Source organism: Futiania mangrovi, assembly GCF_024158125.1.
Taxonomy (GTDB): domain Bacteria; phylum Pseudomonadota; class Alphaproteobacteria; order Futianiales; family Futianiaceae; genus Futiania; species Futiania mangrovi.
In genome coordinates, this window is sequence record NZ_JAMZFT010000001.1 from 1,297,974 (window position 1) to 1,352,282 (window position 54,309).

The window sequence follows — 54,309 nt, forward strand, 5'->3', positions numbered from 1 at the left end:
CCGCAGCCCGAGGGCCCCAGAAGGCACACCACCTCGCCCGCGCCAACGTTGATCGACACCTCGTCCGCGGCGGTCACGCCGCCGAAGCGGCGGGTAACGGCGCGCAGGCTGAGACCGTGATCGAGCGGATGGGACATGGGCAGTCGGGTGCCTTCGGCGTGCGGAATGGCGAAGCGGCCGGATAAGTGGCCTCTTAGCTAGGACAAAGCTGCCGCCCGATCAATCGCCCGGGTGACTGGGCGGGTTACTGGCCGGTCAGAAACCGTCGCGGTCGTCGAGGCGCATCGCGGCCTCCGCCTCGCGCTCGGCGTCCGACAGACCGTCGTCGTCCTCCTCCCCGTCGAGGCCCATCTCCTCCGGCGGGGTGAAGCCCGGCGGCGGCTCGGCCGAGAGGAAGCCCGCCTCGCGCAGCTCCTTCGCGCCCGGCAGGTCCTTCAGTGCCTCCAGCCCGAAATGGTCGAGGAAGCCTTGCGTCGTCACGAAGGTCACGGGCCGCCCCGGCGTCTGGCGGCGGCGGCCGAGCTTCACCCAACCGATCTCGACAAGCTGGTCGAGCGTGCCGCGCGCGATGCCGACGCCGCGCACCTCCTCGATCTCGGTGCGGGTGACCGGCTGGTGATAGGCGATGATGGCCAGCGTCTCGATAGCCGCGCGGGACAGCTTGCGCTCCTCCTCCACCTCCTTGCGCATGAGGAAGGCGAGGTCGGGCGCGGTGCGGAAGGCCCAGGCCGTGCCGACCTTGCGCAGGTTCACGCCGCGGTTGGCATAATCGCGCGAGAGCGTCTCCAGCAGGGGCGCGGGGTCGACGCCTTCGGGCAGACGCTCGGCGATGGCGGATTCCTCGACCGGGCTGGCGGACGCGAACACCAGCGCCTCGATCAGCCGCAGATGGTCGCGCATCGCCGGGTCGGCGAGCAGTCCCTTCATCACCGTGCCCTGGGGGCGATCCGTCTCGTCTGCCATGTCCTCACTCCTTGCGCCGCCGGATCTCCAGCGGCCCGAAGGTTTCCGATTGCCGCAGGTCCAGCTGGCCCTGCCGGACAAGTTCGAGTGTCGCGGCGAAGGTGCCCGCCAGCGCCGAGCGCGAGCGCCCGCCCTGGCGCAGTTCCGGCGGCAGGAAGCTTTCGAGATCCGTCCAGTCGCCGATGTGCCCCACCAGCGTGCGCATCCGGTTGAGCGCGTCGTCCATCGTGTAGACGAAGGGGCGGCGCACCTCGTAGGTCTCGCGGATGTGGCTCGACTTCACCGCGGCATAGGCGCTGAGCAGGTCGAAGAGCGTCGCGGTGTGCGTCGTGGTGCGCGTCACCGTCACCTTCTCCGGCACGCCGCGCGCAAAGACGTCGCGCCCCAGCCGGTCGCGCGCGAAAAGCCGCGCCGCGGCCTGGCGCATTGCGTCGAGACGCTGCAGCCGGAACGCCAGCCGCGCGGCCAGCTCCTCCCCCGATGGGCCGTCCGCCTGCGGCTTGGGGAGCAGCAGGCGGGACTTGAGATAGGCGAGCCAGGCGGCCATCACGAGATAGTCGGCGGCAAGCTCGATGCGCTTCTCGCGCACCTCGGCCACAAAGGCGAGATACTGCTCGGCAAGCGCGAGGATGGAGATCTGCCGCAGGTCCACCTTCTGCTGTCGGGCGAGCGTCAGAAGAAGGTCGAGCGGCCCCTCGAACCCGTCGATGTCGACGACAAGCGCCTCGCCCTCGTCCCGCGTCTCGATGTCCGCAAGATCGAACGGCTCGTCATCGTCGCTGCCGGATGCGGGACCACCCTTCGCCATGGCTCAAGGCTTACGCCGGAAGCACGGGCGCAAGCAAGGCATCGCGGCGGGCGAGCAGGTCGCCACCGTCCGCCGGCGCAGGCCTCCGCACCCGCGCGAGCGCCGCCTCGACGCGGGCAAGCGCCGCACCCGACAGCCGCGGCACGCCGTCCAGCACCTCGGCCATCTCAGCCATCTCTCCGTTGCAATGGAGCGCCACGTCGCACCCTGCCGCGATCGCGTCCGCCGCCCGCTCCCCCAGCGTTCCGGAGAGCGCCTTCATCGAGAGATCGTCCGAAAGGATCACGCCCTCGATCCCCATTTCGCCGCGCATCACGCCCTCGACGACCGCGCGCGAGAGCGTGGCAGGCCGCACAGCATCGAGGGTGGTGTAGACCACGTGCGCCGTCATCGCGAAGGGCGCGTCGGCCAGCGCACGGAAAGGCGCAAAGTCGCGGGCGAGCGCGGCGCGGCCGGCCTCCACCACCGGCAATTCCTCGTGGCTGTCGGCGCGCGCACGGCCATGGCCCGGCACGTGCTTGATCACGGGCAGGACGCCGCCCGACAGCAGCCCGTCCATGACGGCACGGCCGAGCGGGATCACCACCTCCGGGTCGCCGGAAAAGGCGCGGTCGCCGACGATGTCATGCGCGTCCGGGTCACGCACGTCGATCATCGGCGCGCAATTGACCGTGATTCCGAGGGGCGCAAGCTCGGCCGCCTGAAGCGCGGCATTGAGCCAGGCCGCCTCGCACGCGGCGTCCGGGTCCGCCTCGTAAAGCGCCCCGAACACCGCCGCCGGAGGATAGTCGCGCCAGTGCGGCGGGCGCAGGCGCTGCACCCGGCCGCCTTCCTGGTCGATCAGCACGGGCGCATCGGCGCGGCCGACCGTCTCCCTGAAGTCCGCGACCAGCGCGCGGACCTGGGCCGGATCCGTGCAATTGCGACGGAAGAGGATGAGGCCCAGCGGATCGGAAGCGCGGAACAGCGCCCGCTCCTGCGCGCTCAATCCTTCGCCCAGGCACCCGACGATGGCTGCGCGCGGCCCCGTCATGTCCAAGGCCACACGCGGGTCACTTCGTGGCAACGATGCAGGGCTGACCGCGCTCGTCGAGAAGCTTGCAGAGGCTGGCTGCCGATGCGCGGTTCTCGAGCGGGCCGATCTGCACCCGGTGGAAGACGCCGCGCTGGCCGAGGTCTGCCCGCTCGATCGCCGGGCGCAGGCCCGCGAGCAGGTCCTTGTGCTTCTGGGCCGCGGCCTGCCATGCCTCTTCCGCCTGCTCGCGCGTGCGGAAGGAGCCGATCTGGATGCGCACGCCCGTCAGGCTGGAGGCCGGCTGCGGCGCCTGCTGCGCGGGCTGGAGCGCGGCCACCTGGGTCTTCGGCTCGGGCTGTGTGCCTGTCGCGGCTTGCGCCGCGGGCTTCGCGGGGGGCGGAGCCTCGGCTGGGGCCGGCGTCTGCGCGACGGGCTGAGCCCCTTCGCCCAGCACGCGCGGCGGCCCTGAGGAGCCGGCATCCACAGTGGTCTGCGGCGTCGGCACCTGCTGCTCCACGACACGCGGTGTGCCCGGTGCGGAAGTCTCCGGCGCCGCCTTCGATACGGCAGCGGGCTCAGTTTCGGCGGGTTTGGCCGGCACCGGGGTCTCCCCGGTCACGCGGGCGGCCAGCTTGTCGGCGGCCGTGTCCGCTACCTTGTCGGCTGCATCGGCTGCCGCTTTCGGCGCCTCCGCGATACCGGCGCGCTCCGGCGCGGCCGCCTCCGGCACGTCCCGCTTCAAAAGATCTTCCATGGAGAGGCCGGCGGCCTTCGTCTCCTCGCCGGCCGGCGCAGGTGCGCCCGATCCGGCCTCCGCGCTGCCGGTGGCGCTGTCGCCGCCCGGCCGTGGCGTCGCCGCCGCGGTTTCGCTCCCGGCGCCGCCGTCGATCACGCGCGGGCCCGTTCCCCCGGCCTCAGCCGGGAGCGCGGGCTCCTCGACCGGCGGCATGAGCTGTTCCACCACGGGTCGCATCTCGCCGGAGATGCGGTCGTAGACGCCAATGTTCTGATGCGGGAACGTTTCGCCTCCCGGGTTCTCGGGTGCGACCTTCAGCGGACCTGCGTCGGCGCGGATGATGGGAAGCTCCCCCACCCCGCCCTCGCGCGCGCCGAGATTGTAGCTGAGCGCGATGACCGCCCCGAACAGGAAGAGCGACAGGAACGCGCCGCCAGCCCAGACCAGCGCGCGCCTCGGCCGCCCGCCATCGTCGATCGCAACCGCCATGCGTCCTCTCACCCTTTCCGGCGCGGACGAAAGCTGCCCGCGCGGTCCTTCAGCGCATGTCCTCCACCGGCGTCACGCCCATCAGGCCCAATCCCGCCGAAAGAACAACCGCCACCGCCCGAATCAGTGCGAGCCGGGCAAGCGTCAGTGGCAGCTTATCAGACAGGATGAAGCGCAACGAGGGTTCCTCCTTGCCCCGGTTCCAGTGTGCGTGGAACGAGGCCGCGAGATCTTCCAGGTAGAAGGCGACGCGGTGCGGCTCGTGCGCGCGGGCCGCCTGCTCGACCATGCGCGGAAACTCGCCGAGCTTGCGGGCAAGGCCAAGCTCGCCTTCGTCGGCCAGCAGTTTGAGGTCGGCTTCCGCCAGCGCCGCGTCGGCCAGGTCCTGGCCCGGAAGCTCGGCGGCCGCGTTGCGCAGGACCGAGCAGACACGCGCATGCGCGTACTGAACGTAGAAGACCGGGTTGTCCTTGGATTGCTCCAGCACCTTGGCGAAGTCGAAGTCGAGCTGGGCGTCGTTCTTGCGCGTCAGCATCATGAAGCGCACGACGTCCGGGCCCACCTCGTCCACCACGTCGCGCAGCGTCACGAAGGAGCCCGCGCGCTTCGACATGCGCACCGGCTCGCCCGCGCGGAAAAGACGCACGATCTGGCAGAGCTTCACGTCGAGGTCGCCCTGCCCTTGCGTCAGCGCACGCACCGCCGCCTGCATCCGCGTCACATAGCCGCCGTGGTCCGCCCCCCACACGTCGATGAGGGAGCGCGCGCCCCTGTCCACCTTGTCCTTGTGATAGGCGATGTCGGAGGCGAAATAGGTGTAGCTGCCGTCCGACTTCTTCAGCGGGCGGTCCACGTCGTCACCGAAATCGGTCGCGCGGAATAGTAGCTGCGGGCGCGGCTCCCAGTCGTCCGGCGTCTTGCCCTTCGGCGGCTCCAGCACGCCCTCGTAGATCAGCCCCCGGGATTCGAGATCGGCGAGCGCGCGGTCGACCGCGCCGCTCTCCACCAGCCCGCGCTCGGACGTGAATACATCGTGCCGGATCGCCAGCACGTCGAGGTCGTCGCGGATCATCGCCATCATCATGTCGACGGCGGTCTGGCGCGCGATGGGCAACCACGCCTCCTCGTCCATGTCGAGGAGCGCGCGCCCGTGCGCGTCCGCCAGCGCCACGCCGACGGGCTTCAGGTAATCGCCGGGATAGAGGCCTTCCGGGATCTCGCCGATGTCCTCGCCCAGCGCCTCGCGGTAGCGCAGGAAGGCAGACCGGCCCAGCACGTCGACCTGCGCGCCGGCGTCGTTGATGTAGTATTCCTTCACCACCTCGAAGCCCGCGAACTGCAGCAGGCGGGCCAGCGCGTCGCCGAACACCGCGCCACGGCAGTGGCCGACGTGCAGCGGCCCCGTCGGGTTGGCGGAGACATACTCCACGTTCACAAGCTCCCCCGCGCCGGTCTGCGAGCGGCCATAGTCCGTCCCGCGCGACAGGATCGTGGCCACTTCCCGCTGCCAGCGGGCCGGGGAGAGACGCAGGTTGATGAACCCCGGCCCCGCGATATCGACCGCGACGACGCCCTCGGCCTCGCGCAGACCCCCGGCAATCTTCTCCGCCAGGTCGCGCGGCTTCATGCCCGCCTTCTTCGCCAGCACCATCGCTGCATTGGTCGCGAGGTCGCCGTGCGACGGATCGCGCGGCGGCTCCACCGTGACAGGGCCGCGGTCGATGCCGTCCGGCAGCACGCCTTCCGAGACAAGCCGGTCCAGAACGGCCTCAAGCTCGGCCGAGATGTCGCTGAAAACGCTCATAGATCCCCTGACGTCAGATCGAACAGCCGGCGATGTTCCTCGATCGCGAAACGGTCGGTCATTCCGGCGATGAAATCGGCGACGAGCGCCGCGCGGGCCGCCTCGTCCGCCTCTTCCGCGCTCCGCCGCCAGCCGTCGGGCAGGATGCCCGGCTCCGCCATGTAGAGCGCGAAGAGGTCGGTCACGATCCGCCGTGCCTTGCTCATCATGCGGTTGACCTTGTAGTGGCGATACATGTGGCCATGCAAGAACGCCTTGAGCGCCTTGTCATGGCCTGCCATCGCCGCCGAGAAGCCCGCGAGCGCGCGGCCCGCGCCCCGCACATCCTCCACCGAGCGCGGGCGCGCCTCGGCCACCCGGGCGCGCGTCTCCGCCACCACGTCGTCGACCATGTCGCCTATCAGGCGGCGCACCGCTTCGTGAATGAGGCGCGAGGGGTCGATACCGGGATAGCGTTCCTCCACCTCGCGGAACATCTCCCCGAAGAAGGGCACGGCCGCCAGGTCCTCCACGGTGAACAGCCCGGCCCGCAGCCCGTCGTCGATGTCGTGGTTGTCATAGGCGATGTCGTCGGCGATCGCGGCGACCTGTGCCTCCAGCGACGGCCAGGTGGCGATCTCCAGGTCGTGGCGCGCGACATAGTCCGCGATGGCGCGCGGCACGGGCCGGTCCATGGGGCCGTTGTGCTTCACGAGGCCCTCGAGCGTTTCCCACGTCAGGTTCAGCCCGTCGAAGTCGGCGTATTTCTGCTCCAGCCTCGTGACGATCCGCAGCGTCTGCGCATTGTGGTCGAAGCCGCCCCAGGGCTTCATGCAGGCGTCCAGCGCATCCTCGCCCGCGTGGCCGAAGGGCGTGTGGCCGAAGTCGTGGGCGAGCGCCAGTGCCTCCGCCAGGTCCTCGTCGAGGCCCAGCGTCCGCGCGATGGCGCGCGCGATCTGCGCGACCTCCAGGCTGTGCGTCAGGCGGGTGCGGAAATGGTCACCCTCGTGATAGACGAACACCTGCGTCTTGTGCTTCAGCCTGCGGAAGGCGGTCGAATGGATGATGCGGTCGCGGTCGCGCTGGAAGGCGCTCCGGTTGGTCGCTTCCGGCTCGGCGATCAGGCGTCCCCGGGACCGTCCCGGATCGCAGGCAAAGGCCGCGCGCTCGCCCATGGGCATGGCTCTCCTCAACCGCTGTGCGCGCGTCTCGCACCGCGCGCGCCGCACCGTCCGCCTTATAGACGCACGCCCCACACTTTGAAATGCCCGCCCGCGCGATTAGATTAGGCACGACAGAGCAGGAGCGAGTTTCATGAGCGACGTTCTCGACGCCCCGATTCGCGTGAGCGACAGTGCCGCGGCCCGGATCGCCGAAATCCTGAAGGAGGAGCCCGCGGGCACGATGCTGCGGCTCGCCGTGAACGGCGGCGGCTGTTCCGGCTTCCAGTATGCTTTCACGCTCGACACCGAGACGACCGGCGACGACATCGTGATCGAGAAGCACGGCGCGACAGTCGTGGTCGATTCCATGTCGACGCCCTTCCTCGCGGGGTCCGTCCTGGACTTCGTGGACGACCTTGTCGGCGCGGCCTTCAAGGTGGTGAACCCGAACGCGACCGCGTCTTGCGGCTGCGGCACCAGCTTTTCCGTCTGACGCCCGCCCCACCCGCTCCGCCGCCTGAACGGAGGCCCGTGCCGCCTTGTCCGCACCGTCCGCGCTGACCGTCGCCACCTGGAACGTCAATTCGATCAAGGCGCGGCTGGAGAATGTGCTCGCCTGGTTCGACGAGGCGAAACCGGACGTTGCCTGCCTCCAGGAGCTGAAGTGCGTCGACGAGGCGTTTCCGCGCGAGGCGTTCGAGGAGCGGGGCTACACGGTAGAGACGCACGGCCAGAAGACCTACAACGGCGTCGCCCTGCTCTCGCGCTTCCCGCTCGAAGACGTGGTGAGGGGCCTGCCGGGGTTCCAGGACGAGCAGGCGCGCTATATCGAGGCACTGGTGGCGCCCAAGGGCATGGCGCCTGTTCGCGTCGCCGGCGCCTACATGCCGAACGGCAATCCCGTTGGGACGGAGAAGTTCACCTACAAGCTCGCGTGGCTTTCCGCGTTCGAGGCGCATGTGAAGAACCTCCTCGCGCAGGAGGAGGCATGCGTCTTCGCGGGCGACTACAACATCATCCCCGAGCCGCGCGACTGCCACGACCCGAAGGCGTGGGAGGGCGATGCGCTTTTCCAGCCCGAATCGCGCGCTGCCTACCGCCGCCTCCTGAACCTCGGCCTGACCGACGCCGTGCGTGCCTGCGACCTGTCGGACGGGCTCTATACATTCTGGGACTACCAGGGCGGCGCCTGGCAGAAGAACCGCGGCATCCGCATCGACCACCTCCTGCTCAGCCCGCAGGCCGCCGACCGGCTCGACAGCGTTGCAATCCACAAGACCGCCCGGGGGCGTGAAAAGCCTTCAGATCATGTGCCCGTGACTGCAATGTTTCATTATGAAACCTGCATACACTAGTATTTACGGCGAGCGATCGGAGAATAAACGCACCCCTATGCAATCCACTTCGGGATTGAGCTAAATTTTACACGACACATTATCCTTTCAGTAAGCGGTACGCCCTATCCTTTCTACTCAGCGGAACATTATCCAGGCGAATCGGCCGTAGTTGAGTAGATGGTCAGGTCAGAGCACACATCCACCGCACGCACGCTCGTGCGCCCAATCCTCGCCGCTGCAGGGCTCCTTGCGCTGTCCGCTGCGGCAGGCGGGTGGCTGGCAGGTGCACCAGGCGCAGGGTTTGCGGCCGTAGTGGCCGGGGCGGCGATGGCCGCGGCGGCTGGGGTGCGCTACCGCTTCTCCCGCACGCTCGAGGCCATCGCAGCGGCAGCGCGCGAGGTCGCAGAGGGCAACGACCGTGTCCAGGTGAACCTCGGCCCCGGCGTCACCTGCCCGGCGGCCATGGACCTTCAGGATGCCTTCAACGGGATGGTTGCGCATGTGGCGCAGAACCGGCGGCTGCTGACCTCGCTTGCGGAGGACGCACGTGCCGCCAACAAGGCCAAGAGCGCATTTCTCGCCAACATGAGCCACGAGTTGCGCACCCCGCTCAACGCGATTATCGGCTTTTCGGAAGTGATGAAGACGGAAATCTTCGGCCCCATGGGGTCGGAGCGGTACCGGGCCTACGCCGGCGACGTCCACGAAAGCGGGCGGCACCTGCTCAACATCGTGAACGACCTTCTCGACCTCTCCAAGATCGAGGCGGGCGAGTTCGCGGTGGAGAAGGACCCCTTCTCTCCCTTCGACGCGGTGGAAACCGTGGTCTCGATCATCGAACCCATCGCGGCCGAACGGAAGCTCTCCTTCGTGCATGCCTGCGAGGTGGGCCGCAACATCAAGCTGATGGCGAGTGCCATCCGCATGCGTCAGGTTCTGCTCAACCTGCTGTCGAACGCGACCAAATACACCCCGCCCGGCGGCCGTGTGAGCCTGGAGTGCCTGCTGGAGAACGACGAGACCCTGGTCTTCCGCATCACCGACACGGGCATCGGCATGAACGCGGAGGAGCTGAAGACCGCGCTCAAGCCCTTCGGCCAGGTGGAAAACAGCTACAACCGCTCGCGCGTCGGCACCGGCCTCGGCCTGCCGCTCACCAAGCAACTCATCGAGGTGCAGGGCGGAACCATGCGCATAGACAGCGCACCGGGCAAGGGCACGACGGTCAGCGTGACCTTCCAGCGCGACTGCCTGCTCGGCCTGACGGCGCGGCTCGGCGCGGACGAGGCGAGCCGCCCGTCCGGGCGCGCGGCAGCCTGAGCCCGCAGCACCTCACCGCCGTTCGAGGCGGACGAGGAACCAGTCCAGCAGCCGGTTCCACACCGCGTCCTTCGCCACCGCGTCCTCGACGCCATGGACGAGGTTCGGGTTGTCGTTGATCTCGATGACGAAGACGCCCTTCTCGTTCTGCTTCAGGTCCACGCCGTAGAGCCCCCGCCCCATCAGGCGCGCAGCCTTGGTCGCGATCTCCACGACCTCTGCGGGGGCGTCTTCCACTGCGAACGTCCGGAAACCACCTTCGTGCGCCTTGCCGTCCGGATCGTGGCGGACGATCTGCCAATGCTTCTTGGCCATCAGGTACTGGCAGACGAACAGCGGCTCGCCGTCGAGCACGCCCACCCGCCAGTCGAACTCGGTCGGCATGAACTCCTGCACGAGGATCAGGTCGCTGTCCTCCAGCATCTGGGCGAGCAGCGCCTGCAATTCCTCCCGCGTCGACGCCTTCTTCACCCCTCGGCTGAACGAGCCATCGGGGATCTTGACCACGACGGGATAGGCAAGCTCGGCCTCGATGCGCGCGATGTCCTTGGCGTCGTCGACGATCAAGGTGCGCGGCGTGGGGATCTTGCGCGCGCGCAGCACCTCCGCGAGGTAGACCTTGTTCGCGCAGCGCGTGATCGAGACCGGATCGTCGATGACCGGCATCCCCTCCTGCACGGCGCGGCGCGCGAAGCGATAGGTGTGGTTGTCGATCGAGGTCGTCTCGCGGATGAACAGCGCGTCGTACTCGGCAAGCCGCGTCAGGTCGCGCTTCGTGATCGGCTCGACCTCCACCCCGCGCTTCTCCGCCAACCGTGCGAAATGCTTGAGCGTCCGGGTATCCGAGGGCGGCAGCGCCTCCTGCGGGTCATGCAGCACGGCGAGCGACCATTTCGCCGGCGTCCGCGCCTTGGGCGAGCGCCACTGTCCGCGCGTGTGCGCTGTGAGCCGCTCGCGCAGGAAGGCCGCCTCCTCCGGTGTCAGGGCTGTCAGGGGCATCAGGCGGATGCGCTTGATCGTGACCCATTTCCCGACGCTTGCCGTCACCTCGACCACGGGCGCCCGGTACCAGTCGAAGAGGAGCCGGGCGAAGTCGCCATAGCCCGGCCGGTCCGCCGCCCCGAAACAGACGAGCAGGCGCAGCGTGCCCGCCGGTTTCTCCGGCAGTTTCTCCACGCAGCGGTTGAGCGCCGCCTCGATCTCGGGCACGGCAGTGCGGTAGAGGCTCGCCCTCGACAGGTCGAGGATGGTCTCGACCGACGGCAGCACGCGATGTCCCCGCGCCTCCGCCAGCAACGAGCAATAGTATCCGGCCCCCTGGTACGCGAAGCTGCGCGCCAGGTTGATGATCTTGGGGCGCTGTTCGGCAAACAGTTGCGGACGCGACAGGTAATCCCGCGCCGTGATGACCTTGTGAGGCGTATCGGCGTTCGGGAAGTCCTTAAGCCGGTCGACGACGATGACCCAGGTACTCATGCGCGGGAGCGATCTCCATGTGCGTCCGGCGCCTCAGCCGAGACGCTTCTCGAAACGTAGTGCATCCATGCCGTCCTCGTAATAGGCGGCCCGCAGGCCGAGCGGCCGGAACCCCCGCCGCCGGTACCAGTCGGCGGCGACGGCGTTGTCGGCACGCACCTCCAGCCGCATCCGCACACACCCGCGGCCCACCGCGTCTGCCTCGGCCGCCGCAAGAAGCGCGTCGCCGTGCCCGAGGCCCCGCACCGCGGCGGCGGTAGCGATGGAGTAGAGCCGGGCGACACCGGTCCCCTGTCGGTAGAAGACGATGGCCGCCGCGCCGAGCCCGCCGGGCCCCGCCCCGGGTGTGACGAGAACGCGCACGCTGGGACTGGCGATGGCGCGCGCGAGCGCCCTGCGGCTCATAAGGTCGCCGGGGAAGCTCGCCTGCTCCAGCGCGCACAAGTCATCGAGGTCCGCGCGGGTTGCCGCGCGGACCGCGATTGTCCGTCCGCTGGCCTCAGATGTCGGCGTAGCAGGAACTCTCACCCTTCGCGCCCGGCTGGGTCACCGCGCCGTTGCGCGCGCTGCCCACCGTCTGCGCATACTTCCAGATCACGCCGGACGTGATCTCCGGCGTGCGCGGGGCCCAGTCCTTCGCCCGCGCCGCCAGTTCCTCGTCCGACAGTTCGACGTCGAGGCGCCCGTTCTCCGCGTCAATGACGATGATGTCGCCGTCGCGCAGCAGGCCGATCGGTCCGCCGACCGCGGCTTCGGGGCCGACGTGGCCGATGCAGAAGCCGCGCGTCGCGCCCGAGAAGCGCCCGTCCGTGATCAGCGCCACCTTGTCGCCCATGCCCTGGCCGTAGAGCGCCGCCGTGGTCGCCAGCATCTCGCGCATGCCGGGGCCGCCCTTGGGGCCCTCGTAGCGGATGACGAGCACCTCGCCCTCCTTGTACTCCTTGCGCTCCACCGCGGCGAAGGCGTCCTCCTCACAGTCGAAGCAACGGGCGGGGCCGCGGAACTTCAGGTTGGACATGCCCGCGACCTTCACGATGGCGCCGTCGGGGGCGAGGTTGCCCTTCAGACCCGTCACGCCGCCCGTGGGGGACAGCGGATCCTTCGGCGGATAGAAGACCTTGCGGTCGGCCACCGCCTTCACATCCTTCAGGTTCTCCTCGACCGTCTTGCCGGTGACGGTCATGCAGTCGCCGTGGATGTGGCCCGCCTCCATCAGGAGCTTGAGCAGGATCGGCATGCCGCCAGCTTCGTACATGTCCTTGGCGACATATTTGCCGCCGGGCTTGAGGTCGGTCATGTAGGGCGTGCGCTTGAAGACCTCCGCCACGTCGAACAGGTCGAAGTCGATGCCGCACTCGTTCGCGATGGCGGGCAGGTGCAGCGCCGCATTGGTCGAGCCGCCGGTGGCCGCGACGACGACGGCCGCGTTCTCCAGCGCCTTGCGCGTCACGATCTCGCGCGGGCGCAGATTGTCGGCGATGAGGCGCATGACCGCGCGGCCAGACGCCTCGGCATACTGGTCCCGGTCCTCGTAGGGAGCGGGCGCCGCGGACGAGAGCGGCAGGGCGAGGCCCAGCGCCTCCGACACGCAGGCCATGGTGTTCGCCGTGAACTGGCCGCCGCATGCGCCTGCCGACGGGCACGCCACGCATTCCAGCGCGTGCAGGTCTTCGTCGGACATGTTGCCGGCCGAATGCTGGCCCACCGCCTCAAACACGTCCTGGACGGTCACGTCGCGGTCCTGGAAGCGGCCCGGCAGGATCGAGCCGCCGTAGAGGAACACGCTCGGCACGTTGAGGCGCACCATCGCCATCATCATGCCCGGCAGCGACTTGTCGCAGCCAGCGAGGCCGACGAGCGCATCGTAGCAATGCCCGCGCATGGTGAGTTCGACCGAATCCGCGATCACCTCGCGGCTGACCAGCGAGGACTTCATGCCCTGGTGGCCCATGGCGATGCCGTCGGTGACGGTGATCGTGCAGAACTCCCGCGGCGTTCCCTGCGCCGCCCAGACGCCGCGCTTGGCCGCCTGCGCCTGGCGCATGAGCGCGATGTTGCAGGGCGCGGCCTCGTTCCAGCAGGACGCGACGCCGACGAGAGGCTGGTGGATCTGCTCCTCCGTCAGGCCCATCGCGTAATAATATGACCGGTGCGGCGCGCGCTCCGGCCCCTCGGTCACATGGCGGCTGGGCAGTTTCGACTTGTCGAAGGGCTTGGCGTCCATCCTGGGCATTTCCTCACTGGCAGGCGGGTTCGTTTCGGCGCGGGAGTTTAGGCGGGAAGCCCCCCTCGCGACAACAGGCGAGCGTGCGCGCCCGCGCCGGAAGAGGAATGCACAAAGGGACGGTGCGTGCCGCGTGATTCGCGCTTAGGGAGATTTTCTTATACTGGTATTCGACCTAAACGCGAATGTATTTACAACCCACGGCTCGCCTCGTGTAAAAACATTGAGACAGGATTCCCCCAAAACATTCCTGTTTTTGCCAGCAACAGAGCGATCCATTCATTTAGATTACTGACTCTCTTGGGACTTTTTTTTGGCACGCTTCCTGCTTCGATGTCGGACACCAACCTAGCCGTACGTATGAGTTCGGCGCATGGGAGAAGGAAGCAGATTATGAAGAAGCTGATTACCTCGACCGCCTTTGCCGCCGCTATGGTGGTTGGCGTCGCAGGCACGGCGTCTGCGGGCATTATTGTCCACGACACCGAGGCCGAGTTCACGATCACGAACAACCAGGCTGGGGGCGTTGCCGCCAACCGCTCGATCCTCGGCAACATGTTCGACAACGACACGACGACCATGTTCTCGCTGGGCCTCGGAGGGAACATCGCGCTTGAGATCGTCCCCTCCACCAACGCCATCACGGACGGCACGGTGGTCGAATTGACGAACCTCGGCTCGAACCACGCTGAATCGGCAATTCTGTCGCTGTTCGACGTGGGCACCGCGACGTGGATCGACATCGCCGAACTGTTCAACAACGCGGCCCCCGGCGGAACCCAGGCGGTCGACGCCGGCTCCGGCGTTGCGACGGTGGTCGGTGTCGTTGCCGGCGCCACGTCTAACTTCACGCTGACGGTGCTGAGCGGCACCTTCAATGCGATGCGGCTGACCGACACGTCGTCCAACATCGTGGGTACCGGGTCCACGGACGGTTTCGACATCGCCGAGCTTTCGGTGACCTCTGTGCCCGAGCCGGGCATGCTCGGCCTGATGGGCGTCGGCCTGCTGGGCCTGGGCTTTGCGGCGGCGCGCCGCCGGGCCTGATCCGCTCGTTACCGGCTTCGACAGCCGGAAAGCATGGCAGAATGGAACGCCTCTCCGCCCCCCGCGGAGGGGCGTTTCTGCTGAACAAGCACACGTCCCGCAAAAAAACGTAAAGAAAGGTTAACACCAGAAAACGACGATTTCTGTTAACCTTTACAAACCCCTCAATTCAAACACCGCAAATAACTGAATTTACGTCATTTCTGTCTTGGCACGCATCCTGCTATTAACTAATTAACCACGACGCACCTCTCGAGCCGGGTCCTCCAGCCGGGCAGGGAGGGGGCGGGTCCGGCACGAGTATAGCCGGGCATCCGGCCAGCGGCGCGGTTCGCGGGCGCAGGTCCCGATCCCGTGCGGATCTGCGGCGCTTCAGTTTGCGTTTACATGTCTTCCAACCAGTGGAACGCCTCCCGGCCCGGGCCGGGGGGCGTTTCACGTTTGCGGCATCACCCGCGCTCCCAGGGCGGGCGGGGTGTGAACTTCTCAACGATGAAATCCACGAAGGCGCGGGTTCGGGCCGAAAGGTGGCGCGCGGAAGGATAGACCGCATAGATCGCCACACCGGGGTTGACCCGGTAGTCGGGCAGAAGGCGCACGAGGGCACCCGAGCGCAGGTCGCGGTCGACGTCCCAGCTCGACTTCATGGCGATGCCGAGGCCCGACAGCGCCGCGTCCCGTACCACGTCGCCATTGTTGGTCGTGAACCGGCCTGCGACCTTCACGATCTCCTGCCCCTGCGGCCCCTCGAAGCGCCAGTGATCCTGGCCATGCAGGACGATGCAGTCGAAGTCGGCCAGGTCACGCGGGGTTTCCGGAACGCCGTGCTTCTCGACATACTCGGGCGCGGCGACGATCTCGCGCTTGTTGTCGGCGAGCTTGCGGGCGACGAGGGTCGAATCCTTCAACTCCGCGATCCTGAGGGCAACGTCTATCCCCTCCCCCACGATGTCGGAGAGCGAATCCGTCAACATCGCGTCGAGCTGCACGCGGGGATGGCGTTTAAGGAACTCCGGCAGGAGCGGCGAGATGTGCAGCCGCCCGAAGCCCGCCGGCATCGTCACCTTCAGAAGCCCGTGCGGATCGGCCGAGGATTGCGTGGCGGCCGCTTCGGCCTCCTGCACGTCGGTGACGATCCTGACCGCACGCTCGTAGAAGGCATGCCCCTCGTCCGTCGGGCTCACCCTCCGCGTCGTACGGTTGAGGAGGCGCACGCCCAGCGTCTCCTCCAGCCGCGCGAGGCGCTTCGACACGCTGGCCGGGCTGAACCCCAGCTCGCGTCCTGCATCCGACAGACTGCCGCGTTCCACAACTCGCGTAAAAAGAACAAGGTCGGAGATATGCTCAACCGGCATGGCTGACTCTCTTTCCCGATCCGAAAGTCAGCTATGCGTATCAGCGCCATTTTCTCACGACAAGCGAAAGCCTATGTTGCGCCGCAGTCACGGGGAGGTTGTTTGTTTTGCAACCGCGAAAGGAATTGGCCATGAGCCCGATCAAGACCGAAGAGACCGGCACCCCTCTGCTCGAGGACCTGACGCCCGCGCGCATCGACGCGCTGGTGCGCGAAGGCCGCGCCCTGCAGGGAGAGGCCGTGCGCAAGTCGCTGAGCAATCTGTGGACGGGGCTGAAGTTCACCGGCCGCAAGGACTATGTGACCGGCGCGACGACGAAGGCTGCGTAAGGGTCGCGCCGGACGTATCCGGCGCCACGAAAAAGGGCCGCGGGGGCAATCCTCCGCGGCCCTTTTCGTTTCTCGCCGGCAGACGCCCTAGCCCGCTGCCGCAAGCTGCGCGATCGCGTCGGCGAGCTTGGCCTTGCGCGCTTCCGCTTCCGCCTTGCGCTCCCGGTTCTCCTCGACGACCTCTTCGGGCGCGTTGGCCAGGAATTTCTCGTTGGAGAGCTTGGCGTCGAGGCCCCTGATCTCGCCGTCCAGCTTCTTCAGGTCCTTCTCCAGCCGCGCGCGTTCCGCCTTCAGGTCCACGACGTCGCCGATGGGCAGCAGCACGGTCGCCTCGTCATGGACGAAGCGCACCGCGCCCGGCGTATCCTCCTCCGACACCTCGGCGCTTTCGAGGCGCGCAAGCCGCAGGATCAGGTCGCGGTGACGGTCGAGGCGGGCTGCAGCCTCCGCGCCGGCCCCCTTGAGCGTCAGCGGGATCTTCGCGCCTGCGGGCACGTTCATCTCGGCGCGGACCGAGCGCACGCCCTCGATCAGGCGGATCACCCAGCCGATCTCCGCATCCGCGTCCTTGTCGCCGAGGCCCTTGTCCTCGGGCCAGGCGGCGTGGACAAGCCAGCCCTCGGCCTGCGTGCCGCCGGTGAGGCCCCAGATCTCCTCCGTCACGAAGGGCATGATCGGGTGCGCCATGCGGCAGATGCGGTCGATCACCCAGGCCGCCGTCGCGCGCGTTTCCGCCTGCGCGGCCTCGTCCGCGCCGGAGAAGACGGGCTTGGCGAACTCCAGGAACCAGTCGCAGAACACGTTCCAGACGAAGCGGTAGATCGCGCCCGCCGCCTCGTTGAAGCGGTAGGCGTCGAGCGCCTGCGTGACCGCGTCGGCCGTGCGCGCCGTCTCGCCGACGATCCAGCGGTTGAGCGTGCCCTCCACCTTCGCCGGGTCGAAGCCAGGATCGCGCGCGCAGCCGTTCATCTCGGCGAAGCGCACCGCGTTCCACAGCTTGGTCGTGAAGTTGCGGTAGCCCTCCACGCGCCCCGTCGACAGCTTGATGTCGCGGCCCTGCGCCGCCATCGCCGTCAGCGTGAAGCGCAGCGCGTCCGCGCCGTACTGGTCGATCAGCGTCAGGGGATCGATCACGTTCCCCTTCGACTTCGACATCTTCTGGCCCTTCTCGTCGCGGACCAGCGCGTGGATATAGACCGTGTGGAAAGGCACTTCGGGGACGTTCTTGTCATCCTTCATGAAGTGCATGCCGAACATCATCATCCGGGCGACCCAGAAGAAGATGATGTCGAAGCCGGTGATCAGCACGTCCGTCTTGTAGTAGCGGGCAAGCTCCGGCGTCTCCTCCGGCCAGCCCAGCGTCGAGAACGGCCAGAGCGCGGACGAGAACCAGGTGTCGAGCACGTCGGGATCGCGCTTCAGCTCGACCGGCTTGCCGAAATGCACCTCGGCGGCGGCGCGCGCCTCGGCCTCCGTCTCCTCGACGAAGATGTGCCCGTCCGACGCATACCATGCCGGGATCTGGTGGCCCCACCAGAGCTGGCGCGAGATGCACCAGGGCTGGATGTTGCGCATCCACTCGAAATAGGTCTTCTCCCAGGTCTTCGGGACGAAGGCCGTCTCGCCCGTCTCGACCGCCGCGATGGCGGGTTTCGCGAGCGTGGCCGCATCGACATACCACTGGTCGGTCAGCCACGGCTCGATGACGACGTTGGAGCGGTCGCCATAGGGCAGCATCAGCGTGTGGTCGTCGACCTTCTCCAGCAGGCCCGCTTCCTCGAACCAGGCGACGATCTTCTTGCGCGCCTCGAACCGGTCCAGACCCTGCAACTCACTCGGGATTCCAGCCAATTGTGCATCGCGTCCGGCGATGATCTTCGCGTACTGGTCGAACACGTTGATCTGCGGCAGGTCGTGGCGCTTGCCGACCTCGAAGTCGTTGAAGTCGTGCGCCGGCGTGATCTTCACCGCGCCCGAGCCCGTCTCCGGGTCCGCGTGCTCGTCGGCGACGACCGGGATGCGGCGGTTGACGATGGGCAGGAGCAGGTGCTTGCCGATCAGGTCCTTGTAGCGTTCGTCCTCGGGGTGCACCGCGACCGCCGTGTCGCCCAGCATCGTCTCGGGCCGGGTCGTCGCCACGGTCAGGTAGCGGCCCTCCTGCCCCTCGACGGGATAGCGGAAGTGCCACAGGTGGCCCTTCGTCTCGACCTGCTGCACCTCGAGGTCGGAGATCGCCGTCAACAGCTTCGGGTCCCAGTTCACAAGGCGCTTGTCCTTGTAGATCAGGCCCTCCTTGTAAAGCTGCACGAAGACCTTCAGAACCGCCGCCGAAAGCCCCTCGTCCATGGTGAAGCGTTCCCGGCTCCAATCGCAGGACGCGCCCAGCCGCTTCAGCTGGTTGATGATCGCGCCGCCCGACTGCGCCTTCCACTGCCAGATCCGCTCGACGAAGGCGTCGCGGCCCATGTCCCAGCGCGTGGGCTCGCCCCGCTCGGCAAGCTGGCGCTCCACCACCATCTGCGTGGCAATGCCCGCGTGGTCGGTGCCCGGCTGCCACAGCACGTCGAGGCCCTGCATCCGCTTGAAGCGGATCAGGATGTCCTGCAGCGTGTTGTTGAGCGCGTGGCCCATGTGCAGGTTTCCGGTCACGTTTGGCGGCGGGATCACGATGCAGAACGTCTCCGCGCCGGGCTTCGCGCCCGCGCCGGCCTTGAAGGCCCCGCCCTGTTCCCAGGCCTCGTAGATGCGCCGCTCGACCGCGGCCGGATCGTAATGCTTGTCGAGCATGGGTCGCCCGCTCTCTTCTTCAGGAATGGGTGCGAAATCGCGTGTCGGGGACGGGTTTTAGCGCCGGGACGCGCGCGAGGCTACCCGCGAAACCGTGAAAATCCGACTGACCGTCCCGATGGCCGATCGGCACGCAGCCCCCGCGCGCAGCAGTGGCGGCAAGAAGGATCAGGGACGGCGGCGCAATTCCTCGCGCACGATCCGCTCGACGATCCCCTCCAGGTTCTCGTCCATCCATTGCCGCAGCATGGGCTTGAGCAGCCGGAGCATGGCGCGCTCCAGCGCGTCGCCTGCCAGCGCCTCCTCGTCGGTCTCGGGCCGCGGCGCCCGCTCGCGGTAGAGCGGTTGCTCGCGCCGCGGGGCCGCCACGTCTTCCAGGTCGGGTTCCGCGCTTGCCAGCGTGACCTTGGCCCGCGCAGCCGTCGTCGCATCGGCGACCGCAGCGGGAAGACCTTCCGCCACACGCCCGCCGCGGGTATCGGCAACGGTACCGTCGGGCATCACGATCTGAGTCAGCTCCAGCACGTCGGCGCCGGCATCGCGGAACACGACCTCGTCGGGTTGGGACTGGGGTTCCGGGCGCGGCTGGACCGCCTTGGCTGGCGACTTCTCCCCGTCACCGGATGCGCCGGACGGCACCGGCCGTGTCAGATCGAGGGGCGCCGCTTCGGGCACCACTGCTTCTGCTTCTGCTTCTGCTTCTGCTTCTGCTTCCGCCGCCGCTTCCGGCTGCGCCGGGGGAGCCTTGGCCGCAGGCACGGCAGACTTCGCCGCGGAGTCCTGCTGCGCCACGATCCGCGTGAGGCCGGACGCCACCATCGCGCCGATCTCATCGAGCGCCTTCTCGGTCGCAGCCTGCGTCTGGCGGCCAACGGGCGAGAGCGCTTGCGAGGGCCGCGGCATGGGCGCCGGCCTCGCCGGGTGCGCAGCGGACTGCGCGGGCGCAGGAGAGGCAGCCTTCTGGGCGCCAGGCTTATCTGCGGCAGGCACTTCAGGAGAGGGGCTGGGCGTTACCGCCTTGGGTGCTTCCGCCCCGGGTGCTTCCGCCTTGGGGGTGGTGTCACCAGTTCGGGCAGCCTGCGGCTTGCCTGCCTTTGCGCTGCCATCCTCGTCAGCGATGATTCGACGGATGGACGAGAGAATCTCCTCCATCGTCGGTTCGCCTGTGTCCGTTGGACGCCCCATGCCGCTCATCACTACGCCGCCCGCTTCACACGCGGCGGCACCCCCGACTCAGATGCGATCGTTAAAGTTTACTGCATCGCCTCGTCGTACCCGAACCATTTGTTCCGGACGCGGTCGTAGTAGGTGGTGGGATCGTATGCCGCGACGGGCAGCGACAGCGTGTCGACATTGAGCAGGCCGACAGCCGACAGCACCTGGAAGGCCGCGACATACTCGTCGCGCACCGCTGTCACGAGGGACACGCGGGAGTTCAGAAGCTCCTGCTCCGCGTCGAGCACATCGAGCGTTGTGCGCGCGCCGACCAGCAATTCCTGGCGCACGCCCTCGAGCGCGATTTCGTTCGCGCGCACCTGCTGCTGCGCCGACTCGATCGTGGCCCGCGCGGCCAGCAGGTTGGACCAGGCAGAGGCCACCTGCTCCTCGACATTGCGGGTGGCGCTCACGATCTCGATCCGCCGCTGCGACTTCAGCGCCTGCGCCTGCCGGACCTGGCTGAACACGCGGCCCGACTGGTAGAGCGGCACGTTGAGCCGCGCCGCGATCTGCGCCTGCGTGGATTCGGTCGCGCCCGCCACCGTGTCCCGTCCGTATCCGACCGATCCCGTGACCGAGACGGAGGGGTTGAGGTCGCTCTTGGCCCGGCGGACGTCGGCACTCGCCGCCTCGTCGGCGAAACGTGCCGCCTGCAGCGTCGGGTTCCGGTCGAACGCGGTGTTCAGCGCCTCGTCCTCGGACGTCGGGAGCATCGGCAGCGAGGGCGGCTGCTCCAGCGTGCCCGGCATCCGGCCGACGATGCGCGCATAGGCCGCGCGGCTGGAGGTCAGCTGCGCCTCCGACTGGAGCAGGACCGACTGCGAACCGGCGAGACGGGCCTGCGACTGCGCAACGTCGGTCCGCGTGGCCTCGCCCACCTCGAACCGGTCGCGCGAGGCGTCGAGCTGGGCGCGCAGCACGTCGACGTTGTTGCGGTTCAGCTCCACGACCTTCAGGTCGCGCAAGACGTTCATGTATGCCGTAACGGCGGACAGCAGCACATCCTGCTCGACCGCCGCGAGCGAGGCACGTCCCTGCCGGACCCGCGCTTCCGCCGCATCGACGCTGTTCTGCACGCGCCCGCCCGTATAGACGGGCTGCGTCACCGAGACCTCGGCGGAAAGAGGGCTGGTGGTGCCCTCCGGCCCGCTGGCGATGTCACGGTGCGACTTGCCGTAGGAGGCGTTCGCCTGCACGTTCGGGCGCCAGCCGGAGAGCGCCTGGGGCACCCCCTCGTCCGTCGCCCGCTGTCCGGCACGCTGAGCCTCCAGCTGCGGATTGTTGAGATAGGCGGCCATGAGCGCATCCTGCAGCGTCTCGGCCGACGCCGGTGCACCGGAAAGCGCGCCGAGGGCGACGCAGGCTGCGAGAACCCGCCTGCCGAGCCTTGCCGTTCTTGCCGCAGCCCTGGTGTCCGCAGACTTGCTCATGATCATCCCCGCCGAAAGCGCATCCCGCCCGATTCGTGACGGCGGGCAGCCAGTGCCGCGCGCCGCCCTGATTTGGCAACAGTGTATCCTAGCCGCAAACGCTTGACAAAACGAACACTTGTCAAGGAACACCCGTCGCGGATGCATACGGCTGCACGGTCGGCCGCTGCGTCAGAAGCTGAAGCTCTCTGCACGAGCGAAGGCGGCAAGCCGCGGCGCACTGGTATCGAACAGGTCACGGCGCGCGGCATCCCCGCCCGTTTTCAGCCAAAGCGCCCCTCGCGGCGCCGCCTGGCCGGTGTGCACGGCCACGAGGCGCCCGCCGTCCTTGAGCTGCGCAATCAACGTCTCCGGCACGTCGTCCACCCCGCCCTCGATGACGATGACGTCGTAAGGGCCCTGGTCCGGCCGCCCGGCCGCGAGGTCGCCTTCGAGGGCGACCGCATTCTCGATCCCCAGTTCCGAAAGATTGGCCGACGCCTGTTCCACGAGGCTCGTGTCGCTCTCCACGCCCGCAACGCCCGCCGCCAGATGCGACAGGACCGCGGTGGAATAACCGCTCGCGCAGCCCACATCGAGCACCACGTCGCCCGCCCGGATCTCCGCGGCGTCGACCAGCTTGGCAAACACCATCGGGTCGAGCAGGAAGCGCCCGCCGGGAAGCGGCAGGTGTTCGCCCGCATAGGCGACGCCGCGCAGCGTGCGCGGCACGAACAGCTCCCGCGGGACCGCAAGCATCGCTGCCACGACGTCCGGGTCGGTCACCCCGCAGGGACGGACCTGGCTGTCCACCATCGCCTTCCGGGCGGCTGCGAAATCGATCATGGCTGATTACCCCCGAGGTGAAACGCCCGCACCCGGAGCGGGATCGCTCCCGGATGCCGTTCGACCTGCCTTATAAAGGGCGGGGAAAGCGGAAACAATGGCGCAGCGCGCTCGGTAAGGCCAATCGCTGCGGTGCAGACGGACCCCGCCTTGCCCTCCCTGGGAAAGGTCTTGCGAACGGCTGCGAAAAGACGCTAGACGAAGGGCGCACGATCGCGGACGGCCAAGCTGGCCGAACGCGGCAGATGCGACTTCAGGTGGCGCCGTGGCGGAGTGGTTACGCAGCGGACTGCAAATCCGTATACCCCGGTTCGATTCCGGGCGGCGCCTCCACCTCTCACCGCTCCTCAGTCCTTTTTCCGCCCCCTGTGGTGCGCCGCGCGGCGTGCGCGTGCTTCCCTTCGCCGGCGATCGAGCCTGCGGCCGATTTTCACCTCCAGCCTGCGCCTCCAGCGCCGGATGAGGCGGGAGTCGACCGACAGGACCAGGAGACCCAACGGGATCATCCAGAAGCCGAGAACCGGCAGGAACCCCAAGGTGCCCCCCAGGACCAGCGCAACGCCGAGCACCATCCGCGCAAGCGGCGATCCGGGAACGCGAAGGGATTTTCCGGCGATGCGAACGGTACGGGACATGACGCACCGATACATGGCCGATCGCGGGCCCGGTTCCAAGAGCGCAAACGCTCCCTCGCACGGAAGGAAAGAGGTGTGCAAAGGGGCTTGGCAAGCCCCACCCCCTTTGCTATGACGCCGCCCACACTGATCCCCGGTAGCTCAGTTGGTAGAGCAAGCGGCTGTTAACCGCTGGGTCGCTGGTTCGAGTCCGGCCCGGGGAGCCAATTCGGAAGAGAGGCTGGACCGCCGCGGTCCGGCCTCTTTTTCATTCAGCCGGGATCTCTCCGCAAAATCCCTTGCCGCGTGCCGGGAATAAGTCCGCGCGTCCGCCCGTCCATCCCATGAAAGATCGGCCACCTGCCCTGGCCGATGGACGGACCGGCCGGCGTGACTACCTGCCCCCCTCACCGCGCCGGCCGGTCCCGTCCAATTCTCGAACCGCGTGTCCGGGGCTGGCGGACGGGCAGACGGCGTGGCATCGAGGAGGCGCGGCTCGGCGCGACCATCGGGGCAAACGGCCGCAGAGCATGTTAAAGGGCAGGATGGCAGACAGTATCGAGATGGACCTGTTGCGGCATGTGTCGGCATTGCGCCGCTATGCGCGGGCGCTGACGGGAAGCGAGCACGATGCCGACGACCTGGTGCAGGAGTGCCTCGCCCGTGCGCTGGCCCGCATCGGGCTGTTCCGCGGTGTGACCAACATCCGCGCCTATCTCTTCTCGATGCTGCACAATGCACACGTCGATCGCATGAAGGCCGCGCGCAGGCGCGGGGGCATGGTGGCGATCGACGGCTGCGCGGGAGAGCTTGCACAGGCGCCCGAACAGCCGGGCGCGAGCGAGTTGCGCGACGTGGCACGCGCCATGCAGGACCTTCCGCAGGAACAGCGCGAGGTGCTGCTGCTCGTGGGACTGGAAGGTATGAGCTACAAGGAAACCTCGCAGATCCTGGACGTGCCGATCGGCACCGTGATGTCGCGCCTGTCGCGCGGGCGCGAGGCGCTGCGCCAGCGTCTCGCCGCGCCTGCCGCGCCCCGCGCCGCCTTGCGAAGGGTGAAATGAGATGACGTACCGCCCCCTCTCCAGCCCGCTCACCGACGAGGACCTCCATCTCTATGTCGACGGCCAGCTCGCGCCCGAGCGGCAGGCCGAGGTCGAGGCCGTGCTCGCCACCATGCCCGAACTGCGCCGCCGCGTGGACGGCTACCGCGAGCAGAACATCGCCCTGCACCAGCTTTACGACGCGCCCCTGCCCGCCATGCCGGCGGAGATGCGCGCCCAGGTCGACCGGCTGCGCCACGCCGTCGACCGCCGCCGCCGGGTTCGTCATGGCTTCGGGTTGGCCGCAGGCATCGCGCTGTGCGTCGTTGCAGGCGCGGCCGCGCACCGCGCCATCGAGTCGGTGGAGACGCGCGCAGACCAGATCGCGGCCTTCACCAGCCGGGCGGCGACCGCGCACTCGCTCTACGCCGACGACCGGGCCGCGGTCGCCCGCATGAAGGTCGGCGAGGACAAGGGCGCCGCACTTGCCGCCGCGCTCTCCAACCTGACCGGTGCGACCCCCATGCAGGCGCCTGACCTGGAGGCGCTGGGCTTCCGCCTGATCGGCGGCCAGCTTGTCCCCGCGCAGGGCAAGGCCGCACTCCATTACCTCTATGAGGACGGCGCGGGCGCGCGCGTTTCCCTCTACGCGGGACGCACGTCGCAGGACGGCGCAGTGGATTTCACCTTCGCCAGCCGGGACGGCATGTCGGCCTTCTTCTGGCGGCAAGGAACGACGGCCTTCACGCTGATCGGTCCGCTGTCGCAGGACGAACTGCTCGCCATGGCGCGCGCGGTGGGGCCGCAACTCGCCCCCCGGCCGCCCGCGAACCAGCCGAAGGTCGACGACGTCGCCGCGGGTCAAGCGGCTACCGCCCAGCCCGCTCTCGCGCCTGCGCCCGCCCCTGCCCCTGCAGCATCGCCGGCAGAGCACCAGACCCGCGCACCGGCCACCGCGGCAGACAATGCCGCGGAGGCGCCGGTTGCGGCAGAGCCCGCTGCAAAAGGCGAGATCACACCGTCGCCGAAGGGCGTTCCCGTCGACGCGGGCGGCACCAAGCAGACCAACACCTGACCCGCGCCGGGCAGCGTCCCACCCATTCTCCCGCCGCGCCCCCTGTCAGGCGCCGCGCACGGGCTATATCCCCGCACCGTTAGCGTTTTCGGTTCCGGCCAGGAGGCAGGCATGGGTGCGACGATCGTATGGTTCCGGCAGGATCTGCGGCTTGAGGACAATCCGGCACTCACCGCCGCGGCGCAGCGCGGCGCGCCCGTCATCCCCCTCTTCATCCGGGACGAGACCATCCCCGCCGACGAGGCAATGGGCGCGGCCTCGCACTGGTGGCTGCATGGATCCCTTGCAGCCCTCGCCGCCGGCCTCGAGACACGCTACGGCCAGCGCCTGATCCTGCGCCGGGGCGCGCCGGGAGAAATTCTCGAGGCGCTGGCGGCGGAGACGACGGCCGATACGGTCCTGTGGAACCGCTGTTACGAGCCGCACGCCGTCACCCGCGACCGGGAGATCAAGGCGGAACTGAAGGAGTGCGGCCTCGCGGTCGAAAGCCACAACGCCGCCCTCATCGCCGAGCCGTGGGAGGTGCGTACCGGCGCGGGCGAGCCCTACAAGGTCTTCACCCCGTTCTGGAAGGCCGTGCGCGCGCAGATCGTGCCGCCGCAGCCGCTTCCCGCCCCCGATGCTCTGCCCTGCCCCGCGACATGGCCCGGGAGCGACGCACTCGACGACTGGGCCCTGCTGCCGAGCCGCCCCGACTGGGCGGGCGGCCTGCGGGAGGTGTGGACGCCGGGGGAGAACGCCGCGCGCTCCCGCCTCCACGCCTTTCTGCGCCATCGTCTCGACGGCTACGCGGACGCGCGCGACCTGCCGGGCACGCACGGCACCTCGCGCCTGTCGCCGCATCTCCACTGGGGCGAGATCGGGCCGCGCCAGGTCTGGCACGCGACGCACGCCCACACGGCTGCGCACGGGCAGGCGAAAACCGAGAAGGCCGCGGCAAAGTTCCTCGCCGAGGTCGGCTGGCGGGAGTTCTCCTATCACCTGCTCTTCAACTTCCCGCAGATCGTGCGGGACAATTTCCGGCCGGAGTTCGACGGCTATCCGTGGGCGAGCGACCCGGCGGCACTCGCCCGCTGGCAGCGCGGCCAGACCGGCTACCCCATCGTGGACGCGGGCATGCGGGAGCTTTGGGCGACCGGCTGGATGCACAACCGCGTGCGCATGATCGTGGGGTCCTTCCTCATCAAGGATCTGCTGATCCACTGGAAGGAGGGCGAGCGCTGGTTCGCCGACACGCTCGTCGACGCCGACCTCGCCAGCAATTGCGCAAGCTGGCAGTGGGTCGCGGGATCGGGCGCCGACGCTGCACCCTATTTCCGCATCTTCAACCCGGTCTCGCAGGCCGCGAAGTTCGACGCGGACGGCACCTACATCCGCAAATGGGTGCCGGAGATCGCGCGGCTGCCCGACGACTTCATCGCGCAGCCGTGGGCGGCGCCCGCACTGGTGCTGAAGGCGGCGGACATCGAACTGGGCAACACCTACCCCCGCCCCATTGTCGACCATGCGCAGGCCCGCGACCGCGCAATGGCCGGCTACCGCGAGATGCGGGGCGAGGCGGGCTGAAGGCCGGCCACCGCCCCCCCGGATGCATCCGATGGTGACAGAGTGCACGTATTGATTTCAGAATAAGACCGGTCCAGCAGGGGAAGGATGGACATGACCGCAGCGACGAACCCGGAAACAGGGCGCATGGCGGTGACGGACGCCGGAGGGCACGGGACGGTGCACCTCACCCGCGCCGCACTGCCGCGTATCGCGGGCCTCGACATGTGGGCGCGGATCGCGCTCGGCCACCTCTCGAACATCGCGGCGGGCCGGTACCGCATCGTGCTGCCCGACGGGCGCACCATCGTGGCGGAGGGGAGCGAACCGGGGCCGGAGGGCACGATCCTGATCCGCGACCCGCGCCTTTGGCGACGTGTCGTACTGGGCGGCGACATCGGCCTCGCCGAGGCCTACATCGACGGCTGGTGGGACAGCCCCGACCTCGCCGCGGTGATCGAAGTTGGCGCGCGCAACATGGCGGCCTTCGGGATGAAGTTTGCAGGAAGCCCGCTGCACAAGGCGATGCGGCGCGTGGGCCACCTGCTGCGCCCCAACTCCCGCTCGGGCTCGCGCAAGAACATCATGGCCCACTACGACCTCGGCAACAGCTTCTACCAGGCGTGGCTCGACGAGACGATGACCTACTCCTCCGCGCTGTTCCGCGCGGGCGACGAGCCCCTGCCGCAGGCCCAGCGCAACAAGTACGCCGCGATCGCGCAGGCGATGAACCTCACCCCCGGCCAGAAGGTGCTGGAGATCGGCGCCGGCTGGGGCGGCTTTGCGGAGTTCGCGGCGGGCGAGGTCGGCGCACACGTGACCGGCATCACGATCAGCCCCAGCCAGTACGATTTCGCGAAGAAGCGCATCTTCGAAAAGGGCCTGGCCGAGAAGGTCGACATCCGGCTGCAGGACTACCGCGAGGTCGAGGGCCGCTTCGACCGCATCGCCTCCATCGAGATGTTCGAGGCGGTGGGCGAGCGCTACTGGCCGCAATTCTTCGGCAAGGTGCGCGACTGCCTCGCGCCCGGCGGGCACGCGGCGCTCCAGATCATCACCATCCGGGAGGAGTTCTACGACAGCTACCGCTCGGGTGCGGATTTCATCCAGCGCTACATCTTCCCCGGGGGCATGCTGCCCTCGCCCACCGCGCTCAAGCAGGAGGTGGCGAAGGCGGGGCTTGCCTGGCGCGGCGCGGTCGAGTTCGGGCAGGACTATGCCCGCACGCTCGGCCTCTGGCACCGGCAGTTCCTCGAGGCATGGCCGTCGCTGACGTCGCAGGGGTTCGACGACCGCTTCCGCAGGCTGTGGCAGTATTATCTCTGCTATTGCGAGGGCGGGTTCCGCGCCGGGAACATCGACGTCGCGCAAATCTCGCTCGCGAAGGCCTAGGTCACGAGGTCCTTCGCGTCCCGCAGCACCACACCGTTGATCCGCCAGGTGCCGTCGGATTGCTGCTGCATGAAGTAGCGCGCGATGACGGGCTTGCCGTCCGCACCGACGATGTAGACGTCCTGCTCCGGTCCGCGGCGTCCGTAGCGGATTTCGAGAAATTCGGTCGCGGTGGCCCGGTAGACCGGTGCATAACCCGTCCGCACCATGTCCATGAAGGTTCCGGGATCGCGGAACTGGTTCCGGATCGCGGGGCTCGCATAGGAGAAGGCGCGCACCGCATCGCCCGCGCGGAAGGCGTCGATCTGCTCCGAAATCACGCCGCGAATGGCGCCGACATCCGCGTCGGACACCTGCGCGCGCGCAGGCGCGATGGCGATGAGCATGACGAAAACGCAACCGAGGATGGTTCGGACGATCCGCATTGGCTTCCCTCCCGGTCCGGGCGGCGGCCGCGCCGCTCACCCCTGCATACGAAACATCTTGATCGGCGGATGCCTTTGCCCCAAGTGCGATAGCTCTGTGATCCGGCTTGCGGAGGATTCCTGCCATGCCGAAGACCCCCGCCCCCGCCGCCCATCCGGAGCGGATGTTCTTCTTCGGCTCGCTGCGCGATCTCGACCTGCTGGAGATCGTGATCGGGCGCACGCCGCACGGGCTGGCACTCGCGGACGGCCACCTCGATCATCATGCCGTCCATTGCGTCGCGGGCGAGCCCTTCCCGATGCTGGTCGCCCGCGACGGCGCACGCGCCCATGGTCTGCTGGTCGAGGGGCTCGGCCCGCACGAGGTCGACCGCATCAGCTTCTACGAGGACGTGGACTACACGCTTTCACCTGTCGCCGTGCATGCGGACGGCGCGCGGGTGGAGGCACATGCCTATCTCGCGCTGGAGACACTCACCGATTCCGGCACCCCCTGGGACCTCGCGCGCTGGCAGGCGGAGGAGAAGGCCTTCATGCTGCTCTGCGCCGAGGAAATGATGCGCTTTCACGGGGTGCTGACCCATGCCGAGGTCGACGCCCGCTGGCCTGCGATCAAGGCGCGCGCGGCGGCCCGGCTCGAAGCGGCCACACGGCCGCACCGCCAGGCAACCCGCTAGCGTTCCAGCCCACCCTCACCGAAACATTCCGGTTGATGCTTGCGTCTGCCGGAACGCGCCCCTATTTTCCACATCGGAAACGCACCCCGAAGGGAATTACACGCCATGAACGTGAAACAGGATGTCCTCGAGGCGATCGGCAACACGCCGCTCGTCAAGCTGCGCCGGGCGAGCGAGATGACCGGCTGCACCATCCTGGGCAAGGCGGAGTTCATGAACCCCGGCCAGTCGGTGAAGGACCGGGCGGCGCTGGGCATCGTGACGGAGGCCGTGCAGACCGGACGCCTGCAGAAGGGCGGCATCATCGTGGAGGGGACGGCGGGCAACACCGGCATCGGGCTTGCGCTGGTGGCGCGCGCCATGGGCTTTCGCACCGTCATCGTGATCCCGGAGACGCAGAGCCAGGAGAAGAAGGACACGCTGCGCCTCATGGGGGCGGAGTTGGTGGAGGTGCCGGCCGTTCCCTACCGTAATCCGAACAACTACGTGAAGTATTCCGGCCGCCTCGCCGCCGAGCTTGCATCGACCCATCCACAAGGCGCCATCTGGGCCAACCAGTTCGACAATGTGGCGAACCGCGACGCCCATGTGCGCACGACGGGGCCTGAGATCTGGGAGCAGACGGGGGGCAAGGTCGACGGCTTCATCTGCGCGGTCGGCTCCGGCGGCACGCTGGCGGGTGTCGCGCACGCGCTGAAGGAGAAGAACCGCGACGTGAAGATCGGCCTTGCCGACCCGATGGGCGCGGCGCTGCACAGCTTCTACACCACGGGGGAGTTCAAGGCGGAGGGCGGCTCGATCACCGAGGGGATCGGCCAGGGCCGCGTCACCGCGAACCTCGACGGCTTCCGGCCCGACATGTCCTTCCAGATCCCAGACGCGGAGGCTGTGCCCATCGTCTTCGACCTGCTGGAGCACGAGGGGCTGTGCCTCGGCGGTTCATCCGGCATCAATGTCGCGGGCGCGATCCGCATGGCGCGCGAGATGGGGCCCGGCCACACCATCGTGACGATCCTTTGCGACTATGGCACGCGCTACCAGTCGAAGCTCTTCAACCCGGCGTTCCTGAAGGAAAAGGGCCTGCCGGTGCCGGAGTGGCTGACCCGCGCGCCCGACCTGCCGCAGGTGTTCGAGGCCGCCTGAAGCCCCTATCGCACACTATTGCCATGCGCCCAGCCGACGAGGCTGTGGCGCACCCCGTGCGTCACCGGGGTCACGCGGTGGGTCAGGAAGCTCGCGAACACGATCGCCGTGCCCATGGCGCGGGGCGCGCGCCAGGTGCGGCCGTCGCCGATCACCTCCAGGTGCCCGCCGCGATACTCGACCGTGGAGGAAAGCTGCACCGAGACCGAGAGCTTGCGCCGCCGGGCGAGCGTCCCCGCCCCGCGGTCGGAATGCCAGTCGAAGCCGTCGCGGTGCTCCGCCCCGTAGCGCGCGATCTGCAAGCGCTCTTCCAGCGCCTCGATTTCCAGCCCCGTGATGCGTTGGGCCTCCGCCATCAGGCGGGCCATGCGCGCCTCGACCCAGTGCCATTCGGGCGTTTCCGGGATCCAGGCGATGGTGGACCGGCGCACGCCGTCCGCCTCCCGCCCGCCGACGAGGCCGGCGCGGTACCCGTCCCCGCCGAGGTCGACCAGATCGCGCAGGGCGAGGCACTCCCGCTCGGAAAATACTTCCCCGATCACCGCCGCGAATTCCGGCGGCGGCGCCTCCTGCCTGACCTCCCCTTTGCCTGGGCGCGTCAGCGCCCGCGGGCCAGACCTTTTCATCCTGTGCGAACACGCGCTCCAGACCGCCCGCGCCAAGCCGCGGGGCCGCGGCCCGATGCGTCATGTAGCGTCTGCGGCGCCATTGCGCCAGTGGCAGGGCGCACGCGCGACGCTTGGGACCTGACAAACGGCGCGAGACTTTCTAGGCTCTCCCGCAACCGGGAAAACGACCCGCAAGGACACCCGAAGGAGATGCCGCGCCGATGACCGAAGCCCTGTTCCGCGACGACGCCTATCTGAAGACCTGCGAGGCGATCGTGACCGCCGTGAACGAGCGCGGCGGCATCGTGCTCGACCGCACGATCTTCTACCCCACGGGCGGCGGGCAGCCGGGCGATTCGGGCGAGATGCGCACCGCGGGTGGGCGTACGCTGCGCATCGTCACGACGGTGAAGGGCGAGACCGCGGACGAGATCGTCCACGTGCCGGCGGAGGGCGAGGCCCCGCCTGCCGTGGGGGAGACCGTGACGCTGACGCTCGACTGGGACCGGCGCTACGCGCACATGCGGATGCACACCTGCCTGCACCTGCTGTCCGCCGTGCTGCCCTTCCCCGTCACTGGCGGGAATGTCGGGGCGGAGAAGTCGCGCCTCGACTTCGACATGGAGGAGAGCCCGGACAAGGACGACGTGACGGAGAAGCTGAACGCGCTCATTGCCGAGGATCACCCCGTCAGCTTCGATTGGATCACCGACGAGGAGCTTGCCGCCAGGCCCGACCTCGTGAAGACCATGTCGGTCAAGCCGCCGTCGGGCGCGGGCCGCGTCCGCCTGATCCGGGTGGAGGATTGCGACCTGCAGCCCTGCGGCGGCACACATGTCACGCGCACGTCCGAGATCGGCCGCGTCGCCGTCACCAAGATCGAGAAGAAGGGCCGCATGAACCGCCGCGTGGCGATCCAGTTCGCCGACGGCTAGGCTCGCCCTGCCCCGCATCCATCAAGACCGTCTCTTGCCGAGGACCCGTCCATGCCCACGTCCGACCCCCGCAATCTCGTCTCGACCGAATGGCTCGCGCAGCACCTGGACGCGCCCGACGTGCGCGTCGTCGATGCCTCCTGGTACCTCCCGGGCGTGCCGCGCGACCCGAAGGCCGAATATGCCGAGCGGCATATCCCGGGCGCGGTGTTCTTCGACATCGACGAGATCAGCGATACGACCTCGCCCTATCCGCACATGCTTCCCGCGCCGGAAAAATTCTCCGCCCGCGTGCGCAAGCTGGGCCTCGGCGACGGCAACCGCATCGTGGTCTACGACGGCACCGGCGTCTATTCGGCGCCGCGCGTTTGGTGGATGTTCCGCGTCTTCGGGCACAAGGACGTGGCCGTGCTCGACGGCGGCCTGCCGAAGTGGATCGCCGAGGGCCGCCCCGTCACCGACCGGGAGCCGATGCCGCGCGAACGCCACTTCACCGCGCGCTTCGACAATTCCGCCGTTCGCACCGTCGAGGACATGGTGGAGATCGTGCGCACCCGCTCGGCCCAGATCCTCGATGCGCGCACGCCCGGCCGGTTTGCGGGCCGCGAGGCGGAACCGCGCCCGGGCCTTCGCGCCGGCCACATACCGGGCTCGACGAGCCTGCCGTGGCAGGGTCTGGTCAACGAGGACGGCACGCTGAAGGACGCAGCCGGCCTGAAGGCCGCGTTCAAAGGCGCGGGCGTCGACACCTCCAAGCCCATCGCGACGACCTGCGGCTCGGGCATCTCGGCGGCGATCCTGGCGCTCGGTCTCGACGTGATCGGCGCGCGGCGCGTCGGCGTCTACGACGGCTCCTGGGCGGAATGGGGCGCGCGCAAGGACCTGCCCATCGAACAGGGCTGAGGGTCGCCAGGCATGCCCCGGACGCTCGACACCGTCGTCACCTATCTGGAGATGACGGACGACCCCGGCCGCAGCCCGCGCGCGCCTTCCCTGCCCGGGCTCGCGCTTCTGAAGGTCGAGGACATCCCCCTCCACTACTACCGCTATCTCTACGACGCGGTGGGCCGCGACTGGCACTGGGTCGACCGCAAGAAACTGAGCGACGAAGACCTTGCGGCCGCCCTGCACCGCGACACCGTCGACATCTATGTCGCCCATGTGAAGGGTGCGCCAGCGGGCTACTTCGAGCTTGAGCGCGACCTCCCGGGCCGCGTGCTGCTCGCCTATTTCGGGCTGATACCCGACTTCATCGGCCTGCGGCTCGGCGGATGGCTGCTCGACACCGCGATTGCGACCGCATGGAGCCATGCCCCGGCGCGCGTCGAGGTCGAGACCTGCACGCTGGATCATCCGCGCGCACTCGGTCTCTATCAGAAGAAGGGTTTCCGGCCCGTGAAGCGCGTCGAGAAGACGATGACGCTGCTGGACTGAGAGATACAGTGGAACAAAAAAATGCCGGGACAGCACAAGGGCGCTATATACGCCCAGGCCAGTCCCGGCAAGTTTAGCGCTTGGACGGAGGGATGCGGCCGCCCACGCGCGCGAAACACAACGACTGCTGCACTACTTTATTCTACTTTTGTATGCAAGCGCAAAAACGCTCAAAACGATACAAAAGCATACTCTGGCCCAGTCTTTTCCCCGATCGGGACACTGGCAATCGTGTTTATACTTATACCCCGCCTCCGCGAGAAAGCTCCCGCGGAACCTCGGCAAGATGCGCCTTACCCGCGCTCCAGCATCACAGCCAAGCGATGCATGAACGCCTCGCACGCCGCGATCTGGGAGACGTCGCAGAATTCGTTCGGCTTGTGCGCCTGCTCGATGCTGCCCGGACCGCAGATGACGGTCGGGATCTGACCGGACTTCTGGAAGATCCCTGCCTCGGTCCCGTAAGCAACACGCGATGTGGCGTTCTGCTGCGCCAGCGACTTGACGGCTACGACCGCCTCGTCCCCCTCGCCCATGTCGAGCCCCGGGAAGGTAAAGATCGGCTCCCAGGAAAAGCCGGTCTCCCCCGCCCGCGCCTTCATCTCCGGCTCGAGAACGTCGTGCGCATAGGCCTGCACCTCGCGCAGCAGCACCGCCGGATCGTCGATGGGCAGATGCCGGAACTCGAACTCGAACGACGCCGCATCCGGCACGATGTTCAGCGCGGTTCCGCCCTTGATGCGACCGGTGTGAACCGTCGTGTGCGGCACGTCGAAGGAGGTGTCGAAGGGGCCCGTTTCCGCCTTGTGCCGCGCCATCTGCCGCAGCTTTACGATCACCTCGGCGGCATACTCCACCGCGTTCACGCCATGGGGTGCCAGTGAAGAGTGGCAGGCATGCCCGTGCACATTGCACCGCATCGCAAGCTTGCCCTTGTGCCCGATGACCACCTGCATGCTGGTGGGTTCCCCGACCACGCACATGCGCGGGCGGACCGGCAGCGTGTTCAGATGATCGACGAGCGAATGGACGCCCAGGCAGCCCACCTCCTCGTCATAGGAGAGGCAATAGTGGATGGGCGCCTTCAGATTCGCGCGCTTGAACGCCGGTGCATGCGCCAGCGCGACGGCCAGGAAGCCCTTCATGTCGCACGTGCCGCGCCCCCAGAACCGGCCATCCTTCTCGACAAGTTCGAACGGATCCGTCGCCCAGTCCTGCCCGTCGACCGGCACGACATCCGTGTGCCCCGAAAGAACGACCCCCGGCTTGTCGGCGGGTCCGATCGTGGCAAAGAGATTCGCCTTGCGCCCATCCTCCGAACGCACCAGCGTGCTCTCGACCCCGAGGTCGCGGAGGTAGTCCTGCACGAACTCGATCAACGCCATGTTGGAGTTGCGGCTGGTCGTGTCGAACCCGATCAGACGGCGGAGCATCTCGGCGGAGTCGACGGCCGCCAACGGCTTGGTCATGAGCATATCGGACTCCTTCCCCCGTCAGACGGACGGCTGATCATTCAGGTGGCACGCGGCATGCCTTCCCGGCGCGATCTCGCGCAGGACCGGACGCTCGACCTTGCAACGGTCGAACGCGTGCGGGCACCGCGGGTGGAAATGACAGCCCTTCGGCGGATCGAGCGGCGACGGGATCTCTCCCTTGATCGCTACGAACGTCTTGTGCCGTTCGTCGATACGCGGCACCTCCGCAAGCAGGGCCTGCGCATAGGGATGGTTGGGCTTCCGGAACAGCTCCTCGGTCGGCGCTGACTCCACCACCCGCCCAAGGTACATGATCACTACGCGGTCGGAGATGTGCTCGACCACCGAGAGATCGTGGCTGATGAACAGGTAGGTCAGGTCCAGCTGCTCGCGAAGATCCATGAACAGGTTGATGACCTGCGCCTGGATCGACACGTCGAGCGCGGCGATGGCCTCGTCGCACACCAGGAACTCGGGCTTCACGGCAAGGGCGCGCGCGATACCGATCCGCTGGCGCTGGCCGCCGGAGAACTGGTGCGGGAACCGCCGCTTGAGGGTCGGGTCGAGACCGACGCGGTTCAGCACGTCGTCGACATAGTCATTGTATCCGGCACGGTCGACCAGCCCATGGTAGAGCGGCGCCTCGCCGACGATTTCGCTGACGCGCATCCGCGGGTTCAGCGAGGCAAACGGGTCCTGAAAGATCATCTGGACGGCGAGGGTTGCCTTCGCCCGCTCCGCGGCGTTCATGCTCCCCACGTCCTGCCCGCGATAGAACACCTGCCCCTCGGTCGCAGGGTGGATACCGGCGACGACCCGTCCGAAGGTGGACTTGCCACAGCCCGACTCGCCGACGAGGCCGACAACCTCGCCCGCCGGAATGGCGAGGGAGACGCCATCGACCGCATGGACAACCTCCTCGCGCAGGTTCGCGCCCATGCGGGCGGCCAGGCGGCCCGCCATATCCAGGCGCTTCACGAAGCGCTTGCTGACATTGCGCGCTTCAAGCAGCGCAGTTGCCGGCGCGCCGGTCGTGACACCGTGCGGCTGATCCATGAAATGCTCCTCCACCTTCTTCGCGACCGCCGTCATGCTGCCACCTCCACACCAACGTGCGGATGCACGCACCGCACCTCGCGCCCCGGAACGGGAGTGGTGATGGTCTGCTCCGCCAGGCAGGCGGCGTCGGCACGCGGACAGCGCGTGCGGAACGCGCAGCCCTGCGGCAGGCTCAGCAGCGACGGCGTCATGCCCGGGATCTGGCTCAGCCGCTGGCCGCGCCGGTTCGCACTCGGCACCGAGCCAAGAAGCCCGACCGTGTAAGGATGCGCGGGCCGGTCGATCACCGTATCCAGCGTCCCCTGCTCCACGATCCGGCCCGCGTACATGACCGCGATCTTGTCGGCGAGACCGGCGATGACGGCGAGGTCGTGGGTGATCCAGATCATCGCCGTTCCGGTGCGCGCGCACAGCTGCTGCGCCTCGTGGAGGATCTGCGCCTGGATCGTCACGTCGAGCGCCGTGGTCGGCTCGTCGGCGATGATCAGGTCCGGCTCGTTCAGGAAGGCGATGGCAATCGCCACGCGCTGGCGCATCCCGCCCGAGAGCTGGTGCGGATAGTTCTTCAGGCGCTGCTTCGCCGCCGGAATCCCGACCATCTCGAGCGCCTCGAGGGCACGGGCGCGTGCCTCTTCCTTGCTGACCTTCCTATGGGCCCGCACGGCCTCGATCATCTGCGTGTCGATGCGCAGCACCGGGTTGAGGGTCATCATCGGGTCCTGGAAGATCATCGCGATCTTGCTGCCCCGCAGCGTCTGAAGCCGCGCTTCCGACGCCTGCGCCAGGTCCTCGCCCTTGAAGAGCACGCGGCCGCTGACAATCCGGCCAGGCTGATCGACGAGGCCGAGGATCGAGAAGCCTGTGATCGACTTGCCCGATCCGCTCTCGCCCACCAGGCCGAGGATCTGGCCGGGTTCCACGGTGAAGCTCACGTCGTCGACGGCCTTCACCACTCCCGCCTTTGTGAAGAAGTGGGTCTTGAGGTTCTCGACCTTCAGCGTCGGTTCGGTCATCGGCGCAGCCTCGGATTCAGGACGTCGCGGAGCTGATCGCCGACGAGGTTGATGGCGACGATCGTGATGAGCAGGGCAAGCCCGGGGAAGATGCTAATCCAGTAGCTTCCCGAGAGCATGTACTGGAAGCCGTTGGCGATCAGGAGGCCAAGGGATGGTTCGGTCGGCGGAAGCCCAAGCCCGAGGAAGGACAGCGTCGCCTCCAGCGAGATCGCGTGTGCGGTCTGCACGGTGGCAACGACGATCAGGGGCGCGAGGCAGTTCGGAAGGATATGCCGGAACACGACGCGGCGATGCGGCAGGCCGAGACACTGCGCGGCCTCCACATACTCCTTCCGACGCTCGACCAGCGCGTTGCCGCGCACCGTCCGGGCGTAATAGGCCCACTGCACGATGATCAGCGCGATGATGATCTTGTCGATGCCCTTGCCGAGAATGGCGACCAGCATGAGCGCCACCAGAACGGCAGGGAAGGAGAGCTGCAGGTCGACGATACGCATGATGACGCTCTCGACACGGCCGCCCGAATAGGCCGCGATCAGGCCGATCGCCATTCCGACCGTCATCGCGAGGATGCCGCTGAAGACGCCGACCGCGAGGGAGATGCGCAGGCCGTAAAGAATGGCCGAGAACATGTCGCGGCCCGCGCCGTCCGTGCCGAGCAGGAAGGTATATCCCTCCATGCTGACCTCGCCCGGCGGGAGGCGGCTGTCCAGAATGCTCACCTGCGCCAGGTCGTAGGGGTTCTGCGGCGCGATCCAGGGGGCCAGCAGTGCAACCGCCACGATGGCGAGAAACACGATGAACGCCACCACGGCCAGCGGGCTCTCGGCATAATCCGAAACGAACCGCTTGAGCGGCGTCTCGACCCGGACCGGTGCCGGGACCGCTGCCCCGGCTGCGGCGCCGCCGGTTGTCCCGGCGTCAGGTGCTTGAACAGACATCAGCTTTCCTCAACAGAACCAATGCACGGATGCGCCCGCCTCCAGCGCCGTCAGGCGCCGCGGTCGGCCAGGCGCACGCGGGGATCCAAGATCGAGTAGAGAACGTCGACAATCAGGTTGATGATCACGAACATGACCGTGATCAGCAGCAGGTAACCGACGATCACCGGCCGATCGAGCGTCTGGATCGACCCGATCAGCAGCTTGCCCATCCCCGGCCAAGCGAAGATCGTCTCGGTCACGACCGAGAATGCCACCAGGTTCCCGAACTCGAGCCCGAGGACGGTCACAACCGGGATCATGATGTTCTTCAGGACATGCACGAAGACGATCCGGCGGTTGCCCAGCCCCTTGGCGCGGGCGAACTTGATGTAGTCCTGGTGCCAGACTTCGAGCGTCCCGGCCCGCGCAAGGCGGATCACGAGGGAAATCTTGAGGAGAGCGAGGTTGAACGCCGGAAGGAAGAGGTGCGTCAGGCCGTCCCAGGTCAGGAAGCTGACAGGCACACCCAGCAGATTAACCGTCTCCCCGCGTCCCGTCGACGGGAGCCAGCCCAGGATCACGGCGAAGATCATGATCAGCATGATGCCGACCCAGAAGGTCGGAAGGCTGAACCCCAGGATGGAGCTGCCCATGATCACCTTGGAGATGGCCGAGCGCGGCTTCAGGCCGGCGTAGACGCCCAGCGGAATTCCCAACACCACGGCCATGAGAACGGCAGCGAGCGCCAGCTCGAGCGTCGCGGGCATGCGCTCAATGATGAGCTTCAGTGCCGGCTCGGCGAAGATGAAGGAGTTGCCGAGATCGCCCTGCAGCGCATTCTTCACGAACAGGAAGTACTGCTCCCAGATCGGCCGGTCGAAGCCGAACTGCTTGATGGTGGCCTCGATCTCCGCCTGCGGCATGTCCGGGCTGATCAGCATGTAGACGGGATCGCCCACCACGCTGACCCCGAAGAACACCAGCAGCGACATCACGATCACCGCCACCGCGCTCTGGAAGAGCCGCCTTAGAATGAATGCCGACATGCGTCCTCACCCTGCCCGAAATCCGGGCACCAAAAGAAATCGGTCAACAAAGGGACAAAAGAGCCGGGAATGGCGCACCGTGTCCGTTACGGGACCGACGCCAGACCACTCCCGGCGAGTTTGGCACATGGGCGGAGGGATGCGACCGCCCACGCGCGCGTCAATTCATGGAACCGCCGATCACTTCACGACGACGTCGCGGACGAGCGTGTACTCGTCGGTACGCGGCGTGTAGGACAGGCCCTTGCGGGTCGCCCAGGTGTTGACCTGGAAGTGCACGGGCACGATCCCGATCTCGCTCATCGAGATCTCGGTCGCCTTGGCCAGAAGCGCTTCGCGCTTGGCGTCGTCGACCGTCGAAAGCGCCTGCGCCAGAAGGGCGTCGACTTCCGCGTTGGAGTAGCGGCCGCGGTTGGAGGCGCCGAGGCCCTTGCCCTTGTCGAAGGTCGCGATCAGCGACTTCAGCGGCGAGGACGCTTCACCCGTGGCCGAACCCCAGCCGACGAGACCCATGGTGAACTCCGGCTCGCCGTCGAGGCCCGTGGAGGCCCGCTTGAAGTAGACCGACCGCGGCAGCGTCTCGACGCTCGCCTCGATGCCGACACGGTTCAGCATCTGCGCCACCGCCTCGACGATCTTGGCATCGTTGAGGTAGCGGTCGTTCGGGCCGTGCACGACCATCTTGAAGCCGTTCGAATAGCCGGCCTCGCCCAGCAGCATGACCGCTTTCGTCGGATCGTAGGCAGGCGCCGAGATCTTCGGGCTGGTGCCGAAGAAGCCGTCGGGCAGCAGCTGACCGGCAGGCAGGGAGGCCCCTTCCATCACGCGGTCGGCGATGGCCTGGCGGTTGATCGCGTAGGAGACCGCCTGACGCACGCGCAGGTCGAGGAACGGGTTGCGGATGGCAGAGCCGTCCTTCGCCGTCACCTGGGGCGTGCTCTCGCGGTACTGGTCGAGATAGAAGTAGATCACGCGATTGGAGACGCCCGACGACAGCGTCACCTTGCCGTCGGCCTTGAGGCGCGCGATGTCGGTGGTCGGCACCGCCTCGATCATGTCGACGTCGCCGGCGAGCAGCGCGGCCACGCGGGCGGGATCGGACTTGATCGGCTTGAACGTCACCTTGTCGAAGCCGGCCTTCGCGCCCCAGTAGGCGTCGTTCCTGGCGACGACGATGCGGTCACCCGGCACGTACTCAACGAACTTGTACTGACCTGTGCCGACCGCAGCCTTGCCCGAGTTGTAATCCTCGGTCGTCGCGCCCGACGTCTCGTTCGACACGATGAAGATCGTCGAAACGTCGTTGGGCATGAGCGGATAGGGCTTCTCGGTCATGAAGTGGACCGTGTAGTCGTCCACCTTCTTGACCGTCTTGCCGCCCGTGTACGTCTTGAAGGACGAGGGGCTGTTCGGAACGTTCGGCGCGCGCTCGAACGAGAAGACGACATCGTCCGCATTGAACGCAGAACCGTCGTGGAAGGTCACCCCCTCACGGAGCTTGAATTCCCACGTCGTGTCGCTGATCGGGCGCCAGGAGACCGCAAGCGCCGGCTGGTGACGCTGCTGCGCGTCCTGGGCGATCAGCGGCTCGAAGACGTGGGTGAGCAGCGAGTTGTTGGGCGACAGATTGTGGAAATGCGGATCGATCGATGTCGGCTCGGCCGCGAGACCGACCGTGAGCGTGTTTGCGTGCGCTGCACCGCCGAGCACACCGAGTGCGAGCGCACCCGCAACGACTGAAACATAAGGTCTCATCAGACCCTCCCTGGCTCCAAGACGTGACGCAGAGGCACAGCGGGCCCGCGCCGCTTACTCCCGCCCCCGTTGTTATCGCATTGCGATAATGTTTTTGCGGACATTGATAATTGTTTTTCTCTTTTATGATAGAGTCAATCGCAAAAGTCGGTATGATGCTATCTCACGGGTGGAAAAGGAATAATCGCGATGACAACCACAGGTCGAGCGCAACCCTTACGCGCAGACACCCGCGGATCACGCGAAACGGGCGCCGTTTCAAGGCATGAGCGCGAGTCGCCGGAGACCGGGAGTGACACCTCGCGCGACCCACTGTTCATCGCCTCGCTCGCCAAGGGGTTGAGCGTGATGACCTGCTTCGGCGACGGGTGGGACGCTCTCAGCCTGAGCGAGATCGCCCAGCAGACCGGGCTCAGCACCGGTGGGGCGCAGCGCATCACGCACACGCTCACGCAGCTGGGCTACCTGCGGAAGGACGCCCGCACACGGCGCTACCGGCCGAGCCCCAGGATGCTGGAGTTCACCTATCAGTTCATGCGGGCAAGCCCGCTGTACGAGGTTGCGATCCCGGTGGTCATCGGCCTGCGTGACGAAACGCAGGAGACGGTAAACGTATCGCTTCTCGACCAGACGGACGCGGTCGTCCTCATCCGGATGCCGAGCCAGCGGCGCATCAATCCGTCCTCCGTCATCGGCCGGCGCATCCCGGCGTGGGCCGTCTCGACCGGCCGGGCGATCCTGTCCAGGCTGTCCGAGGAAGAGGCGCGTGCGATCATCGACGCCGCCGACCTCGAGGTCCTGACACCGCGCACGGAGACCGACCCCGACAGGCTGCTCGACCTGATTGCGGAAGCACGTGCGGAGGGCTTTGCACTTGTCGAGGAGCAATCGGTGCTCGGCGAGATTTCGCTGGCCGCGCCCATCATCGACGGCGCCGGACGGCCGATCGCGGCCCTCGGCATCACGACGTCCACTGCCTACTGGACGCCCGACAGCCTCCGCGAACGGCTCGCACCGCTTGTCATGCGGGCAGCGAACACGGTCTCCCGCTCGCTGCAGGGCTGGAAGGAGTTCTAGACCCGGACAGTGCCGCCGACAGATGCTCGCCCGGAAGAGGCCACGCGCATGCAAACGCCGCGCCCGGTTCAGCCGGTGCGCGGCGAAAGCAGTCGAACGGACAAGCTGTCCGCGGTGGCGAGGTTCCCGCCTCAGGCCAGCGAGAGCGCCAACTCGGGCTCGTACTGGTCGCCATCCAGGCCGACGTCCTCAGGCGACGGACCGCCCGACAGAGACAGAACACCACCCTCTTCAAAGTCGGGATCGCCCAGGCCGGGAGGAGCCGCGTAGTCAGGCTCGTCATACTCGACGGCACCGCTCTCCACCGCGAGCGCACTCACCAGCGACGGGGGCAGCGGCTCGTCGAACCCAGGCGGCACATCCGCGTCGCTGCCTGCGGGCGCATCGGGCTCCGCCGTATCGGCGATTGCGGGATTCTGCATCGGAAGCAGTACGTCGAGCGTGCTGCCCGGACGCGCGGCCGAAGGGGTGGCAAGCGGCGTCTCTGCAGGCGGTGCGTCCGCACGCGGCCCGCTATCCGGCAGGCTGAACTCGGACCCCGCCCCGGAAACGTCCGGTGATTCCCACCGACCGATCAGCTGATCTACGGTTGGCCAGTTACTCATCGCTCTACCCCAGCGAGAAACTCAACATGTCGGTACACTAGTACCAAAACGGGAAAACCGCAAGCCGAGTCGCACACCCAGACACGGGAAAAACCGCCTCGCCCGCCTCAATGGCCGAGAATCTGGCTGAGGAACAGCTTGGTCCGGTCGCTCTTCGGATTGGTGAAGAACTCCTCCGGCTCGTTCTGCTCGACGATCTGGCCGCCGTCCATGAAGATCACGCGGTTGGCGACCTTGCGGGCGAATCCCATCTCGTGCGTCACGCAGATCATGGTCATCCCCTCCTCCGCGAGGTCGACCATGACGTCCAGCACTTCCTTGATCATCTCCGGGTCGAGGGCCGAGGTCGGCTCGTCGAACAGCATGATCTTCGGGTTCATGCACAGCGCGCGGGCGATTGCCACGCGCTGCTGCTGGCCGCCGGACAGCTGGCCCGGATACTTGTGCGCCTGCTCCGGGATCTTCACCCGCTCCAGGTAGCGCATGGCCTGCGCCTCCGCCTCGGCCTTGGGCATCTTGCGCACCCAGATCGGGGCGAGCGTGCAGTTCTCGAGGATCGTCAGGTGAGGAAAGAGGTTGAAGTGCTGGAACACCATGCCGACCTCGCGCCGGATCTCGTCGACCTTGCGCACGTCATTCGTCAGTTCCACCCCGTCGACCACGATGGAGCCGCGCTGATGCTCCTCCAGCCGGTTGATGCAGCGGATCAGCGTCGATTTGCCCGAACCCGAAGGTCCGCACACCACGATCCGCTCCCCGCCATAGACCGTCAGGTTGATGTCCTTCAGCACGTGGAACTCGCCGTACCACTTGTTGAGGCCGTTGATCTCGATCGCGACCTGGTCGGAGACCTGCATCCCCGCCCCTGCCTGCGCCGCGGCGCCCGTATCCGTCGTCATGGGTGCATCCCCCTCAGTTTCGCCGGCCGGTGTCGAGCTTGCGCTCCATGTAGATGGAGTAGCGCGACATGCCGAAGCAGAAGATCCAGAAGCCGAAGCCGGCAAAGATGTAGCCCGTGGTCGCCGTGACCGGCGTCGACCAGTTGGGATCCGTCAGACCCTGCTGCACCGCCCCCAGCAGGTCGAACAGGCCGATGATCAGCACCAGCGTCGTGTCCTTGAAGAGACCGATGAACGTATTGACGATCCCGGGGATCACGAGCTTGAGCGCCTGCGGCAGGATGATGAGGCGCATCCGCTTCCAGTACCCGAGGCCGAGCGCCATCGCCGCCTCGTACTGGCCCTTCGGGATCGCCTGCAAGCCGCCGCGGACGACCTCCGCCATGTAGGCCGAGGCGAACAGCGCCACGCCGATCAGGCACCGCAGCAGCTTGTCGAAGTTCACCCCCTCGGGCAGGAACAGCGGCAGCATGACCGACGCCATGAACAGCACGGTAATCAGCGGGATGCCCCGCCAGAACTCGATGAAGGCGATGCAGACCATGCGCACCAGCGGCATGTCCGAGCGCCGCCCGAGCGCCAGCAGGATGCCGATGGGCAGCGAGGCCACGATGCCGGAGACGGCCACGACCAGCGTGACGAGAAGCCCGCCCCACTGCGCCGTCTCCACGACCGGGAGGCCGAAACTTCCGCCCGTCAGCAGGAAGAACGTGACGAGCGGATAGGCCGTCAGCATCAGCACGCCGATCACGCGCTTGGCCGGCACCGCAGGGATCACGAGCGCGGCGATGCCAAGCGCCCCCAGAAGGAAGACCAGGTTGACGCGCCAGACCTCCTCGTTCGGGTAGAACCCGTACATGAACTGGTTGAAGCGCGCCCAGACGAACGGCCAGCAGGCGCCCACCTCGGGTCCCAGACACGCCTCGCGGTTGGCACCGGTCCAGACGGCATTGATCACCGTGAACTCGATAAAGGGGGGAACGATCAGCCAGATCAGGTAGAGGCCGAGAAGCGTCAAACTGGTATTGAACCAGCCGGAGAACAGGTTCTCCCTGATCCATCCCAGCACGCCGGTCGTGCTGACCGGCGGCGGCAGGCTCGGCAATTGCTCGTTCGTGTGAAAGCCCGCGAGATGCGCCGTGCGCCGCTTGCCGGCCTCGCCTGCCTCACGGTCGAGGAATGCGTCCGTCATGGCTCAGCGCTCCTTCAGCGCGATGCGCGCATTGTACCAGTTCATGAACACCGAGGTGGCGATGGAGAGCGTGAGATACGTCAGCATCGTCATCAGCAGCACCTCGACCGCCTGTCCCGTCTGGTTCAGCACGGTGCCCGCGAACACCGAGACGAGATCCGGATAGGCGATGGCTACCGCGAGCGAAGAGTTCTTGGTGAGGTTCAGATACTGGCTGGTGAGCGGCGGGATGATCACGCGCAGCGCCTGCGGGATGATGATGAGGCGCAGGGTGCTCCCCGGCCGCATGCCGAGTGCGTAGGACGCCTCCGTCTGGCCGTGGCTGACCGACAGGATGCCTGCCCGCACGATCTCCGCGATGAAGGAGGCGGTGTAGATCGCCAGCGCCAGGACGAGCGAGATCAGCTCCGGAATGACGACGAAGCCGCCCTTGAAGTTGAAACCGGCCAGCGCCGGCATGTCCCAGGTCACGGGGAAGCCAGTGGCGAGTCCGGCGATCAGCGGCAGCCCGACGATCAGGCCGAGAGCGGTGAGGAACACCGGGAACTGCTGGCCCGTCGCCTCCTGCCGCTTGCGGGCCCAGCGCCTGATGCCGAAGCTCAGCACGAGGCCGATAAGCAGCGCGACCGGCATGGCGGCAAAGCCTTCGCCGTAGATCGGCGACGGGGCGATGATGCCCCGGTTGTTGATGAAGACCGCGTCGCCGATGTTCACGCTGTCGCGCGGTCCCGGCAGCGCCCGAAGCACCGCGAAGTACCAGAAGAAGATCTGCAGCAGCAGCGGCAGGTTGCGCACGACCTCGACGTAAACGGTCGCGATCCGCGCGACCAGCCAGTTCCTCGACAGCCGCATGATGCCGACGACGAACCCGAGGATGGTCGCAAAGAAGATCCCGACGATCGCGACGAGCAGCGTGTTCAGCAGACCGACGACATAAACCCGTCCGTAGCTCGATTCCTCGGAAAACGGGACCAGTGTCTGGATGATGGAAAAGCCGGCCGTCGAGTCGAGGAAACCGAAGCCGGAGGCGATGTTGCGCTCGCTCAGGTTGGTGACCGTGTTGTCCACGATCGACCAGAACAGCCAGATCACCGCCAGAAGCAGCGCGGCCTGGAAAAAGAGCCCTCGCCATCGCGGATCGTTGATGAGGGAGACCTTTGCCCCCTCCCCGTGACCGTCCACACCGGTCGTCATCTCGGACATCCCCCCTTCGAACAGACACGCATCACGTGCCGGCCATGGTCATGCTGGCCGGCTGCGCGGCGTCTGGACGCCCCCTTGTCATGTCCAGGAAGTCCGGCCAGGCCGCTTCCATCGGCACGCAGGCCAGGCCCTGCAACGGCCGGACGGCATTGCGGAGATCCGCACACGCCGCCCGGCCGCAATCAGGCAGACCCGGCAGCGGTCAGCGGACCGGCGGCGCGTACTGGATGCCGCCGTCCGTCCAGAGCGCGTTCAGACCGCGCGAGATGCCGAGCGGCGTGTCCGGGCCGACGTTGCGGTCGAACACCTCGCCGTAGTTGCCGACCTGGGCGATGATGTTCACCGCCCAGTCATTCGACAGGCCGAGGCCCTGGCCGAACTCGCCCTCGATCCCCAGAAGACGGCGGATCGACGGGTTGTCGGTGCCCTTCATCTGCTCGACGTTCTCGGAATCGACGCCAAGTTCCTCGGCGTTCAGCATGGCGAAGTGGGTCCACTTCACGATGTTGAACCACTGGTCGTCGCCCTGGCGCACAACCGGGCCGAGCGGCTCCTTCGAGATGATCTCCGGCAGAACCATGTGCTCGTCCGGGTTCGTCAGCTTCAGGCGCTGCGCGTAGAGGCCCGAGGCGTCCGTCGTGTAGACGTCGCAGCGGCCGGAGTCGTAGGCCGCGACCACCTCGTCCGCCTTCTCGAAGGCGACGAGCGTGTAGTCCATGCTGTTCTTGCGGAAGAAGTCGGCCGCGTTCAGCTCGGTCGTCGTGCCGGTGTTGGTGCAGACGCTCGCGCCGCCGAGCTCCAGGGCGGATGCGATGCCCAGCGACTTGCGGATCATGAAGCCCTGGCCGTCATAATAGTTCACGCCGGCGAAGTTCAGGCCGAGCGAGGTGTCCCGCGTCATGGTCCAGGTCGTGTTGCGCGACAGGATGTCGATTTCGCTGGACTGCAGCGCCGTGAACCGCTCCTTCGCCGAGAGCGGCGTGTACTTGACCTTCGACGCATCCCCGAAGACGGCAGCCGCGACCGCGCGGCAGAGGTCGACGTCGAGGCCGGTCCACTTGCCCGCGTCATCGGTGTTGGAGAAGCCGGGCAGGCCCTGGCTGACGCCGCACTGGATGAAGCCCTTGGCCTTCACGTTGTCGAGCGTCGAAGCCGAAGCGGCCGACGCCGCCAGAGCGGCACTGGCGACCGCACCAAGAAGCACAGACTGTTTCATGATTATCCTCTTCCCTGTACAGAACCCTTCGGCTTCGGTTCCTGACCGGCCGATTATTCGATGCCCTGCCCGTGCGGCACATCGCCCTCCCGGGTGAGCACCTATGGTGAGGTAGCATGACCGCCATGCGCGGGCAAATGCAAGTGCGAGCTTGAAACCGTCACGATTTGACGCCTGTACGGAGACCGGCGGCAGGGCATCCGCAACAGAACAAGGGAACGGAGGAAGAATGGGCAGCAATGGCTCGGAGCGTACGCGGATCGTCCACGCAGGCCGCAATCCGGAACGTCAGTCAGGCGCGGTGAACCCGCCCGTCTATCATGCCTCCACCATTCTCTTTCCGACTGTCGCGGACTTGCTCGCCCCGCCCTCGCACCCACTGGAAACGGTGCGCTACGGCCGCCGCGGCACGCCGTCGACCTTCGCCTTCCAGGAGGCCGTGGCGGAGCTTGAAGGCGGCGACCGCTGCCTCAGCTACCCTTCGGGCCTCGCGGCCATCACGGGCACCTTTCTCGGATTCCTGAAAACCGGGGACCACGCGCTGATCGCGGACACTGTCTACGGACCGACGCGGGGGGTGGCGAACGGGCTGCTGGCCCGCATGGGTGTCGAGACGACCTTCTACGACCCCGCCATCGGGAGCGGGATCGCGGACCTGATCCGCCCGGAGACGAAGCTCGTCTTCACCGAGGCGCCGGGCTCCCTCACGTTCGAGATGATGGACATTCCGGCGGTCGCGCAGGCGGCGCACGCCCGCGGCGTGACCGTGGTGATGGACAACACCTGGGCGTCGCCGCACTTCTTCAAGCCGTTCGAGCACGGCGTCGATATCGCGATCCAGGCGGCGACCAAGTACATCGTCGGCCATTCCGACGCGATGCTCGGCACGGTGACCGTAAAGGACAGCCATTTCGAGCCGCTTTACAAGGCGTGGGAGCAACTGGGCTATGCTGCCGCGCCCGACGACATCTATCTCGCGCAGAGGGGCCTGCGCACGCTTGCCGTGCGGCTCGACCAGCACCAGAAGACCGCGCTAGAGCTTGCGCACTGGTTCCAGTCCCGGCCCGAGGTCGAGCGCGTACTCTACCCCGCGCTGGAGACCGATCCGGGACACGCGCTCTGGAAGCGCGATTTTCTCGGCGCATCCGGCCTGTTCGGCGTGGTGCTGAAGCCTGTCTCCCGGGACGCCTTGGCCGCCATGCTCGACAACATGGCCTATTTCGGCATGGGGTATTCCTGGGGCGGCTACGAAAGCCTGTTGATCCCCGCCTTCCCGGAGAAGATCCGGACGGCGACCCATTGGGCTGCCGAGGGGCCGCTGCTGCGCGTCCATGCGGGCCTGGAGGACGCAGCCGACCTGATCGCCGATCTCGACGAGGGCTTCGCACGCCTCGCCGCGGCCGGTTGAACACACGCAACCGCGGGAAATCGGGGGTTCACAGCCCCGCCACAATAGGGTCAGATTGCGACAGCCGGAGCCTTCGGAAGGGACCGGCGGCGCCTGAACGCCGTCGGGAACGCTTGCGGGTCGCTCCTGCCTGACAGGGAAGGCGGCCTGTCGACGGGCCGCCAAAGGGAATCATTTTGCAAGAAAGGGATGACGATGAGGAACATCGTGATCGGGGCCGCGTCCGCGTTGGCGATTCTCGGTCTCGCGGGAACCGCGACCGCAGCCGAGCAGCAGTTCATTTCCATCGGTACGGGCGGCGTCACGGGCGTCTACTACCCGACCGGCGGCGCGATCTGCCGACTGGTGAACAAGGACCGCAAGGAGCACGGCATCCGCTGCTCGGTGGAGTCCACCGGCGGCTCGGTCTACAACATCAACACGGTGCGCTCCGGCGAGCTGGAGTTCGGCGTGGCCCAGTCCGACTGGCAGTACCATGCCTACAACGGCACTTCGAAATTCGAGGAAGCCGGCGCATTCGAAGGGCTGCGCGCGGTCTTCTCCGTGCATCCCGAGCCGTTCACGCTGATCGTGCGTGCCGATTCCGGCATCACCTCGTTCGAGGGCCTGAAGGGTAAGCGCGTCAACGTCGGCAACCCCGGTTCGGGTCAGCGCGCGACGATGGAAGTCGTCATGGACGCCTTCGGCATGAAGATGGACGACTTCTCGCTGGCTGCCGAACTCAAGGGTTCGGAAATGGCCGCCGCCCTCTGCGACAACAAGATCGACGCGATGATCTACACGATCGGCCACCCGGCCGCGGCGATCAAGGAGGCGACGACCGCCTGCGACGCCAAGCTGATCTCCGTCACCGGCGCGCCGATCGACAAGCTGGTGTCCGAGAACCCCTACTACCGCGTCGCCACCATCCCCGCCGGCATGTACCGCGGCACGGATGAGGACGTGACCACCTTCGGCGTCGGCGCGACCTTCGTTTCCTCCTCCGACGTGTCGGAAGAGGTTGTCTATGTCGTGACCAAGGCGGTGTTCGAGAACATCGACGACTTCCGCCGCCTGCATCCCGCCTTCGCGAACCTCGATCCGAAGGAAATGATCAGCGACGGCCTGTCCGCGCCGATCCACGACGGGGCGATGAAGTACTACAAGGAGAAGGGCTGGAAGTAAGTCAGCCCGGAGGTGGCGCGGCTCCGGAAAGGGGCCGCGCCATTTTCCCATAAGGCTCCCCGATCGAACGGGGACATGACCGCTTCAGCATTCCGACAGCACAAGGGGGGACTGGGGATGAGCGATCGTGCAGCCGGAACCGGCGCGGTCTCAGCGGGCGACCTCGTTGCCGAAACGGATACCGGCGCGCGCCAGCCGCCAGGTGCCATGGGCACGGTCATCGCGGCCACGGCCTTCATCTGGTCGCTGTTCCAGCTCTACATCTCCTCGCCCCTGCCCTTCATCCTGACGCGGATAACGGGCCTCAACCTCGTCTTCAACACGGACGAGGCGCGCGCGATCCACCTCGCCTTCGGGTTCGGGCTCGCCGCGCTGGCCTACCCGCTCTTCAAGTCGAGCCCGCGCGACCGGATCCCCCTCTACGACTGGCTCCTGGTGATCCTGGGCGTCGGCGCGTGTCTCTATCTCGTGGTGTTCGCCGACTCCATTTCGACGCGGCCCGGCCTGCCGACCGCGACGGACCTCGTCGTCTCCTCCGTGGGCCTCGTGGTTCTGCTGATCTCCGCCTACCGGGCGCTCGGGCTGCCGCTCGTGATCGTGGCGTCGGTGTTCCTGCTTTACGTGTTCTTCGGCCACAACCCGGTGCTGCCGGACGCGATCCAGTGGAAGGGCGCGTCCTACGGCAAGGCGATGTGGCATTTCTGGATGCAGACCGAGGGTGTGTTCGGCGTCGCGCTGGGCGTCTCGGCCTCCATGATCTTCCTGTTCGTGCTGTTCGGCGCGCTGCTCGACAAGGCGGGGGCCGGCAACTATTTCATCCAGGTCGCCTACTCGCTGCTCGGCCATTTGCGCGGCGGGCCGGCGAAGGCGGCGGTCCTGTCGTCGGCCATGACCGGCATGATCTCGGGCTCGTCCATCGCCAACACTGTGACGACGGGCACCTTCACCATCCCGCTGATGAAGCGCACGGGTTTTCCCGCGGAGAAGGCAGGCGCGGTCGAGGTCGCGTCGTCGACCAACGGCCAGCTGACCCCGCCCGTCATGGGCGCGGCGGCGTTCCTGATGGTCGAATATGTCGGCATCTCCTACCTGGAGGTGGTGCGGCATGCCTTCCTGCCGGCGGTGATTTCCTACATCGCGCTGCTCTACATCGTGCATCTCGAGGCCCTGAAACTCGGCCTCAAGGGCATGGAGCGGTCGGGGCCTGCCCGCACCGCGCTGGAGCGCCTGTTCGGCGTGGCGACCGGGTTCGTCGGGGTGATCGTGCTCGCGGCCGCGCTCTACTACGGGCTCGGGTGGACGAAGGACATCTTCGGGGATGCGACCTTCTACGCCGTCGGGGTCATCTTCGTCGTGGCCTATCTCGCGCTTCTGAAGCTGGCTGCGAGCTATCCCGACCTGAAGGCCGACGATCCCGAAGCCGATATCACCGAGATTCCCGATCCGAAGCGCACAGCCGTCACCGGCCTGCATTTCCTGCTGCCGATCGTCGTGCTGGTCTGGTGCCTGATGATCGAGCGGCTGTCGCCCGCGCTGTCGGCCTATTGGGCGACCGTCTGCATGGTCTTCATCGTGCTGACGCAACACCCCATCAAAGCCTTCTTCCGGGGTGAGACGGGCTATGGAGACCGGCTGCGCCGGGGCGTGGCGGAGTTCGTCGCCGGCATGATCTCGGGCGCGCGCAACATGATCGGCATCGCGGTGGCGACGGGCGCGGCGGGCGTCATCGTCGGCACGATCTCGCTGACCGGCGCGCACCAGGTGATGGGCGAGTTCGTTGAGTTCCTCTCCGGCGGCAGCCTGATGCTGATGCTGTTCTTCGTCGCGGTACTCAGCCTGATCCTCGGCATGGGGCTGCCGACGACGGCGAACTACATCGTCGTCTCCTCGCTGATGGCGCCGGTGATCGTGTCGCTCGGCGCTGCCAACGGGCTGATCGTGCCGCTGATCGCGGTGCACATGTTCGTCTTCTACTTCGGCATCCTCGCCGACGACACGCCTCCGGTGGGGCTTGCGGCGTTCGCAGCCGCCGCGATCAGCCGGGGCGACCCGATCATGACCGGCGTGCAGGGCTTCATGTACGACATCCGCACGGCCCTCCTGCCCTTCCTGTTCATCTTCAACACCGACCTGCTGCTGATCAACGTGACCTTCGTGCAGGGCATCTTCGTCTTCATCGTCGCGCTGGTCGCCATGTTGCTGTTCGCGGCGGCGACACAAGGCTATTTCCTCGCCCGCAGCCGGCTTTGGGAGACGGCGGCGCTGCTGCTGATCGCCTTCACGCTGTTCCGCCCGGGCTACTGGCTCGACCAGATCGCCGACCCTTATGTCGAGGTTCAGGCCACGCAGATCTTCGAGGCGGCGGAGGCCAAGCCGTCGGGCGACACGCTGCGCGTCCTGGTCGAGGGCGAGGAGCTTGGTACCGGCCAGATCGTGTCGAAGGCCGTGCGCCTGCCGCTGGGCGAGGCGGGGCCGTCCGGCGCGGAGCGGTTGCTGGCGAACGCGGGTCTGGAGTTCCGCGTCGACGGCGACCGCGTGTTCGTCGACAACCTCGAATTCGGCGGCTTTGCCGAGCAGAACGGCATCGACTTCGACTGGGAGGTGCTGAAGGTCGAGGTGGCGGCGGAGCGGATGCCGAAGGAGGTGTTCTACCTCCCTGCCCTGGCGCTTCTGGCCGTGGTGGTGCTGTTCCAGCGCCGCCGCCAGACCGTCCCGGCCTTCTGAGGGGGAGAGACGCCCATGTACCGCGACATCCTGCTGCCGGTGGACCTCGCCCACACCGGCCACGACAGGCCGGCCATCGGCCAGGCGCTGAAACTGGCGGAGACGTTCGGGGCAAAGCTGCACGTGATGACCGTACTGCCCGACTACGGCATGAGCATCGTCGGCTCCTACTTCCCGCCCGACTTCGAGAAGAAGGGGCTGAAGAAGGCGGATGAGGAGTTGCACGCCTTCGTCAAGCGCACGGTGCCGGAGGGCATGCCCGTCCAGCACATCGTGGCGCACGGCACGGTCTACAAGGAGATCGTGAAGGCGGCGAAGGAGACGGGCTGCGACCTGATCGTGATGACGCCCGGCCGCTCGGCGTTCGAGGACTTCCTGATCGGCCCGAACGCCGCCCGCGTCATGCGCCACGCCCCCTGCTCCGTCCTGCTGGTGAGGGAGTGAGAGACGGCGCGGGCGGAAACTGGCGACCCCGGCAGGATTCGAACCTGCGACCGACGGCTTAGAAGGCCGTTGCTCTATCCAGCTGAGCTACGGGGCCCCTTGGGCGATGACTCGCGCGGAAAGATAGCGCAAAGGCGCGGCGCACGCACGCAGACAGAGCGGGCGCGCGACGAAACACGGGCACGGGGCGGACGTCCGATACGGGCGGGTCTGCCTCAGTGCGACCACTGCTCCCGCCGGTTGAAGGCGAAATTGGCCGAATAGGACTTGGTCGCGCGCGCCATCTCGTGCGGCTCGACCAGGCGGAAGGCGATGCCGTGGCGCTTCGCGTAGTCGATTGCGCCTTCCTTCGTCTCGAAGCGCAACTTGACCTGCGTCGCCTGCGTGTCGCCCGAGCCGGTCCAGCCCATCAGCGGATCGACGCGCTTCTTCTCCTCCGGCTCGAACTCCAGCACCCATTTGCGGGTGTTGGCCTTGCCGGACTGCATGGCGGTCTTCGCGGGCTTGTAGATGCGGGCGACCATCGCGTTCTGCACCTTCTACGTTGCGGCGGGCGCGCGCGGCATCCGCCCGCCCTGCCGGAGTTGTCTGGTCGGGGCGGCGTGATTCGAACACGCGACCCTCTGCTCCCAAAGCAGATGCGCTACCAGGCTGCGCTACGCCCCGATTTGCCACGGGGAATTACACCATGCCACGGGGGCAAACAAGTTCGGAAGCCCCCGCGCGGGCGGCGTTCGCGCGTCCGCCCTACTCCCGGCTTGGCAGGATCACGCGGTCTCCGGGCTCCGCCCCGATCTCGCGCGCGCGTCCGCCCGCGATCTCGAGCACCGCGGTCACCGGCTCCCCCGCCGATATGGTCTCCAGCGAGAGGGGTCGCGCGTTGCGCGCGATGCGGGCGACGGTCCCGTCGGCGCGGATGAACAGCATGTCGAGCGGGATGAGCGTGTTCTTCATCCACATGGTGACGACCTGCGGCCGGTCGTAGAAGAAGATCATGCCCGCGTCGTCCGCCAGATGCTCCCGATGCATCAGGCCGGTCGCGCGCGCCTCGGGCGTGTCGGCGATCTCGACCGCGAAGACATGGGCGCCGGTCGCCGTCTCCACCGTCACCTGCGCCTCGCCCTCGCAGCCCGCCAGAAGCAGGGCGAGCGCGGCAAGGGCTGCCAGCAGCCCCGCCCTGAGCGCACTTGCAGGCCGCCGCCCGTCCCCTATAACCGAACCGATGCGCAGCGCCGGAGCCGTCATGCCTTCACCCTCGCCGTTCCCGACTTCGCCGGAGCGCGCGCCCGCAATCGCGGTCGCGGGGCTGACGCTGCTCTATGGCGGCACCCCGCTTTATGACGGGTTCTCGGCGGAGTTTCCAGCGGGCCGGACGACCGCGCTGCTGGGCCGGTCGGGCGTCGGCAAGTCGACGTTGCTCAAGGCCATCGCGGGACTCGCACCCGCGCAAGCCGGGCGCGTGACGGACGGCGGCGGCGCGGACCTCACAGGCCGCGTCGCCTACATGGACCAGAAGCCGCTGCTGATGCCCTGGCTCAGCGTGCTGGAGAACGTGACCCTGGGCGCGCGGCTGCGGGGGGAGCGCGCAGATACCGCCCGCGCCCGCGCGATACTCGCCGAAGTGGGGCTTGCGGGCCGCGAGCGCGACCGGCCCGCGGCGCTGTCCGGCGGCATGCGCCAGCGCGCGGCGCTCGCCCGCACGCTGATGGAGGACAAGTCCGCGGTGCTGATGGACGAGCCCTTCTCCGCCGTAGACGCCATCACGCGGCTGGAGTTGCAGGCGCTGGCGGTCCGGATGCTCGCGGGCCGCACCTGCCTGCTCGTCACGCACGACCCGCTGGAGGCGCTGGTGCTCGCCGACCGCATCCACGTGCTGGAGGGCGCGCCGGTGCGCCTGTCCCCGGCGC

At 67.5% G+C, this 54,309-nt stretch carries 51 protein-coding genes and 4 tRNA genes (2 of these 55 running past the window's edge); 22 read left to right on the top strand and 33 right to left on the bottom strand.

From position 1 onward, the window contains the following. The 7 genes from NJQ99_RS06115 to NJQ99_RS06145 form a co-directional block, all read right to left on the bottom strand. A protein-coding gene (locus NJQ99_RS06115; protein WP_269331901.1) for an ABC transporter ATP-binding protein crosses the window boundary here: on the bottom strand, positions 1–137 show its start. Its footprint begins 934 nt before the window's first position; 137 of the gene's 1,071 nt are visible here — the first part of the coding sequence; the start codon lies at positions 135–137; its stop codon lies off the left edge, out of view. A 118-nt stretch (positions 138–255) separates the two neighbouring features. After that, a complete protein-coding gene (scpB, locus tag NJQ99_RS06120; RefSeq protein ID WP_331283270.1) occupies positions 256–963 on the bottom strand; it encodes an SMC-Scp complex subunit ScpB in 708 nt (235 codons plus the stop codon). A gap of 4 nt (positions 964–967) precedes the next feature. Further along, positions 968–1,771, bottom strand: a complete 804-nt coding sequence (locus tag NJQ99_RS06125; protein ID WP_269331902.1) for a segregation and condensation protein A — start codon at positions 1,769–1,771, stop codon at positions 968–970. Positions 1,772–1,781: 10 nt separating this feature from the next. Beyond that, positions 1,782–2,804: a beta-N-acetylhexosaminidase gene (nagZ, locus tag NJQ99_RS06130; RefSeq protein WP_269331903.1), complete on the bottom strand. Its 1,023-nt coding sequence runs from the start codon at positions 2,802–2,804 to the stop codon at positions 1,782–1,784. 19 nt (positions 2,805–2,823) lie between these two features. Continuing rightward, the gene (locus NJQ99_RS06135) at positions 2,824–4,011 is read right to left on the bottom strand and encodes an SPOR domain-containing protein (protein ID WP_269331904.1); all 1,188 of its coding nucleotides are present in this window, start codon (positions 4,009–4,011) and stop codon (positions 2,824–2,826) included. 49 nt (positions 4,012–4,060) lie between these two features. Continuing rightward, positions 4,061–5,815, bottom strand: a complete 1,755-nt coding sequence (gene argS, locus NJQ99_RS06140) for an arginine--tRNA ligase (protein ID WP_269331905.1) — start codon at positions 5,813–5,815, stop codon at positions 4,061–4,063. After that, on the bottom strand, positions 5,812–6,975 hold the full coding sequence (locus NJQ99_RS06145; RefSeq protein ID WP_407933348.1) for a deoxyguanosinetriphosphate triphosphohydrolase: 1,164 nt from the start codon (positions 6,973–6,975) through the stop codon (positions 5,812–5,814). Before NJQ99_RS06145 ends, argS begins: the two co-directional genes overlap by 4 nt. Before the next feature lie 133 nt (positions 6,976–7,108). Between NJQ99_RS06145 and erpA the strand changes: the two genes are divergently transcribed. The 3 genes from erpA to NJQ99_RS06160 all read left to right on the top strand — a co-directional run bounded on the left by erpA (position 7,109) and on the right by NJQ99_RS06160 (position 9,614). Further along, on the top strand, positions 7,109–7,450 hold the full coding sequence (gene erpA, locus NJQ99_RS06150) for an iron-sulfur cluster insertion protein ErpA (RefSeq protein WP_269331907.1): 342 nt from the start codon (positions 7,109–7,111) through the stop codon (positions 7,448–7,450). 64 nt (positions 7,451–7,514) lie between these two features. After that, positions 7,515–8,312, top strand: coding sequence for an exodeoxyribonuclease III (gene xth, locus NJQ99_RS06155; RefSeq protein ID WP_269332091.1), 798 nt, complete (start codon positions 7,515–7,517; stop codon positions 8,310–8,312). A gap of 294 nt (positions 8,313–8,606) precedes the next feature. Beyond that, positions 8,607–9,614, top strand: coding sequence for a sensor histidine kinase (locus NJQ99_RS06160; protein ID WP_269331908.1), 1,008 nt, complete (start codon positions 8,607–8,609; stop codon positions 9,612–9,614). 12 nt (positions 9,615–9,626) lie between these two features. Here NJQ99_RS06160 and NJQ99_RS06165 read toward each other — a convergent pair whose 3' ends face one another. From NJQ99_RS06165 to ilvD, 3 genes are read right to left on the bottom strand one after another with little or no spacing between them, the layout of a single operon-like run. Next, entirely contained in the window at positions 9,627–11,090 is a 1,464-nt protein-coding gene (locus NJQ99_RS06165) for a RimK family protein (protein ID WP_269331909.1), read from the bottom strand. Between the two features lie 33 nt (positions 11,091–11,123). Then, positions 11,124–11,534, bottom strand: coding sequence for a GNAT family N-acetyltransferase (locus NJQ99_RS06170; RefSeq protein WP_269331910.1), 411 nt, complete (start codon positions 11,532–11,534; stop codon positions 11,124–11,126). A gap of 55 nt (positions 11,535–11,589) precedes the next feature. After that, positions 11,590–13,314 (bottom strand): dihydroxy-acid dehydratase, encoded by a 1,725-nt coding sequence (gene ilvD, locus NJQ99_RS06175; RefSeq protein WP_269331911.1) that lies wholly within the window; start codon positions 13,312–13,314, stop codon positions 11,590–11,592. 393 nt (positions 13,315–13,707) lie between these two features. Between ilvD and NJQ99_RS06180 the strand changes: the two genes are divergently transcribed. After that, positions 13,708–14,361: a PEP-CTERM sorting domain-containing protein gene (locus NJQ99_RS06180; RefSeq protein WP_269331912.1), complete on the top strand. Its 654-nt coding sequence runs from the start codon at positions 13,708–13,710 to the stop codon at positions 14,359–14,361. A 449-nt stretch (positions 14,362–14,810) separates the two neighbouring features. Here NJQ99_RS06180 and NJQ99_RS06185 read toward each other — a convergent pair whose 3' ends face one another. Continuing rightward, positions 14,811–15,716: a LysR family transcriptional regulator gene (locus NJQ99_RS06185; RefSeq protein WP_269331913.1), complete on the bottom strand. Its 906-nt coding sequence runs from the start codon at positions 15,714–15,716 to the stop codon at positions 14,811–14,813. Positions 15,717–15,847: 131 nt separating this feature from the next. On the opposite strand from NJQ99_RS06185, the gene NJQ99_RS06190 reads away from it, so the two are divergent. Further along, positions 15,848–16,045: a hypothetical protein gene (locus NJQ99_RS06190; RefSeq protein WP_269331914.1), complete on the top strand. Its 198-nt coding sequence runs from the start codon at positions 15,848–15,850 to the stop codon at positions 16,043–16,045. 87 nt (positions 16,046–16,132) lie between these two features. On the opposite strand, the gene NJQ99_RS06195 is transcribed toward NJQ99_RS06190, so the two are convergent. The 4 genes from NJQ99_RS06195 to NJQ99_RS06210 form a co-directional block, all read right to left on the bottom strand. Then, positions 16,133–18,832 carry a valine--tRNA ligase gene (locus tag NJQ99_RS06195; protein WP_269331915.1) on the bottom strand — a complete coding sequence of 900 codons (2,700 nt, stop codon included), beginning with the start codon at positions 18,830–18,832 and terminating at the stop codon, positions 16,133–16,135. A 168-nt stretch (positions 18,833–19,000) separates the two neighbouring features. Then, the gene (locus NJQ99_RS06200) at positions 19,001–19,735 is read right to left on the bottom strand and encodes a DUF2497 domain-containing protein (protein ID WP_269331916.1); all 735 of its coding nucleotides are present in this window, start codon (positions 19,733–19,735) and stop codon (positions 19,001–19,003) included. A gap of 350 nt (positions 19,736–20,085) precedes the next feature. Beyond that, entirely contained in the window at positions 20,086–21,480 is a 1,395-nt protein-coding gene (locus NJQ99_RS06205; RefSeq protein ID WP_269331917.1) for a TolC family outer membrane protein, read from the bottom strand. A gap of 171 nt (positions 21,481–21,651) precedes the next feature. Then, positions 21,652–22,305, bottom strand: a complete 654-nt coding sequence (locus NJQ99_RS06210; RefSeq protein ID WP_269331918.1) for a protein-L-isoaspartate O-methyltransferase family protein — start codon at positions 22,303–22,305, stop codon at positions 21,652–21,654. A 259-nt stretch (positions 22,306–22,564) separates the two neighbouring features. On the opposite strand from NJQ99_RS06210, the gene NJQ99_RS06215 reads away from it, so the two are divergent. Further along, a tRNA-Cys gene (locus NJQ99_RS06215) sits at positions 22,565–22,638 on the top strand. A 14-nt stretch (positions 22,639–22,652) separates the two neighbouring features. Here NJQ99_RS06215 and NJQ99_RS16350 read toward each other — a convergent pair. Continuing rightward, positions 22,653–22,940, bottom strand: a complete 288-nt coding sequence (locus tag NJQ99_RS16350) for a hypothetical protein (RefSeq protein WP_269331919.1) — start codon at positions 22,938–22,940, stop codon at positions 22,653–22,655. A gap of 130 nt (positions 22,941–23,070) precedes the next feature. Here NJQ99_RS16350 and NJQ99_RS06225 point away from each other — a divergent pair. The 5 genes from NJQ99_RS06225 to NJQ99_RS06245 all read left to right on the top strand — a co-directional run bounded on the left by NJQ99_RS06225 (position 23,071) and on the right by NJQ99_RS06245 (position 27,974). Beyond that, positions 23,071–23,146, top strand: a tRNA-Asn gene (locus NJQ99_RS06225). Between the two features lie 318 nt (positions 23,147–23,464). Further along, entirely contained in the window at positions 23,465–23,983 is a 519-nt protein-coding gene (locus NJQ99_RS06230) for a sigma-70 family RNA polymerase sigma factor (RefSeq protein WP_269331920.1), read from the top strand. 1 nt (position 23,984) lies between these two features. Beyond that, on the top strand, positions 23,985–25,037 hold the full coding sequence (locus tag NJQ99_RS06235) for an anti-sigma factor family protein (RefSeq protein ID WP_269331921.1): 1,053 nt from the start codon (positions 23,985–23,987) through the stop codon (positions 25,035–25,037). A gap of 111 nt (positions 25,038–25,148) precedes the next feature. Further along, positions 25,149–26,603 (top strand): cryptochrome/photolyase family protein, encoded by a 1,455-nt coding sequence (locus NJQ99_RS06240; protein WP_269331922.1) that lies wholly within the window; start codon positions 25,149–25,151, stop codon positions 26,601–26,603. Positions 26,604–26,696: 93 nt separating this feature from the next. Further along, entirely contained in the window at positions 26,697–27,974 is a 1,278-nt protein-coding gene (locus NJQ99_RS06245) for an SAM-dependent methyltransferase (protein ID WP_269331923.1), read from the top strand. Here NJQ99_RS06245 and NJQ99_RS06250 read toward each other — a convergent pair. After that, complete coding sequence (locus NJQ99_RS06250) at positions 27,971–28,399, bottom strand: DUF4864 domain-containing protein (protein WP_269331924.1); 429 nt, start codon at positions 28,397–28,399, stop codon at positions 27,971–27,973. The genes NJQ99_RS06245 and NJQ99_RS06250 overlap by 4 nt on opposite strands. Positions 28,400–28,524: 125 nt before the next feature. Here NJQ99_RS06250 and NJQ99_RS06255 point away from each other — a divergent pair, with 125 nt between their 5' ends. Together NJQ99_RS06255 and NJQ99_RS06260 are read left to right on the top strand one after the other, a co-directional pair. Continuing rightward, the gene (locus NJQ99_RS06255) at positions 28,525–29,076 is read left to right on the top strand and encodes a gamma-glutamylcyclotransferase family protein (RefSeq protein ID WP_269331925.1); all 552 of its coding nucleotides are present in this window, start codon (positions 28,525–28,527) and stop codon (positions 29,074–29,076) included. A gap of 105 nt (positions 29,077–29,181) precedes the next feature. Next, positions 29,182–30,219, top strand: coding sequence for a cysteine synthase A (locus NJQ99_RS06260; protein ID WP_269331926.1), 1,038 nt, complete (start codon positions 29,182–29,184; stop codon positions 30,217–30,219). A gap of 5 nt (positions 30,220–30,224) precedes the next feature. Here the strand turns inward: NJQ99_RS06260 and NJQ99_RS06265 are convergent, their stop codons facing one another. Continuing rightward, complete coding sequence (locus tag NJQ99_RS06265) at positions 30,225–30,845, bottom strand: 2OG-Fe(II) oxygenase (protein ID WP_269331927.1); 621 nt, start codon at positions 30,843–30,845, stop codon at positions 30,225–30,227. 203 nt (positions 30,846–31,048) lie between these two features. Here NJQ99_RS06265 and NJQ99_RS06270 point away from each other — a divergent pair, with 203 nt between their 5' ends. From NJQ99_RS06270 to NJQ99_RS06280, 3 genes are read left to right on the top strand one after another with little or no spacing between them, the layout of a single operon-like run. After that, on the top strand, positions 31,049–31,762 hold the full coding sequence (locus NJQ99_RS06270) for an alanyl-tRNA editing protein (protein WP_269331928.1): 714 nt from the start codon (positions 31,049–31,051) through the stop codon (positions 31,760–31,762). Between the two features lie 51 nt (positions 31,763–31,813). Further along, a complete protein-coding gene (gene sseA / locus NJQ99_RS06275; RefSeq protein WP_269331929.1) occupies positions 31,814–32,665 on the top strand; it encodes a 3-mercaptopyruvate sulfurtransferase in 852 nt (283 codons plus the stop codon). Positions 32,666–32,677: 12 nt separating this feature from the next. After that, on the top strand, positions 32,678–33,196 hold the full coding sequence (locus tag NJQ99_RS06280; RefSeq protein WP_269331930.1) for a GNAT family N-acetyltransferase: 519 nt from the start codon (positions 32,678–32,680) through the stop codon (positions 33,194–33,196). Between the two features lie 293 nt (positions 33,197–33,489). Here NJQ99_RS06280 and argE read toward each other — a convergent pair whose 3' ends face one another. From argE to NJQ99_RS06310, 6 genes are all read right to left on the bottom strand, one after another. Beyond that, entirely contained in the window at positions 33,490–34,665 is a 1,176-nt protein-coding gene (argE, locus tag NJQ99_RS06285) for an acetylornithine deacetylase (protein WP_269331931.1), read from the bottom strand. A gap of 24 nt (positions 34,666–34,689) precedes the next feature. Next, positions 34,690–35,763 carry an ABC transporter ATP-binding protein gene (locus NJQ99_RS06290; protein ID WP_331283272.1) on the bottom strand — a complete coding sequence of 358 codons (1,074 nt, stop codon included), beginning with the start codon at positions 35,761–35,763 and terminating at the stop codon, positions 34,690–34,692. Continuing rightward, a complete protein-coding gene (locus NJQ99_RS06295; RefSeq protein ID WP_269331932.1) occupies positions 35,760–36,743 on the bottom strand; it encodes an ABC transporter ATP-binding protein in 984 nt (327 codons plus the stop codon). Before NJQ99_RS06295 ends, NJQ99_RS06290 begins: the two co-directional genes overlap by 4 nt. Beyond that, a complete protein-coding gene (locus NJQ99_RS06300) occupies positions 36,740–37,687 on the bottom strand; it encodes an ABC transporter permease (RefSeq protein ID WP_269331933.1) in 948 nt (315 codons plus the stop codon). Before NJQ99_RS06300 ends, NJQ99_RS06295 begins: the two co-directional genes overlap by 4 nt. Before the next feature lie 50 nt (positions 37,688–37,737). After that, positions 37,738–38,715 carry an ABC transporter permease gene (locus NJQ99_RS06305; RefSeq protein WP_269331934.1) on the bottom strand — a complete coding sequence of 326 codons (978 nt, stop codon included), beginning with the start codon at positions 38,713–38,715 and terminating at the stop codon, positions 37,738–37,740. A gap of 180 nt (positions 38,716–38,895) precedes the next feature. Then, positions 38,896–40,470: an ABC transporter substrate-binding protein gene (locus NJQ99_RS06310; protein ID WP_269331935.1), complete on the bottom strand. Its 1,575-nt coding sequence runs from the start codon at positions 40,468–40,470 to the stop codon at positions 38,896–38,898. Between the two features lie 189 nt (positions 40,471–40,659). On the opposite strand from NJQ99_RS06310, the gene NJQ99_RS06315 reads away from it, so the two are divergent. After that, positions 40,660–41,547 (top strand): IclR family transcriptional regulator, encoded by an 888-nt coding sequence (locus NJQ99_RS06315; RefSeq protein ID WP_269331936.1) that lies wholly within the window; start codon positions 40,660–40,662, stop codon positions 41,545–41,547. Between the two features lie 131 nt (positions 41,548–41,678). Here NJQ99_RS06315 and NJQ99_RS06320 read toward each other — a convergent pair whose 3' ends face one another. The 5 genes from NJQ99_RS06320 to NJQ99_RS06340 all read right to left on the bottom strand — a co-directional run bounded on the left by NJQ99_RS06320 (position 41,679) and on the right by NJQ99_RS06340 (position 46,662). Further along, complete coding sequence (locus NJQ99_RS06320; protein WP_269331937.1) at positions 41,679–42,152, bottom strand: hypothetical protein; 474 nt, start codon at positions 42,150–42,152, stop codon at positions 41,679–41,681. 107 nt (positions 42,153–42,259) lie between these two features. Next, positions 42,260–43,051, bottom strand: coding sequence for an amino acid ABC transporter ATP-binding protein (locus NJQ99_RS06325; protein WP_269331938.1), 792 nt, complete (start codon positions 43,049–43,051; stop codon positions 42,260–42,262). A gap of 13 nt (positions 43,052–43,064) precedes the next feature. Continuing rightward, on the bottom strand, positions 43,065–44,243 hold the full coding sequence (locus tag NJQ99_RS06330) for an amino acid ABC transporter permease (RefSeq protein WP_269331939.1): 1,179 nt from the start codon (positions 44,241–44,243) through the stop codon (positions 43,065–43,067). A gap of 3 nt (positions 44,244–44,246) precedes the next feature. Next, positions 44,247–45,437 (bottom strand): amino acid ABC transporter permease, encoded by a 1,191-nt coding sequence (locus tag NJQ99_RS06335; RefSeq protein WP_269331940.1) that lies wholly within the window; start codon positions 45,435–45,437, stop codon positions 44,247–44,249. Positions 45,438–45,648: 211 nt separating this feature from the next. Beyond that, positions 45,649–46,662, bottom strand: coding sequence for an amino acid ABC transporter substrate-binding protein (locus NJQ99_RS06340; RefSeq protein WP_269331941.1), 1,014 nt, complete (start codon positions 46,660–46,662; stop codon positions 45,649–45,651). Between the two features lie 229 nt (positions 46,663–46,891). Here NJQ99_RS06340 and metC point away from each other — a divergent pair, with 229 nt between their 5' ends. The 4 genes from metC to NJQ99_RS06360 all read left to right on the top strand — a co-directional run bounded on the left by metC (position 46,892) and on the right by NJQ99_RS06360 (position 52,402). Continuing rightward, positions 46,892–48,070: a cystathionine beta-lyase gene (gene metC / locus NJQ99_RS06345; RefSeq protein WP_269331942.1), complete on the top strand. Its 1,179-nt coding sequence runs from the start codon at positions 46,892–46,894 to the stop codon at positions 48,068–48,070. Positions 48,071–48,265: 195 nt separating this feature from the next. Then, positions 48,266–49,234 carry a TAXI family TRAP transporter solute-binding subunit gene (locus NJQ99_RS06350; RefSeq protein WP_407933356.1) on the top strand — a complete coding sequence of 323 codons (969 nt, stop codon included), beginning with the start codon at positions 48,266–48,268 and terminating at the stop codon, positions 49,232–49,234. Between the two features lie 117 nt (positions 49,235–49,351). Next, positions 49,352–51,958 (top strand): TRAP transporter permease, encoded by a 2,607-nt coding sequence (locus tag NJQ99_RS06355; RefSeq protein ID WP_269331944.1) that lies wholly within the window; start codon positions 49,352–49,354, stop codon positions 51,956–51,958. 15 nt (positions 51,959–51,973) lie between these two features. Continuing rightward, the gene (locus NJQ99_RS06360; protein ID WP_269331945.1) at positions 51,974–52,402 is read left to right on the top strand and encodes a universal stress protein; all 429 of its coding nucleotides are present in this window, start codon (positions 51,974–51,976) and stop codon (positions 52,400–52,402) included. Positions 52,403–52,422: 20 nt separating this feature from the next. On the opposite strand, the gene NJQ99_RS06365 is transcribed toward NJQ99_RS06360, so the two are convergent. The 4 genes from NJQ99_RS06365 to NJQ99_RS06380 form a co-directional block, all read right to left on the bottom strand. After that, positions 52,423–52,499, bottom strand: a tRNA-Arg gene (locus NJQ99_RS06365). A gap of 118 nt (positions 52,500–52,617) precedes the next feature. Continuing rightward, positions 52,618–52,926, bottom strand: a complete 309-nt coding sequence (locus NJQ99_RS06370; protein WP_269331946.1) for an ETC complex I subunit — start codon at positions 52,924–52,926, stop codon at positions 52,618–52,620. Between the two features lie 65 nt (positions 52,927–52,991). After that, positions 52,992–53,068, bottom strand: a tRNA-Pro gene (locus NJQ99_RS06375). A gap of 81 nt (positions 53,069–53,149) precedes the next feature. Continuing rightward, a complete protein-coding gene (locus NJQ99_RS06380; protein WP_269331947.1) occupies positions 53,150–53,647 on the bottom strand; it encodes a DUF192 domain-containing protein in 498 nt (165 codons plus the stop codon). On the opposite strand from NJQ99_RS06380, the gene NJQ99_RS06385 reads away from it, so the two are divergent. After that, positions 53,646–54,309, top strand: the 5' portion of a protein-coding gene (locus NJQ99_RS06385) for an ABC transporter ATP-binding protein (RefSeq protein ID WP_269331948.1). The gene runs 116 nt beyond the window's last position; the window shows 664 of its 780 coding nt (coding positions 1–664); the start codon lies at positions 53,646–53,648; the stop codon falls past the right edge of the window. The two genes, NJQ99_RS06380 and NJQ99_RS06385, sit on opposite strands and share 2 nt — an antisense overlap.

Excerpts from the sequence above, each read along its gene's own strand:
- NJQ99_RS06280 (WP_269331930.1), top strand. The coding sequence starts at position 32,678 with ATGCCCCGGACGCTCGACACCGTCGTCACCTATCTGGAGATGACGGAC.
- NJQ99_RS06310 (WP_269331935.1), bottom strand. The coding sequence starts at position 40,470 with ATGAGACCTTATGTTTCAGTCGTTGCGGGTGCGCTCGCACTCGGTGTG.
- NJQ99_RS06260 (WP_269331926.1), top strand. The coding sequence starts at position 29,182 with ATGAACGTGAAACAGGATGTCCTCGAGGCGATCGGCAACACGCCGCTC.
- NJQ99_RS06240 (WP_269331922.1), top strand. The coding sequence starts at position 25,149 with ATGGGTGCGACGATCGTATGGTTCCGGCAGGATCTGCGGCTTGAGGAC.
- NJQ99_RS06305 (WP_269331934.1), bottom strand. The coding sequence starts at position 38,715 with ATGTCGGCATTCATTCTAAGGCGGCTCTTCCAGAGCGCGGTGGCGGTG.
- NJQ99_RS06180 (WP_269331912.1), top strand. The coding sequence starts at position 13,708 with ATGAAGAAGCTGATTACCTCGACCGCCTTTGCCGCCGCTATGGTGGTT.
- ilvD (WP_269331911.1), bottom strand. The coding sequence starts at position 13,314 with ATGGACGCCAAGCCCTTCGACAAGTCGAAACTGCCCAGCCGCCATGTG.
- NJQ99_RS06230 (WP_269331920.1), top strand. The coding sequence starts at position 23,465 with ATGGCAGACAGTATCGAGATGGACCTGTTGCGGCATGTGTCGGCATTG.
- NJQ99_RS06360 (WP_269331945.1), top strand. The coding sequence starts at position 51,974 with ATGTACCGCGACATCCTGCTGCCGGTGGACCTCGCCCACACCGGCCAC.
- NJQ99_RS06195 (WP_269331915.1), bottom strand. The coding sequence starts at position 18,832 with ATGCTCGACAAGCATTACGATCCGGCCGCGGTCGAGCGGCGCATCTAC.
- NJQ99_RS06125 (WP_269331902.1), bottom strand. The coding sequence starts at position 1,771 with ATGGCGAAGGGTGGTCCCGCATCCGGCAGCGACGATGACGAGCCGTTC.
- erpA (WP_269331907.1), top strand. The coding sequence starts at position 7,109 with ATGAGCGACGTTCTCGACGCCCCGATTCGCGTGAGCGACAGTGCCGCG.
- NJQ99_RS06165 (WP_269331909.1), bottom strand. The coding sequence starts at position 11,090 with ATGAGTACCTGGGTCATCGTCGTCGACCGGCTTAAGGACTTCCCGAAC.
- NJQ99_RS06185 (WP_269331913.1), bottom strand. The coding sequence starts at position 15,716 with ATGCCGGTTGAGCATATCTCCGACCTTGTTCTTTTTACGCGAGTTGTG.
- NJQ99_RS06265 (WP_269331927.1), bottom strand. The coding sequence starts at position 30,845 with ATGAAAAGGTCTGGCCCGCGGGCGCTGACGCGCCCAGGCAAAGGGGAG.
- NJQ99_RS06325 (WP_269331938.1), bottom strand. The coding sequence starts at position 43,051 with ATGACGACGGATACGGGCGCCGCGGCGCAGGCAGGGGCGGGGATGCAG.
- NJQ99_RS16350 (WP_269331919.1), bottom strand. The coding sequence starts at position 22,940 with ATGTCCCGTACCGTTCGCATCGCCGGAAAATCCCTTCGCGTTCCCGGA.
- nagZ (WP_269331903.1), bottom strand. The coding sequence starts at position 2,804 with ATGACGGGGCCGCGCGCAGCCATCGTCGGGTGCCTGGGCGAAGGATTG.
- metC (WP_269331942.1), top strand. The coding sequence starts at position 46,892 with ATGGGCAGCAATGGCTCGGAGCGTACGCGGATCGTCCACGCAGGCCGC.
- NJQ99_RS06190 (WP_269331914.1), top strand. The coding sequence starts at position 15,848 with ATGAGCCCGATCAAGACCGAAGAGACCGGCACCCCTCTGCTCGAGGAC.
- NJQ99_RS06335 (WP_269331940.1), bottom strand. The coding sequence starts at position 45,437 with ATGACGACCGGTGTGGACGGTCACGGGGAGGGGGCAAAGGTCTCCCTC.
- NJQ99_RS06350 (WP_407933356.1), top strand. The coding sequence starts at position 48,266 with ATGAGGAACATCGTGATCGGGGCCGCGTCCGCGTTGGCGATTCTCGGT.
- NJQ99_RS06200 (WP_269331916.1), bottom strand. The coding sequence starts at position 19,735 with ATGCCGCGGCCCTCGCAAGCGCTCTCGCCCGTTGGCCGCCAGACGCAG.
- sseA (WP_269331929.1), top strand. The coding sequence starts at position 31,814 with ATGCCCACGTCCGACCCCCGCAATCTCGTCTCGACCGAATGGCTCGCG.
- NJQ99_RS06210 (WP_269331918.1), bottom strand. The coding sequence starts at position 22,305 with ATGATCGATTTCGCAGCCGCCCGGAAGGCGATGGTGGACAGCCAGGTC.
- NJQ99_RS06235 (WP_269331921.1), top strand. The coding sequence starts at position 23,985 with ATGACGTACCGCCCCCTCTCCAGCCCGCTCACCGACGAGGACCTCCAT.
- NJQ99_RS06295 (WP_269331932.1), bottom strand. The coding sequence starts at position 36,743 with ATGACCGAACCGACGCTGAAGGTCGAGAACCTCAAGACCCACTTCTTC.
- scpB (WP_331283270.1), bottom strand. The coding sequence starts at position 963 with ATGGCAGACGAGACGGATCGCCCCCAGGGCACGGTGATGAAGGGACTG.
- NJQ99_RS06245 (WP_269331923.1), top strand. The coding sequence starts at position 26,697 with ATGACCGCAGCGACGAACCCGGAAACAGGGCGCATGGCGGTGACGGAC.
- NJQ99_RS06270 (WP_269331928.1), top strand. The coding sequence starts at position 31,049 with ATGACCGAAGCCCTGTTCCGCGACGACGCCTATCTGAAGACCTGCGAG.
- NJQ99_RS06290 (WP_331283272.1), bottom strand. The coding sequence starts at position 35,763 with ATGACGGCGGTCGCGAAGAAGGTGGAGGAGCATTTCATGGATCAGCCG.
- NJQ99_RS06380 (WP_269331947.1), bottom strand. The coding sequence starts at position 53,647 with ATGACGGCTCCGGCGCTGCGCATCGGTTCGGTTATAGGGGACGGGCGG.
- argE (WP_269331931.1), bottom strand. The coding sequence starts at position 34,665 with ATGACCAAGCCGTTGGCGGCCGTCGACTCCGCCGAGATGCTCCGCCGT.
- NJQ99_RS06250 (WP_269331924.1), bottom strand. The coding sequence starts at position 28,399 with ATGCGGATCGTCCGAACCATCCTCGGTTGCGTTTTCGTCATGCTCATC.
- NJQ99_RS06370 (WP_269331946.1), bottom strand. The coding sequence starts at position 52,926 with ATGGTCGCCCGCATCTACAAGCCCGCGAAGACCGCCATGCAGTCCGGC.
- NJQ99_RS06315 (WP_269331936.1), top strand. The coding sequence starts at position 40,660 with ATGACAACCACAGGTCGAGCGCAACCCTTACGCGCAGACACCCGCGGA.
- NJQ99_RS06340 (WP_269331941.1), bottom strand. The coding sequence starts at position 46,662 with ATGAAACAGTCTGTGCTTCTTGGTGCGGTCGCCAGTGCCGCTCTGGCG.
- NJQ99_RS06300 (WP_269331933.1), bottom strand. The coding sequence starts at position 37,687 with ATGTCTGTTCAAGCACCTGACGCCGGGACAACCGGCGGCGCCGCAGCC.
- NJQ99_RS06355 (WP_269331944.1), top strand. The coding sequence starts at position 49,352 with ATGAGCGATCGTGCAGCCGGAACCGGCGCGGTCTCAGCGGGCGACCTC.
- NJQ99_RS06145 (WP_407933348.1), bottom strand. The coding sequence starts at position 6,975 with ATGCCCATGGGCGAGCGCGCGGCCTTTGCCTGCGATCCGGGACGGTCC.
- NJQ99_RS06205 (WP_269331917.1), bottom strand. The coding sequence starts at position 21,480 with ATGAGCAAGTCTGCGGACACCAGGGCTGCGGCAAGAACGGCAAGGCTC.
- NJQ99_RS06330 (WP_269331939.1), bottom strand. The coding sequence starts at position 44,243 with ATGACGGACGCATTCCTCGACCGTGAGGCAGGCGAGGCCGGCAAGCGG.
- NJQ99_RS06255 (WP_269331925.1), top strand. The coding sequence starts at position 28,525 with ATGCCGAAGACCCCCGCCCCCGCCGCCCATCCGGAGCGGATGTTCTTC.
- NJQ99_RS06135 (WP_269331904.1), bottom strand. The coding sequence starts at position 4,011 with ATGGCGGTTGCGATCGACGATGGCGGGCGGCCGAGGCGCGCGCTGGTC.
- argS (WP_269331905.1), bottom strand. The coding sequence starts at position 5,815 with ATGAGCGTTTTCAGCGACATCTCGGCCGAGCTTGAGGCCGTTCTGGAC.
- NJQ99_RS06320 (WP_269331937.1), bottom strand. The coding sequence starts at position 42,152 with ATGAGTAACTGGCCAACCGTAGATCAGCTGATCGGTCGGTGGGAATCA.